The sequence below is a fragment of the Rhodococcus triatomae genome (genome assembly GCF_014217785.1).
Lineage (GTDB): Bacteria > Actinomycetota > Actinomycetes > Mycobacteriales > Mycobacteriaceae > Rhodococcus_F > Rhodococcus_F triatomae.
This window is the reverse complement of the sequence record NZ_CP048814.1, coordinates 860,815-918,485: the sequence shown is the minus strand read 5'-3', so window position 1 is coordinate 918,485 and position 57,671 is coordinate 860,815. Positions and strand designations below refer to the sequence as shown.

The following is a 57,671-nucleotide window of genomic DNA, read 5'->3' as shown; positions in this document are numbered from 1 at the left end:
GGGGAGAGGTCAGCCGCGAGCGGTGAGCAGCCGGCGTAGCTCCTTGCGGCTGGTCTTGCCGACGCCGGTCTCGGGGAACGTGTCGAGCACGGTCACCGTGTCCGGGATCTTCCAATTCGCGAGGCCGCGCCCGCGGACGAAGGCACGGATCTGACCGCCGCGAGGCGGCTCGGCCTCGTCGGTCACGAGCACGAACGCACAGGTGCGCTCGCCCAGGTACGGGTCGGCGACGGCCACCACGACGGCGTCGCGCACGGCGGGATGGGCGAGCAGGTGTTCCTCGACCTCTTCGGCGGACACCTTCTCCCCGCCCCGGTTGATGCGGTCGACATCGCGTCCGCACACGGTGATGTTGCCCGCCTCGTCACGTCGGACGATGTCTCCGGTGCGATACCAGCCGTCGTCGGTGAAGGACCTCGCGTTCGCGTCCGGATTGTCGTAGTAGCCGCGAATCGTGTAGGGGCCCTGGGTGATCAGGTGCCCTTCCGTTCCGGTGGGTACGTCCTCGCCGGCGTCGTCGACCACGCGGACCCGGTCGTGCTCGGACATGGGCCGCCCCTGGGTGGTGGTGACGACGTCGGCAGGGTCGTCGAGGCGGGTGTAGCAGACGAGACCTTCGGCCATGCCGAACACCTGCTGCAGTTGTGCACCGAGTGCCGGCTCGATCCGGGCGGCGAGCTCGTCCGGGCAGCGCGCGCCTCCGACCAGGACCGTGGTCAGGCTGGACAGGTCGAACCCGTGCTCGCGCTTCTCCGCGGTCTCGGTCCACAGCCGGGCCAGCGGCGGGACCAGGCCGGTCATCGTCACTCCGGCGCGCTCGATCATCTCGAAGGCGGCGGCCGGGGCCGGTGACAGCGTGAGGGCCACGGTGCCGCCCGCGGCGAGCGCGCCGAGGATGCCCGGTGAGCTCATCGGGAAGTTGTGGGCCACCGGCAGGGTCGCGAGATAGACGGTGTCCGACGTGACGCCGCACACGTCGTTGCTGCGAACGACGCTGTACAGGTAGTCGTCGTGGGTGCGGGGAATGAGCTTGGGGATTCCGGTACTGCCACCGGACAGCTGCAGGAACGCCACCGCCCCGGGGTCCGCCACCGGCCGGGTGCGTGGTTCCCCGGTCAGAGTGGTGAAGTCCACCACACCGGTGGGGAGTTCACGCTCCGGTTCGGGCACGACGATCACGTGCCGCAGTGCCGGAACCTCCTCGGCGACGGACCTCGCCAACTCGGCGTGATCGAACCGTTCGTGCAGGTGAGCGGTGATGACGGCGATCGCCCCGGAGGCCCGCCCGAGCGCGGTCAGCTCGGCCGACCGGTGCGCGGGCAGGCAGAAGACCGGGAGTGCGCCGATGCGGAACAGCGCGAAGACGGTGGCGACGTACTCCGCCCGGTTGGGCAACTGCACCATCACCCGGTCCCCGGCGCCGATTCCGAGATCGGCGAGGCCGGAGGCGAGGGCATCGACCCGGTCGTCGAGCTCGCGGTAGCTCCAGCGCCGGTCGACGTCCACGACGGCGGTGCTCTGCGCGTGCCGGTCGACCGATCGGCGCAGCATCTGGTCGAAAGTGATTCCGGCCCAGATTCCTTCGCGCCGATAGCGCTCGGCTTCCTCGTGTGGCCAGGGGGTGAAGGGAAGGGAGCCGGGGGAGGGCAAGTGCGTACTCCTGAGACCGAGGGCGGGCACGAAACTTCGCTAAGGATAGCCTATGCTGATGCGCATGACAGGACTGGCGGGACGCACCGTGATCGTCACCGGTGCGTCCGGAGGGATCGGTGCCGCGACGGCGTCGGCCTTCGCGCGTGCAGGTGCGACGGTGGCGATGTGGGACCTCGATCCCGTCCCTGAGCCGAGTGTGCCGCAGGGCGGGCTCGGTCTCTCGGTGGACGTCACCGACACCGCCTCGGTTCGCGACGCGTTCGACCTCACCACCGCTCGGCTGGGAACGCCGACGGTGCTGGTCCACGCCGCCGGTGTTCTCCGCACCGGTTCGGGACTCGACGGGGCGGGGGACGACTGGCTGCACTGTCTCGCGGTCAACGCCACCGGCACCGTCGTCGTCGCGTCCGAGGCGGCGCGCCGATTCGTCGACGCCGGTGGCGGCGCGCTCACCGTCGTGAGCTCGAATGCCGCATCGACGCCCCGGGCGAACATGGCCGCGTACGGCGCGTCCAAGGCGGCGGCGACCGCGTACGTCCGGTCGCTGGGCCTCGAGGTCGCCGCGCGGGGGGTGCGGTGCAATGTCATCTCCCCGGGATCGACCGACACTCCCATGTTGCGGGGGATGTGGGACGACGGGGATCGCTCCGCCGCCGTCATCGCGGGTGATCCGGCGGCGTACCGGCTGGGTATCCCGCTGGCGCGTCTCGCGCAACCGGAGGACATCGCCGAGGCCGCCGTGTTCCTGAGTTCCGATGCCGCCAGGCACATCACGATGCACGACCTGCGCGTCGACGGGGGAGCGACGCTCGACATGTGAGCCTCCCGCCCCGCCGTGCCACCACCGACCATCACACCGATTCGACGAAGGAGTGCCAGAATTGGCTATCCCCGGTATCGCCCCGTACTCCCTGCCGGGCAGGCCCGACGTGCCCGAGGCGCGAGTGGACTGGGCTCTCGACACCGACCGTTGCGCTCTGCTGATCCACGACATGCAGAAGTACTTCATCGACGCCTACGACAAGACGGCCGAGCCGCTGTCCACGGCGCTCGCGAACATCCAGGCGATCCGCGCCGCCTGTGCGCGCGCCTCGATCCCGGTGATCTACACCATGCAGCCGGGCGATCAGCACCCGTCCCGTCGCGGGATCCTGGCGGACTTCTGGGGTGTGGGGCTCACGACGGGGCGCGACACCGAGGTGGTCGAGGAACTTGCCCCGATCGAGTCGGACATCCAGGTCACCAAGTGGCGGTATTCGGCGTTCCAGCGCACGGACCTGCGCCAGTTGCTCGGCCATTTCGGGCGTGACCAACTCATCGTCACCGGCGTGTACACCCACATGGGGTGCATGCTCAGTGCGGCCGACGCCTTCATGAACGACGTCGCCCCGTTCCTGGTCGCCGACGCGACGGCGGACTTCTCCCGCGACGAGCACCTGATGGCACTCGACTACACCGCGAAGCGGTGCGGGAAGGTGACCGTCACCGACGACGTCGTCGCCGCGATCGAGGCCGGTGCGCATCCGGCACTGTCGAACGCGGCCCTCTCGAATCCGGTAGCGGCGAGCCTCGACGTGGCCGCGAAGGGAAGATGATGTACCGCATCATGATGTCGGGCAAGATCCACCGCGCCACCGTCACCCAGGCGGATCTGCACTACGTGGGTTCGGTGACGATCGACGCGGACCTGATGGACGCGGCCGATCTCCTCGAGGGCGAGCAGGTGCACATCGTCGACATCGACAACGGCTCCCGGCTCGAGACCTACGCGATCACCGGGGAACGGGGTTCGGGAGTGATCGGAATCAACGGTGCCGCGGCGCATCTGATCTCGCCCGGGCATCTGGTGATCATCATGTCGTACAAGCACATGGACGACGCCACGTCCCGCGCGTACCTGCCGCGAGTGGTCCACGTGAACTCCGCCAACCGGATCGTGGCCCTCGGGTCCGACCCGGCCGAGCCGGTTCCCGGCGCGCGGGATCAGCTGGCCACGAGATAGGAATTGTGCGTGTTCGGCCCGGCCGCCGCGAGTCAGACGTGCTCGCGGCGACGGTGCTCGAGCGATTCGACGGCCTGGTCGCGCAGCGCCCGGATACGCCCGAGTGCGCTCGAGCCCGCGTCCGCCCGCCAGTAGCCGGACGCATCGAGCATCGGCTTGGGTATCCCGAGATGCTTGGCGACGGCACGGAGTTCGCGGACGATTCCGGCCTCACCGGCGATCCACATCCAGCCCTCGCCCTCGGGGAGGGAGTGGTCGCGGACGGCCTGTGCGAGCAGTTCGGCGTCCGCGACGCCGGACCGGCGGTGGACCCACCGGACGCCCGTCAGCTCCCGCTGCTCCTCCTCGGGACCGTCGACGAGGACGAACGCGTGCAGGTCGACCGTGCCGTCGGCGTCGTCGAGGTAGTGACCGACGGCGGGGAGTGCCGTCTCGTCGCCGGCCAGCAGCCACCAGGAGGCCCCGACGGGTGGGACGGTCGAGATCTTGGGCCCGGCCAGATGGATCTCGTCGCCCGGTCGTGCATCCCGTGCCCAGTTGCCCGCCACGCCGTGGCCGTGCAGGACGAAATCGAGATCGAGCTCGCCGAGATCCGCGTCGTACCTGCGCACCGTGTAGGCGCGGGCGAGGGGAGCCGGCTTGCGTGGCCAGTGCAGATGCCCGTCGTGCTGCTCGGGCAGCACCGGCTCGCCACCGGGCTCGGGGAAGAACAACTTGACGTAGTCGTCCGCGCCGCGGGTGGTGAAGGCGGGCAGATCGTGACCCGCAGCGGAGAAGGCCCCGAGTTGCTCTCCGCCGAGGGTGATCCGCCTCATGCGTGGGGTCACCTCCGCCGTACGGAGCACGGTCAGCTTCCGCAGCACGATGGGTAGGTCGAGCCGACGGGACGGAGTGGTGACCGGCATGAGACCGTCGTCCTTTCGCTGGTGGGCGGCCCGGTGCAGCGCATCGGACCGGCTCATCCTACCTGTTATGGTTAGGCACTCCTAACCCTGCTGTTCGCGGGATGGGGTGTGCTTCTGACAGACGCGGAGGATTTCGGGTGAGTGCGGGTGTTCTGCTGCCGTTGACGGCGGCGCAGTCCGGGATGTGGTTCGCGCAGCAACTCGACGAGGGAAACGCGACGTTCGTCACCGGTCAGTACGTCGCACTGACCGGACCGGTGGACGTCGAGTTGCTACGGGGCTGCGTCGACCGCGCGCTCGGGGAAGTTCCCGAGCTGGGCGCCCGCATCGTCCGGGACGGCGACACGGTGCGGCAGGAACCGGGAGCCTGGGCGCTGCGCTGCGCGGTCGAGCCACTCGGGGAGGCCCTCGACCCGGCTGCCGCGGACGCGGAGGCACTTCGTCGAATGCGCACCGTGCTCGCCGAACCCGTGGACCTCACTGCCGTGCCCGGATTCGGGGCCACCCTCTACGTACTGGGTACGGACCGGGTGCACCTGTTCCTCCGGGCCCACCACGTGCTCCTCGACGTGTACGGCTACACCCTGCTCGAACGGCGTATCGCCGCGCTGTACGCCGCGGCACGGTCCGGAACGGACGCTCCCGCTGCGCGGTTCGCACGTCTGGACGCCGCGGTCGCCGCGGATGTCGAGTACTCGGCGGGGACCGACGCGGTGTCCGACCGCGACTTCTGGTCCGCCGAGCTCGCCTCCGTCCCCGAGGCGCCGACGCCCGCCGATTCCCCGCCACCGCCCGCATCCTGGACGGCGTCGTCGACCACAGGCCTCGCCGTCACCGCTCCTGCGGAGGTGGTCGACCGGTTGGACACGCTCGCGCGGGCCTCGGGGGGAACGTGGGTCGACGTCGTCACGGCGGCCGTCGCCGCGTACCTGGCGAGGGTCGGCGACCGTACCGACGTCGTGGTGGGGTTCCCGTCGATGAACCGGATCGGAACTCCCGCGGCGAAGATCGTCACCACCGCCGTCAACGTGCTCCCGCTGCGGGTGCGGGTGGACCCGGGTCGGACGCTGCTCGACCTCGCCGGCGACGTGCGGTCCGCGCTCGGTCGGCACCGCGCGCACACCCGCTACCGGGCCGAGGACATCCACCGGGACCTGCGCCTGCCCGCCGACAGCCCGGGGATCGTCGGCCCGTCGGTCAACGTGAAACCCTTCGGCGACGCACTGCGATTCGGCGACGTCGACGGGGTCGTCCACTCGCTCGCCGGCGGACCGGTCCGTGACCTCGCGTTCGTGCTCCGCCGGACCGAACTCGGCCGCGACCTCGAGATCCGGATCGACGCCGATGCGGACCGGTACACACCGTCGGACCTGAGCAGACATGCCGCTGCGGTGGTGCGCATTCTCACCACCGCAGCGGATTCCGAGGGGGCCGTGCCCGTCGGTGCGGTCGACCTGTCGGATCCGCAGACCCGGCGCGAGGTGCTCCGCGACGTCCCGGCCGATGTCCCGGCGTCCGACGTGACGGAAGCGTTCGACGAGCAGGTTCGCCGCCGCGGCGAGGCGACGGCGCTGGTGGATGCGGCCGGGCGGGTGTCCTACGCGGAACTGGCCCGCAGGGTGGACGATCTGGCCGGGCAACTGGCCGCGCGAGGTGCGGGCCCGGAAACCCTGGTGGCACTGGCACTGCCGCGCACCGCCGACATGGTGGTGTCGGTGCTCGCGGTCCTGCGTGCCGGTGCCGCCTACGTGCCGGTGGATCCGCAGTTCCCGCAGTCCCGGCTCGACTACATGCTGGCGGACGCCCGCCCGGCGATCCTGCTCACCACGGCCGAATTCGTGAGACGGGTGTCGATCCCGGAGGGCACGCGCACCGCGCACGCGGTCCGCGGGGGCTTCGACTGGGCCGACGGCGCGACCGGGTCGTCGGTGCCCTCGGTGGAGACTGCGCGGCCGGAGACCGCGGCGTACACGATCTACACGTCCGGATCGACCGGCAAACCCAAGGGCGTGGTGATCGAGCGGAAGGCGTTGGCGCGCTTCGTGTGCGAAGGCGCTCTCCTGGCCGGGCTCGGCCCCGGTACCACCCTGCTCGCCGTCACCACCCTCTCCTTCGACATCGCCGTCCTGGAGCTGATCGCACCTCTCACCCGGGGGGGCGACCGTCGTTCTCGCCGACGACGACACGGCACGGGACCCAGTCGCGCTCACCCAGCTGATCGCCGCCGAGAAGGTGACCACGGTGCAGGCGACGCCGTCCCTGTGGGGCGCCGTCCTCGGCGTGCACCCGGCCCCGGACCTGTCCGCCGTCGACGTGATCGTCGGCGGCGAGGCACTGCCCGCAGCCCTGGCGTCGGCGCTCGCCGCCCGCGGCCGCCGCGTGGTGAACATGTACGGCCCGACCGAGGCGACGGTGTGGTGTACGTCCACACCGGTCACCACCGATGAAGGGACCGGATCGATCGGGACTCCCTACCCGGGCACCGGTGTTCGCGTCCTCGACGGATACCTGCACCCGGTGGCGCCGGGGGTGGCCGGAGAGCTGTACGTGACCGGTGCGCAGCTGGCGCGAGGCTATCGCGGGCGCGCAGGGCTCACGGCGACCAGATTCGTCGCCGATCCGTTCGGGCCCGGACAGATGTACCGCACCGGCGATCTCGTCCGCTGGGTGGACGGCGGCCTCCAGTACCTCGGGCGCACCGACGACCAGGTCAAGGTCCGTGGCCACCGGATCGAGCTCGGTGAGGTCGAAACGGCCGCCGCGCAGTTCGACGGCGTCGAGCAGGCGGTGGTGGTGGTCCGGCCCGACCCGTCGGGAACGGACCGGCTGATCGGGTACGTGACACCGCGCTCCGGGGCCTCCGTCGACCCGTCCGCCGTCCGCGAGCACCTCGCCGAGCGGTTGCCCCACTACATGGTGCCCTCGGCGTTGGTCGTGCTCGGCGAGTTTCCGCTCACCCCCAACCTCAAGGTCGACCGCAAGGCCCTGCCCGCACCGGACTTCGCTGCGGAGGACACCGGTCGCGCCCCGCGAACCCCGACCGAGATCGTGCTCGCGGACCTCTTCGGTGAGCTCCTCGGGCTCCCGGACGTCGGGGTGGACGCGGACTTCTTCACCCTCGGCGGGACCTCACTGTCCGCGACCCGGCTCGTCGGCCGGGTGGCAGCCGCACTGTCGGTGCAGTTGTCGTTGCGTGAGGTGTTCGATGCCCCGACCGTCGCCCGACTGGCACCCCTGGTCGACGCCGGGCGGCCCGTGCGAGGGGGGCTGCGGGCCGTTCCGAGGCCGGAACGGATCCCACTGTCGTTCGCGCAGCAACGCCTGTGGTTCCTCGACCGCATGCGCGGGTCGTCCGCGACGTACAACATCCCGTTCGCGATCGAGCTCCGCGGGCCGGTCGACGTCGGAGCGCTGGAACAGGCGGTGCAGGCCGTCGTCGCTCGCCACGACGTGCTGCGCTCACTGGTCGGCGAGGACGGCGAGGGCAGACCCTACTCACACGTCGTTCCGGCGGAGCAGGCGTGGATCCGGCTGATCCACAGCGACACGGTCGGCGCCGCGGCGCTGCGTGAGGCGGCTCGGGTGCCGTTCGATCTCACCTCGGACCTGCCGATCCGGGCGCATCTGTTCGATTCCGGCGAACCGGACGGTGGAGTGCGGCACGTCGTGTTACTGCTCGTCCTCCACCACATCGCGGGTGACGACTGGTCTGCCGCCACGTTGCTCGCCGACCTCGCCGCCGCGTACGGGCATGCGGTGGACGGCGGTGCGGACAGTGGTCCGTTCACCGCCGAGCCGTCGCTGCAGTACGCCGATTACGCACTGTGGCAGCGTCACTCGGGCCAGGGCGAGAACGGCCGTGCTCGGAGTCTCGACTACTGGAGGTCGGTGCTGGCCGGTGCTCCGGAGGAACTGCCGCTGCCGTACGACCGGCGCCGTCCTCCGGTCCCGACCGAGCGTGGTGGCGAAGTCCGGACGGCGTTGGACGAGGTGACGACCACCCTGTTGCGTCGGGCCGCCCGCGAGAACGACGTCACCATGTTCATGGTCGCCCAGACCGCGGTCGCGGTGTTGCTGTCGCGTCTCGGCGCGGGGGAGGACATCGTGCTGGGCGCGCCGGTCGCCGGCCGTGGGACCGGCGATCTCGAGGACGTGATCGGTCTGTTCGTCGACACCCTGCCGCAGCGTGTGGATCTCGCGGGGGACCCGAGCCTGGCCGAGGTCCTCGGGCGGGTACGCCGGGCCGATCTCGACGGGTTCGCCCATCAGGACGTGCAGTTCGAGGACATCGTCGATGCCGCGGGTGTCACCCGTTCCTCCGCGCGGCATCCGCTGTTCCAGACCATGGTGCAGCATCGCACCCCGCCCGAGGTGCCCGAGTTCACCGGCCTCGAGGTGTCCCCCGAGTACTTCGGTACCGGCACCGCGAAGTTCGACCTGACCTTCGAGTTCCTCGAGTCGACGGACACGGTCGAGGTGCGACTCGAGTACGCGGAGGACCTGTTCGACCGGGAGACCGCCGAGACGATCGGTCGCAGGCTGGCCCGGGTGGCGGGCGCCCTCGCCTCGGACGCGTCCGCCAGGGTGTCCGACGTCGATGTGCGGCTGCCCGAGGATCATCGGGCCGAGACGCGGCCACAGCCGGTCGGGGCCGGCTCCGGAGACCTCCCCGCCCTGCTGGACGGCGCCGCCGCGGACTTCGCCGACCGGGAGGCGCTCGTGCTGGGTGGGGAGGTGGTGAGCCACGCCGAACTCGCCGCCCGCGCCGCCCGGGTCGCGCGTGAACTCGCCGCCAGGGGCATCGGCCCGGAGAGCGTGGTCGCGGTCGCCCAGCCCCGGTCCGTCGCCGCGGTCGTCACGCTGCGCGCGATCCTCGCGGCGGGCGCCGCCTACCTGCCGGTCGATCTCGCCTACCCTCGTGCCCGGATCGAGTTCGTCCTGGCCGACGCCGCTCCGACCCTGGTGATCGACGCCGCGGAGTTCGAGGAACTGGAATCCGCCGCTGCCACCCGAGCGGCGACCCCTCTCACCGACGTCGACCGGGTGCGCCGGCTGCGGCCCTATTCTCCCGCATACCTCGTCTACACCTCGGGATCCACCGGTGCTCCCAAGGGAGTCGTGGGCACGTATGCGGCACTGACGAATCGGCTCCTGTGGCAGCGCGCTCTGCTCGGCGGCAGCGAGGACGTCCGGCTGGCGAAGAGCTCGCTGAGCTTCATCGACGGATCCACGGAACTACTGGCCGGGCTGCTGGCGGGGGCGACCACGGTTCTCGCCGACGACGAGCAGTCCCGGGACGTCGGAGCGCTCGCGGCACTGGTGAGCGGGCACGGGGTTCGGCAGCTGACGGCGGTCCCCGGTCTGGCTGCCGCGCTGAACGAGACGGCTCCCGAGGCCGCGTCGCACATCCACACCTGGTTCCTCAGCGGGGAGCCGCTGGACCGAGGAGTGGTCGCGGCGCTGTCGCGTCCCGGTTCCCGGATTCTCAACTCGTACGGCTCCTCGGAAGTGGCCGGCGACGTCGCGGTGTGGACGGCGGAGACCGATGCCGAGGGCGCCCCGCCCGCCCGGATCCTGATCGGCCGGGAGGTCCCCGGGGCCGGCGGCCACGTCCTGGACGAGAGGCTGCGCCCGGTGCCGGACGGCGTCGTCGGCGAACTGTACGTCTCCGGGGTTCAGCTGGCCCGGGGGTACCTGGGCCGACCGGACCTCACTGCCGCCCGGTTCGTCGCGGACCCGTCGGGGTCGGGGCAGCGGGTGTTCCGCACCGGGGATCTGGTCCGGCGCACCCGTTCCGGCGCACTCGAATTCGTCTCGCGCGCCGACAACCAGATCAGCCTGCACGGGTTCCGGATCGAGCCCGGCGAGGTGGAGGCCGCCCTGGCCGCCCACCCCGATGTCGACACCGCGCTGGTGACGGTGTCTGCGGCGGCGTCCGGGGCAGACCACCTCCTCGCCTACGTCGTCCCGAGCGGGGCTCGGGTGCCCGACACCGCCGAGCTGCGGAATCATGCGCGGAACCTGCTTCCGGACTACATGATTCCGGCGACGTTCCTGATGCTCGAGGAGATGCCGACCCTGCCGAACGGCAAGATCGACCGTGCCGGTCTGCCCGAGCCCGTCCGGGCCGAGGCGGGCTCCCGGCAGCCGACCGAGCAGGAACAGGTGTACTGCGTGGTGCTCGCCGAACTTCTCGGCCTCGACGAGGTCGGACCCGACGAGGACTTCTTCGCGTTGGGCGGCAACTCCCTGCTCGCGACGCGATTGTCCTCGTCCCTCCGGGTGCGGACGGGGCGCGAATTCTCCGTCCGTGACATCTTCGACCTGCGTACCCCTGCCGCTCTCGCGGCGGCCGGAACCACGGTGGACGGGACACATCCGGAGCTCGTGCCCGTCGAGCACGCGGACGTCTCGCCGATGTCGTCTGCCCAGCGGCGGTTGTGGTTCCTGTTCCAGCTGGAGGGGCCGAGCGCGACCTACAACATCCCCTTCACCCTGCGCCTGCACGGCGAGGTGGATCTGTCCGCGCTGCGGGTGGCGCTCGCCCGGGTCGTCCGCAGGCACGAGAGCCTGCGGACGGTCTTCACCGGCGACGGAGCGGCCGAGGGCGTGGGTTTCCAGCGGGTCCTCGACCCGGACGAGGCCGAGGTGCCGTGGGGGGTGCGTGACATCTCGGCTGCCGATCTGGACCGGGTGCTCGCGGAGGAGGCGGCACACGAGTTCGACATCACCACGCAGATCCCGATCCGGGCGGTGCTCGTGCGGACCGCACCCGATGCGGCGCACCTCATGGTGCTCGTGCATCACATCGCCGCCGACGAATGGTCGGCCCGGCCGTTGCTCGACGATCTCGCCGGCTTCTATTCCGCCGCGGTCGCGGGCGCCGCGGACGCGGACCTCGACGAGGCGGCGGGTCCGCCGCTGCCGGTCCGCTACCGGGATTTCACCTCCTGGCAGTCGGTGCTTCTGGGCGACGGATCCGATCCGGATTCGCTCGTGGCCGAGCAGGCGGCGCACTGGTCGCGGGTGCTCGCGGGAGCACCCGAGGAACTCGGGATACCCCGCGACCGCCCTCGGCCCTCCGTGAGCACGTATCACGGTGGGGCCGTGCACTTCACCCTGCCCGCCACGGTCCGGGCTGCCGCGGAACGCATCGCCGCCGAGTCCGGCTCGTCGATGTTCATGCTCGTGCACGCGGCGGTCGCTGCCCTGCTCGCTCGATCCGGTGCGGGGGAGGACATCGTCGTCGGGACGCCGGTGGCCGGACGGGCGCATCCCGCGCTGGAACGGGTGGTGGGGTTCTTCGTCAACACGCTGGTCCTCCGCACGGATCTGAGTGGCAACCCGGAGTTCACCGAACTCCTCGGTCGAGTGAGGGACGTCGATCTCGACGCCTATGCGCGCCAGGACATTCCGTTCGAGGAGCTCGTCGATGCGGTGGCGCCGACCCGGTCACTGGCTCGTCAGCCGCTGTTCCAGATCCTCGTGCAGTACCGCGACGCGGTCGCGGAGGTCCGGATGAGCGGGCTCCGGACCGAGCCCGTGTTCGTCGAGACCGGCACGTCGAAGTTCGACCTGACCTTCGATCTCGCCGAAGCCGCGGACGGGGGGATACGAGGACGGATCGAATACGCCACCGAGCTGTTCGACGAGGCCACCGTGGTGTCCCTCGCCGAGCGGCTGGGTACCGTGTTCGCCGCCGTGGCCGCCGACCCGCGGGTGCGGCTGGCGGACCTCGATCTGCTCACCGTCTCCGACCGGGAAATGTTGCGGCGTGCGGAGACCGGCGCCACGCGCACCGTTCCGTCGGTGGGGCTCGCCGAACTGTTCACCCGGCAGGTCGAGGCCACACCGGACGCCCTGGCGCTGGTGGTGGACGGAACGGACACCCGGTGGACCTACCGGGAGCTCGACGCCGCGGTCGAGCGGCTCGCCCGTGCGATCCGCGTCCGGGTGGCCGAGCGGAACAGGCCCACGGCGGACGCGGTCGTCGCCGTGTCGGTCACCCGTGGAGCCGGACTGGTCGTCGCCCTGCACGCCGTCCATCGGGCAGGCGCGGCCTACCTGCCGCTCGATCGGAGCTATCCGGCCGACCGGCTCGCGTACATGGTGGAGGACGCGGAGCCGGCGCTGGTCGTCGCCGACGAGCCACAGCCGTACGACGTTCCGGTGCTCGACGTGGATGCACTCGGTGTGCCCGTCGACCCGCGAGACCGGGCGGTCGCCGACATCCCACACACCCCGGCCCCCCCGCACATCCCGGTCCCCCCACACGCCCCGGTCCCCCCACACGCCCCGGTCCCCGTGGACTCCGGTGCCTACCTCCTGTACACCTCCGGCTCGACCGGACGGCCCAAGGGCGTCCTCGTCAGCCACCGGGCGATCGTCAACCGATTGGCGTGGATGCAGGATCGCTTCCGGATCGGTGCCGACGACCGTGTGCTGCAGAAGACGCCGTCCGGATTCGACGTGTCGGTGTGGGAGTTCTTCTGGCCGTTGATCTCCGGTGCGACTCTCGTGACGGCGACGCCGGAAGGGCATCGCGATCCCGAGTACCTGAGCTCGGTCGTCGTCCGGCAGTCGATCACGACCGCGCACTTCGTGCCCTCGATGCTCGCCGCGTTCCTCGACCATCGGGCGACGGTGGGCGGACGGCTGGCGCTCGCGCACGTCGTCTGCAGCGGTGAGGCTCTCGGGGCCGACCACCGAGACCGTTTCCACGCCCTGGTGGACGGTGCGCTGCACAACCTCTACGGTCCCACCGAGGCGGCCGTGGACGTCACCGCCGAGACCATCGCCACCGGCGACACCTCCGCCGTCGTGCCGATCGGCAGACCGGTGTGGAACACCACGGTCCGGGTTCTCGACGCGCGGATGCAGCCGGTGCCTCCCGGCGTGGTCGGCGAGCTGTACCTGGGCGGGGTCCAACTCGCTCGCGGGTACCACGGCAGACCCGGCCTCACTGCCGAACGATTCGTCGCGGCACCCGCCCCGTCCGAGCCCGGTGCGCGGCTGTACCGGACCGGCGACCTTGTTCGATGGCGACTCGACCTCGGCGGCGACCCGGACTCCCGCGTCCCCGGACTCACGCTGGACTACGTGGGCCGAGCCGACGGGCAGGTCAAGCTGCGCGGTCTGCGCGTCGAACTCGGTGAGATCGAGGCGGTGCTCACCGCCCACCCGGACGTCGCGGCGGCCGCGGTGCTGGTGCGCGACGGTCGATTGATCGGCTATCTGGTGCCGGTGTCCGGCCGTGACCCGGTGACCGCGGACGTGCTCGGGGCCGCCGCGGAACGGTTGCCCGAGTATATGATTCCGACGGCGACCGTCGTTCTGGACGCATTGCCGGTGACGGCGAACGGAAAGCTGGACCGCCGCGCACTGCCGGAACCGGACACCTCCCAGGGCGGCAAGCGGGCGCCCGAAGGACCCGCCGAGCTCGCGATGTGTGAACTGTTCGCCGCCGCACTGCGCATCGACCTCGACGACGTCGGGGCCGACGACGACTTCTTCGTCCTGGGCGGCGACAGCATCATGTCCATCGCTCTGGTGAATGCCGCGCGGCGGCGCGGTGTCACGGTGGGGCCGCGAGAGGTGTTCCAGTGGCGCACCCCGGCGGCGCTCGCTCGGGTCGCCGTGTTCGACACCGAGTCCGATTCCGACGGGGCCGACGGTCCGCGGGACCCGGACGAGCCCGGCCCGGTGCCGTTGATGCCGTCGGTGCATCGCCTCCGGGAATCCGGCCGCGATCCCGTCGGCGTGGGTGGCGCGTTCACGGTGCGCACCGACGCCGGTACGGATCTCGCCGCCGTCACGGCCCGGGTGCAACGGCTCGTCGACACCCACGACGCGCTCCGCGCGACGCTGAGCCGAGTCGCGTCGGTGTTGTGGAGCATGCAGACCGCCGACACCGTGGACGTGTCGCCCGCGGTGCGCCGCGTGGACGCTGCGGGCTGGACCGAAGAGCGGTGGACGGAGGAAGTGGACGCAGCCGTCGCCGAGGTGGTCGCCGGGCTGGATCCGGAACGGGCTATGGTCGGTGCCGTCTGGTTCGACGGCGGCGCGGGGGAGGGCCGCCTGGTCGTCGGCGTCCACGCGATGGCCGCCGACGCGCTGTCGCTGTCGCTGCTGCGCCAGAGCCTCGTCGACGGTTCCGGCGCCCCGGTTAGGCCCGCCGCGACCGCACGTGCGCTCGCCACCCGCGTCAACGAGGCCGCCCAGGACCCCGCGCTGCTCGCCGAGCTGAGTCACTGGGCGGAGGTTCTCGCTCCGGGCGCCACCGTGCCGGGCGGCCCTGCCCTGCCCGGAACGGTGTCCACCTTCGCGGAGACGGTGGTGGACGTGGCGGGTGTCGCGGACGAGCGAGGGGTGCTCGCCGGGTTGGTCCAGGCGCTGGGCGAGTCCGGGGTGAGCAGTGTCGTCGTCGAGGTCGAACGTGATGCACGGCACGTCGGCGGCTCGGAGCCCGAGCCGAGCCGGACGGTCGGGCCCTTCTCGATGGGGCTCCCGGTGCGGCTCGAGGCGGCCTCGGGCGCCGAGGAGCTAGGGCCGGCCGTGGCCGCGGAGCTGGAGCGCGCACCCGGTTCGGGGACCGGCGGGGCGATGTTGCGTCACCTCGGTGCGCAGAGCGCGGCAGCCTTCGCCGCGTTGCCGTCGCCCGAGGTCACGGTGCAGTTCGTGCGCGCCGCGGGCGTGATTCCGGCGCCGGGTGCGGGTGCTCTCGACGTGTGCGTGTGGATGGTCGAGTCGCGCCTGCGGGCCCGCTTCGTCGCGGACGCGACCCGGTTCGACGACGGGTGGGTGCGTGGCGTGGCCGAAGGCTGGGCGCGGGCGGTCGCGGCAGCGGGGGCCGCGCCCGGTGTGGTTCGGGTCGCGGCCGACCGGATCGGTGCGGGAGGGTGACGCCGTCGCAGGTGGGGAGGATTCCGGCCCGGCCAACCCTTTGGGTAGGCTAACCGAATCCCCGGGGCCGTACGACCCGGATCTCCGGTGCGGAGTCGTACGGCTCAGATCGCCGACGCCGTGGTGTCGGTCCACAGGAAGTACGGAGAACACACAGGTGCAGTCGGCATTCCCGGTCACCGCCGCGCAGCGGAGCATCTATTTCGGGCATCAGCTCGACCCGGTGGGCCACCTCTACAACACCGGCATGTACACCGAGACCTTCGGAGAGGTCGACGTCGAACGGTTGGCGTCGACCGCGAAGGCCGTACTCGACCAGGCGCAGACGCTGCACGTCAACTTCGACATCGACGCCGACGGCACCCTCGTCCAGATCCCGCGTGCCGACCGCGACTGGACGCTCGACATCGTCGACTTCCGGGGCACCGACGACCCCGCGGCGGCGTCCACCGCGTGGATGCAGGCGAAGATGCGCGAGCCGGTGGACCTGGCCACCGACCTGCTCTTCACGTTCACGTTGCACCGGCTGGCCGACGACGTCATCCGGATGTACCAGCAGTACCACCACATCGTGAACGACGGTTTCGGAATCTCACTGGTGGTGGGGCGGATCGCCAAGGCCTACGCGCGTCACAACGTTCCGGAGACCGCATCCGAGTGGACCGTCGAGCGGTACGTGGCCGCCGACGTCGAGTACGTGGACGGAGCCCTGTTCCGGGAGGACCGGCAGTACTGGCTCGCCGAATTGGGCGATCTTCCGCAGATCCCGCATCTGTCGGCCGGACCGCTGCGGCCCGCCCCCGCCGTCATGACGGACACCTGGGCGATCGACGAATCCCGCCGGGAGCGCCTCGACGACTACGCGCGCGCACACGGGCTCCGGCTCTCCCACCTGCTCATCGCGCTCTTCGGTTCCTACCTGGCTCGTACCACCGGCACCCACGACGCCGTCTTCTCGCTCCCGACGACGGCCCGCGGCACCAGGGACCTGCGCGCGATGCCCGCGATGGTCGCGAGCGTCCTGCCGCTTCGGTTCGAGGTTCCCGAGTCCGCGCGACTGTGCGAGGTGGCCTCCGCCGTCGAGCACAAACTCTGGAAGCTCCTCAAACACGGGCGCTACCGCGGCGAGGAACTGGGCCGCGAACTGGCCGAACGTGACCCCTCGTGGCGTCCGCCCGGCATCGGCATCAACGTCATGCCCGCGTCGATCGCCAAGGACGCGATCGGCGACGTCACCGAGGGCCACGTCCTCTCGTCCGGGCCCGTCGGCGAACTCGAATTCACCGTGGTCCTGCACAAATCGGGTCTACCGATCGATGTCAACGTCAGGGCCCACCCGGACTGCGCGGACGAGGCGGCCGAATGTGCCCGCGGTCTGCGCGATTTCCTCGACGCCTTCCTCGCCGACCCCGACGCGCCGGTGTGGTCGGTGCGGCCCCGGGGCGCTCACGACGAGGACGGCGCCGGGCCACTGGCTCTGCTCCCGTCGCTCGCCGCGCTGCGCGACGCGGGCGGATCGCCCGCCCGCACCCGGTGCGCCTCGGTCCCCGTGCCCGCGGGCACCACCCGGGAGCACGTCGTCGGCGCGATCCGCGCCCTGCAGACCCACCACCACGGGCTCCGGGCGCAGCTGAGTACACCGACGCCGATCCTGTGGACACTCGACGTCGCGGACTCCGCGGCCGTCATACCGGAGGCCCTGCTCGGCGACGACGACCCGGACGTCACGGCCCGGCGGCCGCTCGCCGTCCGGTTCCGGCCGGGCACCGACGAGGTGACCGTCGTGGGTGCGGCGGCGATCCTCGATCCGAGATCGTGGGACGTGGTGCTCGCCGACCTCCGGTCCGCTCTGGCCGCCGTCACGGCGGGTCGTGACGTGCACCTGCCGTCCGTGCCGACGTCGCTGAAGGCGCACGCCCGGAACTTCACCACCGCGGCGTCCGCGCCGGATCGTCTTGCCGAGATCACGACCTGGATGGAGATCGCCGCCGCCGGTGGCGAACTCGTTCCTGCGGTGACCGGTGGTATCTCGGCGCCGGCCGACGTGGTGGTCGCGCTCCCCGCCGGTGCGGCAGCAGCCGCCGCGCTCGTGAAAGGGACCGAGATCGATGTCTGGTCCGCCGCGACGGCACTCGCGGTGAGTCGCTGGAGCGGCCGTCGCGGTGACGCGCTCGTGATCGACGCCTGGCACGACGGCCGCGACGGTCTCGGCGGGGAAACGCAGCTCGACCGCACCGTCGGCCCGCTCGGCTGGGTCGCACCGGTGCGCCTGCCCCTCACCGACGCCACGGAGGACGCGCAGGCCGTCCTGCGCGCCGCGAAGGAGGCGGCGCGGGCGACCCCCGACGGCGGCATCGGATGGCCGATGCTGCGCTACGCGAACGTCCAGGCGGGGCCCGCGCTGGCCATGTCGCCCGCCCCCCAGGTGCTGGTCCGGATCGGGGGAGACCGGTTGCGGGAGTACGTCCTCGACATCGCGATCGACCCCGCCACGGACACCGCGGTCCTGCACTCCGACCACGGGCTCGCGCCCGCCGATCTGGACGAGCTCGCCCGGCTGTGGCGGCAGGCGGCCGGGGACATCGCCGAAGCCGGAGGCACCGGCGGGCTGACTCCGTCGGACCTGGCGCACATCGACCTCGGCCAGGCCGAGATCGACCGCGTGCAAGCAGCGACCGAGGTGGAGATCGCGGACATCTGGCCGCTGTCGCCGTTGCAGCGAGGTCTCTACTTCCAGTCCACGTTCGACGACGGCACCGACATCTACACCGCCCAGTTCTCACTCGATTTCGGCCACCGCATCGACGTGGCCCGGATGCGCCGTGCCGCGGCCCGGCTGCTCGAGGAGAATCCCACCGTCCGTGCCGGATTCGTGGGCGACGGGGTCGCCGACCCGGTGCAGTTCATCGGTGTCGGACTGGAGGTGCCGTTCACCGAGATCGACCTCACCGGTCTCCCGCCGGACCAGCAGCAGGCGCGCGCCCGGGAACTGATGGAGGAGGACCGGCGGCTGCCGTTCGACCTCGCCGCCCCTCCGCTGTGGCGGATGCTGCTCGTGCACCTGGGCGATGTCGACCGGCTCGTGGTCAACCGCGAGTTCATCGTGTGGGACGGCTGGTCCGGGGCGCTGGTCGTCGACCAGCTCCTCGCCTTCTACGCGGGCGACGATCCTCGGCTGTCGACAGCGCAGTTCACCGACTACCTGGCCTGGCTGGGGCGCCGGGACCCCGAGGCCGCGGCGCAGTCGTGGCGCCGGGCGTTCACCGGATTCGACGAGCCGACGCTGCTCGCGGGCACGGTGCGGGACCGATCCGCCGTCGTCCCGCACCGGATCGAGTCGTACGTGTCGGAGGACGTGACGGCGGCGCTGCGCGAGCGAGCCCGGCACGCGGGCGTGACGCTCAACGCACTGATGAACGCGGTCATGGGCCTTCTGCTCTCCGCCGAATCCGGCCGCAGTGACGTCGTGTTCGGGTCCACCGTCGCCGGCCGCCCCACCGAGATCGACGGCCTCGACCGGGTCGTCGGCATGTTCCTCAACACCGTCCCGATCCGGGTGACGCTCGACCCCGCGGAAACCCTGGCGGATCTGTTGCGCCGGATGCAGGACGAGTACGTCCAGCGGATGGAGCACGAATACCTCGGCCTCGGCGAGATCCAACAGGCAGTCGGCCACGGCGAACTGTTCGACACGCTCTTCGTGCTGCAGAACTTCAAGGACGCCGCGACGATGGCGGCGCAGTCCGACCGCTACGGCATCGTGGCCGAGGACAGCCTCGACCACACCCACTACCCGCTCGCCGTCGTCGTGTCGCCCGGCGACTCGCTGCACGTGAAGATCGACTACCGCCACGATCTGGTTCCCGAGTCGAGAGCGCGGGCGCTGCACGAGCGCTTCCTCGCCCTCCTCGACCTACTCACGGGGGACCTCGCCCGAGCGGTCGGAACCGTCGACGCGCTCACGCCCACCGAACGCACCGACGCCGAGAACGAATGGCGGGCAACGCTTCCCGCAGTCGAGGACGCCACCGTCGCGGAGATGCTGCTGGGGCGTGCCGCACGGATTCCGGATCGCACCGCGCTCGTGTTCGGCGAGCAGAACTGCACCTACGGTGAGCTGTCGGTCCGCATCGAGGCCCTGGCCCGTGAGTTGATCCGTCGCGGCGCCCGGCCCGAGGTCGTCGTGGCGCTCGGCCTGCCGCGTTCGGTCGACATGGTGGTCGCGTTGTTCGCCGTCCTGCGCACGGGTGCCGCCTACCTCCCGCTCGAGCTCGATCAGCCCGACGGCCGGCTGCGTACCGTCGTCGACGACGCCCGGCCGGTACTGTTCGTCACCACCGATTCCGTCCGGGAACGGCTGGGGCTTCCCGCCGAACGCTCGCTGTGCGTCGACCGTGCGGGCAGCTCGGCTCCCGTCCGGGTCGCGGAAGCACTGTCCGATGCCGAACTCGGGGCGTTCGCACCGGGATCCGCGGGCCGGCTCGACCACCCGGCCTACGTCATCTACACGTCCGGATCGACGGGCACCCCGAAGGGCGTCGTCACGCCGTACCGGGGACTGACCAACATGCAGCGCAACCACCAGGATGCGATCTTCGATCCGGTGGTGGACTCCGTCGGCGGGCGGCGGATGCGGGTGGCACACACCGTCTCCTTCGCCTTCGACATGTCCTGGGAGGAACTGCTGTGGCTCGTCGAGGGCCACGAGGTCCACGTCTGTGACGAGGAACTGCGGCGCGATTCGCTCGCCCTCGTCGACTACTGCGATGCGCATCGGATCGACGTCGTGAACGTCACCCCGACCTATGCCACGCAGTTGTTCGCCGACGGCCTCCTCGACGACGCGGACGGCGGACACCGTCCACCTCTCGTGCTGCTCGGGGGCGAGGCGGTACCCGACTCGGTGTGGAACCGGCTGCGGGACACCGAGGGAACGCTCGGCTACAACCTCTACGGGCCCACCGAGTACACCATCAACACCCTCGGTGCGGGCACCGACGAGAGCGTCACGCCGACGGTGGGCGTCCCCATCCGATCCACCCGGGCACACATCCTGGATTCGTGGCTGCGTCCGGTTCCGGACGGGGTCGCCGGTGAGCTGTACATCGCGGGTGTGGGTCTCGCCCGCGGCTACCTGGGCCGCTTCGGGCTCACGGCGGAGCGGTTCGTCGCCGATCCGTTCGGAACCGCCGGAACCCGCATGTACCGCACCGGAGACCTGGTCCGGCGCAGGCCGGACGGCAACATCGACTACCTGGGCCGTACCGACGACCAGGTGAAGATTCGCGGATACCGGGTCGAACTCCACGAGATCGAGTCGGTGCTCGAATCCCATCCGGCGGTGGCATCGGCCGCGGTGATCGCGGTCCCGGACCCCCTCGTTCCGGACACCCGGCGACTCGCGGCGTACGTGGTGTGCACCGGAGAGCCGAACGACGCCGCAGTCGACGTCCTGCTCGGATACTTGCGGGAGTTGTTGCCGGACTACATGGTTCCCGGCCACCTCCAGGCTGTCGACGCGTTGCCGATGACGGTCAACGGCAAGCTCGACGTGGCCGCGCTGCCGGAACCGGAGCTGCGGCCCACCGTCGGGAGCCGTGCGCCGCAGACCGACACCGAGCGCGAGCTGTGTGCGATCTTCGCCGAACTGCTGGGCATCGAGACCGTCGGGGCCGAGGACGACTTCTTCGAACTCGGCGGCCATTCGATGATCGCGATGCGCGTGGTCAGCCGGGTCCGGACGGAGTTCGACGTCCAGTTGAGCATCCGGGACCTCTTCGAGGCACGTACGGTAGCGGCCCTCGCGTCGAGACTGCCGTCGGCCGAGCGGGCGAAGCCCGCGATCGTCGCGGGACCGCGGCCGGAACGCATTCCGCTGTCCGCCGCGCAGGAGCGACTGTGGATGCTGCAGCAGATGCAGCGCGACAGCCTGCCCTACCACTACGCACACGTCGCCGTACTGCACGGAACCGTGGACCCCGACGCGCTGCGCGCGGGATTCGTGGACGTGGTCACCCGGCACGAGAGTCTGCGAACGCTCGTCGACGCGACTCCGGAAGGCGCGTTCCAGCAGATCCTCGAGCCCGGCACCGCGGTGGACGATCAGCTGCGCTTCGACTACGTCGACGTGACCGGCGAGACCGACCCGGAGGCGGCGGCCCGCGTACTCGCGACCGCACGGCTGACCGCGAACTTCGATCTGCGCAAGGATCTTCCGATCCGCCTCACTCTCGTTCGCGTCGACACCGAGCGGTATCTGGTCGCGCTGGCGCTGCACCACGTCGCGACCGACGAATGGTCCGATGCGCCGTTGCTGGGCGATCTCGGTCGCGCGTATCTCGCCCGGGTCGCCGGGCGGGCTCCGGATTGGCAGCCGCTCCCGGTCCAGTACGCCGACTACACCCTGTGGCAGCAGGAGGTGCTCGCGGACGGGGCCGGAGACGCCGCACTCGGGTTCTGGGCCCGGACCCTGGACGGCCTTCCCGAGGAGATGCCTCTCCCCGTCGACCGGACCCGACCCGCGGTGCCGACCGGCGGTGCCGGCACCGTGCGTGCCGTGGTGGACCCGGACACCGGGGCGGCGTTGCGCGCCGTCGCGGATGCGCACGGGGCGAGTCCCTTCATGGTTCTGCACGCGGCCACGGCCGCGGCCCTGTCGCGGTTCGGCGCGGGGGACGACGTCGTCGTCGGGTCCCCGGTGTCCGGGCGCGGTGACAGCGCCCTCGACGACCTGGTCGGATTCTTCGTCAACACGGTGGTCCTGCGCACGGACGTGTCCGGCAACCCGACGTTCGCCGAACTCGTCGATCGGGTGCGGGAATCGGACCTGCTCGCGATGGACCACCAGGAACTGCCGTTCCAGCAGGTGGTCGAGCAGCTCGCGCCGCCGCGTGTCGACGGCCGCAACCCGCTGTTCCAGGTCATGCTCAGCTACCTGCAGCGGCCCGCCGTCCTGCCCGACTTCCTCGGCGTCCCCACCGAGTGGGAGCCGCTGTCGAACGTGCGTGCCAAGTTCGACCTCACCGTCACGTACGTGGACGCACCGGACACCGGCGAGATCGCGATCGTGCTCGAGTACGCCACGGACCTGTTCGACGAGTCGACCGTGAACTCGCTGGGACGATCTCTGGTACACCTGCTCGGAGTCTTCACCGACGAGTCGGTCCGCATCGCGGACGCGGCGCTGCTGTCCGGCGAGCAGGCGTGGGCCGCCCTCGCCCTCGGTGACGGCGGTAGCACGGCCACCGACTCGATCGGAGGCGTGCTCGCGGAGGCACTGTCGGACGCCGCGGCGCGCACCCCGGACGCGATCGCACTCGTCGGCTCCACGCTCACCCCCACCCCCACCCCCACCCCCACCCCCACCCCGGCCCCCGCCCCCGTCCCGTCCAGGGTGAAGGGACCCTTCGACCGGTCAGATCGGCCGAAGGCCACCTTCACCCTGACGTACGGGGAGCTGGCGGGGCGCTCGCGCCGGCTGGCGCGGCATCTGCTCGGCAGGGGAGTACGGCCGGGGGACATCGTGGCGATCGCCGTTCCCCGCTCGATCGACCAGGTGGTCGCCGTGCACGCCGTCGTCCACGCCGGAGCGGCCTACCTGCCGATCGACACCACATTGCCGCTCTCCCGGATCGAGTACCTGCTGGCGGACGCCGTTCCGGCGATGGTGCTCACCGCCTCGGACGTGGAGTTGCCCGAATCCGGGCACCCCGTGATCGCGCTGGACGACCCGGCCGTGGCGGCAGCTGTCGCGGAGCTCGATTCGTCCGTGCTCGGTGACACCGAGCGCGGTGGTGCACTGACCGCCGATCATCCGCTGTACGTGATCTACACGTCCGGCTCCACCGGTAAGCCCAAGGGTGTCGTCGTCTCACATCGTTCGGTCGCGAACCGGCTCGACTGGGTGCAGGCCGAATCGCCGATCACCCCACAGGACCGGATCGTGCTCAAGACGCCGGCCGGCTTCGACGTCTCGGTGTGGGAACTGTTCTGGCCGTTCCTGCACGGAGCGTCCGCCGTCGTGGCGGGACCGCGAGCCCATCGGGACCCGGCCGAGGTCTCCCGTCTCGTCCGCGAACACGAGGTCACGATCGCGCACTTCGTGCCCTCGATGCTGGACGAGGCACTGACCGGGGATGCCGCGGACCTGGCGAGTCTGCGCAGGATCGTCTGCAGCGGTGAGGCGCTCGCGCCGTCCACGGTCCGGCGAGTGGCGCACCGGCTGCCCGCGGCACGCCTGGACAACCTCTACGGGCCCACCGAGGCCGCCGTCGAGGTGAGCCTCGCCACCGACCTCACCCGGACCGCCACACCGCCGGACATCGGACGCCCCGGTGCGAATGTCCTGCTGTACGTGCTGGATTCGACCCTGAGGCCGGTTCCGCAGGGCGTGACCGGCGATCTCTACATCGGCGGGGTCCAGGTCGCGCAGGGCTACCTGCGCAGGCCGGGACTGACCGCGGAGCGGTTCGTCGCCGATCCGTTCGGGGACGCGGGGGACCGGATGTACCGCACCGGCGACCTGGCACGCTGGAATTCGCGCGGCGCGCTCGACTTCCTGGGACGCGCGGACGATCAGGTCAAGATCCGGGGCATGCGGATCGAGCTCGGCGAGGTCGCCGGCGCGCTGGAGTCGCTGCCGGATGTGGCGCGGGCGGCAGCGGACGTGCACGTACGCGACAGCGGCCCGGCACTCGTCGGATATGTCGTCGCCGAATCCGGTCGCGTTCTGGACCCGGCTGCACTCCGCGCCGCACTGGTCGGATCGATTCCGGACCATCTGGTGCCGTCCGTCCTCGTCCCGATCGAGGACATCCCGGTCAGCCACAACGGAAAGCTCGACCGCCGCAGGCTCCCCCGAGTCGATGTGCTCGAGGCATCGGCCGGTCCCGGGCGCGCGCCCGCCACGGAACTCGAGTCCCGGATGTGCGCCCTGTTCGCGGAGGCACTGGGCGGTGGTGTTCCGGACGTGGGTCCGGAGGACAGCTTCTTCGCGCTCGGCGGGCATTCCCTGTCGGCGATCCGGCTCGTGAACGCGGTCAAGGCCGAGTTCGGTGTCGACCTCGGAGTCCGCGAGGTGTTCGAGGCCCCGACCCCGGCGGCCCTGGCCGCCGCCTGCGCACGGGGCGGCGTGCGCGCGGCACTGCCGCCGCTGCGTCGCCACGAGCGGCCGGCGAACATTCCGGTGTCCTCCGCGCAGCGACGGATGTGGATTCTCGACCAGTTCGGTACGGGCACCGGGGTGTACAACGTGCCGATCTCGTGGCGGGTACCCGGCGTCGTCGACCACGCGGCGTTCACCGCCGCGCTCGGGGACCTGGCCCGTCGGCACGAGGCGTTGCGGACGGTGTATCCCGCCGGCCCCGACGGCGAGCCCGTGCAGGTGATCGCCGATCCCGCCGACGTGCAGGTGCCGACGGACACGGCGACGGCCACCACCGAGGACGAACTCGAATCGCTCCTGCGGGCCGCCGCGCGCCACCGCTTCGACCTGCGCACCGAGATCCCGCTACGTGCCACGCTCGTCGACGTCGGAGGTGCCGAGACCATCGTCGTGCTCGTCGTCCATCACATCGCTGTCGACGAATGGTCCACGGCCGCACTGCTCGCCGACCTGTCCGCCGCCTACGGACTGCGCCAGGTGGGTCAGGAGCCCGAATGGGAGCCGCTGCCGGTCCAGTACGCCGACTACGCCCTGTGGCAGCGCGAAATCCTCGGCGAGGCGTCCGCACCGTCCGCGCTCGCCACCGCTCAGCTCGACCACTGGACCCGGACCCTCGACGGGATCCCGGACGAGATCGAGTTGCCCGCCGACCGGTCACGGCCGGCCAGGTTCAGCTACCGGGGCGGTGCGGTGCCGCTCGGTGTGGACGCCGACACGGTGCGCTCGCTGCGCGAGCTCGCCGCCGCGCACGGCGTGAGCATGTTCATGCTGGTGCACGCCGCCGTGGCCACATTGTTGAGTAAATCCGGTGCGGGCGAGGACATCCCGCTGGGAACACCGGTGTCCGGCCGCCGCGATGCCCAGCTCGAGCCGCTCGTCGGGTTCTTCCTCAACACCCTGGTGCTTCGGACCGATCTGTCCGGGAACCCGAGCGTGGCCGAATTGCTGGAGCGGGTGCGGACCACCGACCTCGCGGCGTTCGAGAATCAGGACGTCCCGTTCGAGCAGGTGGTCGACGCGGTAGCGGGCCGTCGGGCGGGCGTGCGTTCGGTACACCCGCTGTTCCAGACGATGATCGTGTACCTCACCCAGCCGGACCCCTCGGAGTTGCTCGGTGCCGCGGTCCGTCCGCAACCGATCGAGCCGGACACCGCGAAGTTCGACCTGTCGTTCGACTTCGTCGAATACACCGGATCGGACGTCGTGGTCGGCGTGATCGAGTACAGCGCAGACCTGTTCGACCGGACGACGGTGACGCGACTGGCCGAGGGACTCGTGGCACTGTTGCGGCAACTGGCCGATGGATCCGCCACGCGCCGACTCTCCGAGCTCACCGTCCTGCCCGCGCAGGATCGCCGACTGATCGAGACCGTGTCACAGGCACCGGCGCTCGCACCCGTCGCGGACACCGTGCCCGCGCTCTTCGAGCGTGCGGTCGCGGCACACCCCGACCACATCGCCGTCGTGGACGGGGAGGGTGAACGGACTTTCGCGGAACTCGGGGACCGGGTGAACCGGCTCGCCAGGCTCCTGGTGGCGAGGGGCGTCGGACCCGAGGTCCCGGTGGCGCTGCTGATGCCGCGCACCGCCGACACGGTGGCGGCGATCCTGGCCGTCCTCACCGCGGGCGGAGCGTACGTGGCGATCGATCCGTCGACTCCCGCGTCCCGCGTCGACACGATCCTCCGGACGAGTTCCGCTGCGCTGGTGCTCACCACCGAGGCCACCACCACCACCGCCCTGCCCGCGCGCGGCGAGGCACTGGTGCTGGACGACGCCGCAACGGAGCGGGCGCTCGCCGACCTGTCGGGTGAGCCGCTCACCGATGCCGAACGCCGTGCGACGTTGCGGGCGGACCACCCGGCCTACATCGTGTTCACCTCCGGGTCCACCGGCATCCCCAAGGCCGTCGAGGCACGACACGGCGGACTCGTCGCGTTGTGGCACAGCCACCGCCGGGACCTGTACGTCCCCACTGCCGAGCGCGCCGGGCGTGACCGGCTCCGGGTGGGGCACGCGTGGTCGTTCGCCTTCGACGCGTCCTGGCAACCGCAGTTGTGGCTGTTGGACGGACACACCCTGTACCTCGTCGACGAGGACACACGCCGCGACCCCGGCCGCATGGTGGCGCAGGCACGACGGCAGGGCTGGGATTTCGTCGAGGTCACGCCGTCCCATCTCGCCCAGCTACTCGACGCGGGCCTCGTCGGGGAGAACGGGCCGGTCGCGCTCGGTTTCGGCGGCGAGGCCGTCACCGGCCCGCTGTGGGACCGGCTCCGCGCGCTGTCCGACAGCGACGGAATCCTGTCCTACAACCTGTACGGGCCCAGCGAGAGCACCGTCGACGCGCTGGTCGCCCGCGCGACCCGGGCCCCGGTTCCCGTTGCAGGAGGGCCGGTGGCCGGGACCGCCGCCAGGATCCTGGACCGGTGGCTGCAGCCGGTTCCGATCGGCGTGACAGGTGAGCTGTACCTGTCCGGCGCAGGTCTGGCCCGTGGCTACCGGAACGAGCCCGCGCTGACGGCTTCCCGCTTCGTCGCGGATCCGGACGGAGCGCCCGGCACGCGGATGTACCGCACCGGAGATCGGGCCAGGTGGCGCCCGGACGGGGCGATCCAGTACCGCGGTCGTGGCGACGACCAGGTCAAGATCCGCGGCCACCGAATCGAACCGGCCGAGATCGAGACGGTTCTGCTCGCCAGGACCGACATCGCCGACGCGGTGGTGATTGCCAGGACCGATCTCGGTGCCCCGGCGACGCTGTGCGCCTATCTCGTCCCGGCCGGGCCCCGCTCGGCCACCGGAGAGTTCGACGTCGAGGCGGTGCGCACTGGACTTCGCGCGGTACTTCCCGACTACATGGTGCCCGCCACCTACACCGTCCTGCCGCGGATCCCCACATCCGCGAACGGCAAGGTGGATCGGCGTGCCCTGCCGCGACCGGAACTCGACCTGGTGGCCTACCGGGAACCGCGGACCGGCACCGAACGGGTGCTGTGCCGTGCGGCGGCGGAGACGCTGGGTGTCGAGCGGGTCGGCGCCGGAGACGACGTCTTCGCGCTCGGCTGTGACAGCATCGCGGTGATGGCTCTCCTCGGCAAGGCCCGTGCCGAGGGACTGGATATCGATGCCGCACAGGTGTTCTCGTCGACGTCGATCGCGGATCTGGCCGCCCGTGTCGATTCGGGAGCGAGCGAATCGTGCCCGGTCGACTCGGTGAGAGCACCCGGCACTGCACGTACGGACGGCGACAACCTGGAAACGACGAGAGGAACACGATGAAACTCCGGTGGACTCGCAGGGGCCGCATCAGGGCGGGCGCCGTGTTGGCGGCCGCGGCGCTGGTGGTCGGCGTGAGCGCCTGCGCCTCGAACGACGACGACACCGATACCGGCGCGGGGGAGACGACGGCGAACGCCGATGCCTTCCCGGTGACGCTGTCGGGCAAGTTCGGTGACACGACGATCGAGACCCCGCCCGTTCGGGCGCTTCCACTCTCGCCCCAGGACGCCGACATCCTGCTCTCACTCGGGGTGACCCCGATCGCGCTGCCCGTGGACCGGCAGAACCTGGCGGCCACCGACGGAACCGGGGTGTGGCCGTGGGAGGCGACGGCGTTGGACGCGCTGGGCTCCGACACACCGGAACAGCTGAACCTGGACGCCGGTGCCGGCTCGATCGCCGAGAAACTGGTGGCGCTCGAGCCCGACGTCATCGTGTCCACCGGCTTCTGGGGACTGGACCAGGCGGCATTCGATCAGCTCGATCCGCAGGTCCCCGTCGTGCACTTCGACTCGAAGGCCAACGGCGAGCCCTGGCAGGATTCGACCCGCAAGGTGGCCACGGCACTCGGCATTCCGGAGAAGGCGGAGGAAGTGATCGCCGAGGCCACCGCGACCGCCGAGGCGGCGACAGCGGCGAATCCGGATTTCGCCGGCAAGACCTACAACGCCGTGATCGGCGATTTCGGCGGCGGTCAGCTCGCCGTCCTGGCCTCCGACGAACTCGGAATCGGCCAGTTCCTCAGCTCACTCGGACTCGAACTCAGCCCCTTCGCCGGCACCCTGCCGGTGGACCAGGACGGACGCGGGCAGCTGTCCTACGAGAACATCGCCGAACTGGATGCCGACGTGCTCGTCGTGGTCTCGCCGACCGGTGACCTCGGATACCTCACCAAGTTCGATGCGTGGAATCAGCTCCCGGCCGTCCAGGCAGGGTCCGTCGTGTCCCTCGCACGCAACACCGGCCGCCCCAATGCGGTCGGCTTCCCGTCGGCGCTGTCGCTGGAGTGGGCCACCGACCAGGTGGTCCCCGAGATCGCCGACGCGGTCGACAAGGTATCGGCCAACTGATGGCACAGGGCCGGATACTGCTGGACCTGAGGCCGCTGCGCGAGAGTGCCCCGTTCCGCAGGGTGTTCATCGCGCGGACGATCTCGATCTTCGGGATCGGCATGCTCATGGTGGGTGTACCGATCCAGATGTACTCCCTCACCGAGTCCTCGTTCCTGGTCGGACTCGTCGCCTCGGTGGAGGGTGGCGCAGCCATCGGCGGCATGCTGATCGGCGGTTCGCTGGCCGACCGTTACGACCGCCGGACGCTGATCCTGTTCGCGCGCACCGTGTCCGGCATCACGTTCGTCGGGCTGGCGATCAACGCCATGCTCGACTCCCCCTCGGTGGTGGCGATCTTCGTGCTGGCCGTGGTGAACGGCCTCATCGGCTCGATCAGTGTGGCGGCGCTCTTCGCCGTCATCCCGGCGCTGATCTCGAAGGATCAGCTGGTCGGTGCGGGTGCGCTCAACGTGCTCAGCGCCCGCGCCGGTTCGGTGGTCTCGCCCGCGCTGGGCGGCGTGGTGATCGCGGCGGCGTCGGTGGCCTGGAACTACTGGATCGCGGCCGCCGGCACGGCGATCACGGTCGCGCTGCTGTCCGGCCTGCCGTCGATGCGCCCACCGGAGCACGACGCCGAGTCGTCCGGGACCGACGGCAGTCCGGAGCACGGGAACTCGGTGCTGCGCTTCCTCGCCCGGTCACCCGTCGTCGGCGGGGTGATCGCCGCGGGGATGGTCGCCATGATCGGCGGCGGCGTCCTCGTGCTCGTTCCCGGCCTGGTCGACGAGAGATACGGGGGAGATTCGAGGGCCGCGGGCCTGCTCTACGCGGCCGCCGCCGTGGGCGCCGTGGCGGCGACGGTCACCAGCGGTTGGCTCACCCGGGCCCGGCGCCCGGGGCTGGTGTTGCTCGTCGCGTTGCCCGCGGGCTTTGCCGTCCAGGCGCTCGTGGGGTGGGCTGCCGGTATCGCCGTCGCCTTCGCGATCCTGGCTGTCGCCGGGGCCGTGAGCTCCGTCCAGGAAGTGCTGCGCTACTCGATCATCCAGACCCACACCCCCTCCCGGATGCTCGGCCGGGTGAACGGTCTCTGGTCGGCGCAGGAGGTCGCCGGACTGTCGGTCGGCGCGTTCGTGGCCGGGGTGTTCGGTACGGTCTTCAGCGCCTCCGACGCCATCGTCTACTACAGCCTGAGCGCCGTGGTCCTCGCGCTCGTGCTGTTCGTCGTCCTCGGGTCGCTGCGTCGCGTCGCGGGCGGCGCCCGGATCTCCGAGTTCTCGTCCACCGGTCCGGCAGCCGAGCCGGCAGACGCGTGATCCGCACCCTGGCCGTCGCGGCCGCCGTCGTCGCCATCGGTGTCTCGGTGTTCGGTGGCGTCGTCCACTACGTCGGCCCGGAGAGCAACACCCTGATCATGGCGTCTTCCTTCGTGCCCGTGTTCGTGGGGGCCGGTGTGCTCGGTGTCGTCGTACTTCTCCTCGTGCGGGCATGGCGGCTCGCGCTCGTCGGCGTGGTCGTCGTCGGCGCGGCGCTCGCGACCCAGGCCCCCCTGTTCGTCGGAGGGACCGATGCTCCGGGATCGGGTACGGCCGTGCGGGTGTTGCAGGCCAACATCCGGCTCGGGGAGGCCGACACCGACGACCTCGTCCGGCAGATCCGGGACCGACAGGTCGATGTCCTCACCATCGAGGAGCTCACCGACGACTCGGTGGGACGACTGCGGGAGGCGGGGATCGACGAGCTGCTCCCGGAACAGTTCCTGTCCCCGAAGCCTTCCGGCGGGGGCGGCACGGGAATCTACAGCCGATTCCCGCTCTCCGAGCGGGAACAGCTGCCGCACTTCTCGATGTCCAATCTGTCCGCGACCGTCGACCTCGGTGGCGGCGACCGGCTCGCGCTCTTCGCCGTGCATCCGATGCCGCCCTACCCGTCGCCGGCGTGGATGTGGGCGGACGAGATGGAGCGGTTGCGCGAGGCCGTCCACGCGCGGGCCGACCGAGACCCGGGGATCCCGGTACTGGTCAGCGGCGACTTCAACTCGACGTACTCGCACACCCGCTACCGCGCCTTCCTCACCGACGGTTTCGAGGACGTCGGTGAGCGTGTCGGGGCCGGCCTCGTTCCCACCTACCCCGCGGACACCTGGTTCCCGGCGATCATCGGAATCGACCGGATGATCGTGCGGTCCATGACGGTTCAGGAGTTCGAGGGTGTCCGCCTGGCCGGGTCGGACCATCACGGCCTCTTCGCCGTCGTGACCACCGAGACGGGCTCCTCGTGACTCACGCACGAGTGAGCGTGGTGGTGCCGGTGTACCGGTGCCTGCCGTACGTGACCGGGACGCTGCAATCGGTCCTCGACCAGACCCGCCCGGTCGACGAGATCGTCCTGGTGGACGATCGGGGAGGAGACCGGTCGATGCCGGTGGCGCGGGCGTTCCTCGACGAGCGCGGGGCCGCGTACCGGGTGGTCACCCACGACCGCAACCGTGGTCCGGGACCGGCACGCAACTCCGGATTGGCCGCGGCCACCGGTGACCTCCTCTGGTTCCTCGACGCCGACGACGTCGCCGACCCGCGGTTCGTCGAGCGTCTCGCCGGTGCGGTCGTGGGGTCGGGCGCCGACTTCGCGGTCTGTCGGACCCGTCGCGTCGACGAGCACGGAGTGGTCCTGGGGGTGGACGAACCGCCGTACCCGGCCGAGGAGCTCACCGGTCGGGAGTTCGCCCGGCTGCTTCTCCGGGGCCGCGCCAAGGCCTACCCGTGCACGAAACTGTTCCGGCGTTCGGTTCTCGGCGACCGGCCGTGGGACGAGCACCGCAAGTACGAGGACATCGCGGCGACGTTCCGGCTCGCGATGGGCGCCGGCCGGGTCGCTCTCGTCGACGAACCGCTCTACCGGTATCTCCACCGTTCGGGGTCGATCACCACGACGCTGTCCGAGGGCACGTTCGATCTGTTCGGCGTCGGGGACGACGTCCGCTCGACGGTGCTGGAGGACGGCTTCGGATCCGACTGGGCCGCCGACCTGCTCGGCTTCGAGTACCGGGAGGTGCTCACCTCGATCGCCCACGTCGCGATGCGGGCGAGCCACGTCGCCGCCGAGCGGCCGGCACTGTACCGCGATGCCGTGCGACGGGTACGCGCCCGGATCCGGCTGCGCGATCTCCCTCGTCTGGCCCGCACCGGACACCCGCGCGAGGCCGTGTTCGGCGCCTTCATGACCGTCTCGCCTGCGGCCTACTCGACCGTGTTGAGGTACCGATGACACCGACGCTGGACACACCTCGCCGTCGCCGGTTCCCCGACACCCGCAGTCTCGAATTCGATTCGGGCGCGCTGGTCGTCGCGGGCCTCGCCAACGGCGCGCTGGGCCTGGTCTTCTGGGCCGTCGCCGCCCGCATGTTCCCGGAGAGCGAGGTGGGCCGCGCGGGTGCGGTGATCAACACCGCGGTCATGCTCGCGACGGTTTCGAACCTGAGCTTCGGCCCCATGTACGAGCGGTTCCTGCCCCAGTCCGGATACCTCTCGCGACGGATGATCGTCGGTGGCCAGTGCGTCACCGGTGTGCTCGCCCTGGCCGTCGGCGCAGGGTTCGTGCTCGTCGGGCCCAGCGACCGACTGTTCCATTCCACCCTCGACGCGGTGCTGTTCCCGGTGTACGTCATGGTGCTGGCCGGCTTCGCCCTGGCCGATTCGATCCTCATCGGATTGCGGGGCGGCCGGTGGGCGGCAGTCAAGAACGTCTTCCACGCCGCCGCGAAGCTCGCCGTCGTCGCGGCACTGGGGGCGGGTGCCGTCGGCGGCACGGACGCGATGATCCTCGCCTGGCTCGTGCCCGCGGCCGTCGCCGTCCTGGTGGTGCAGGCCGTCGTCGTCGTCGCCGGACGCGGACTGCCGCGTAGCACCGCGCCGCGGCTACCCGGGATGCGCGCGCTCTGGGCGTACTTCGGTGGCGCCTACGGGATTACCGTGCTGGCCTCCGTGACGCCGCTGGTACTGCCGCTGGTGGTGGTCGTGAGCGTCGGCACCGAGGGCGCGGCCTACTTCACGGTGGTGTGGTCCCTCGTCGCGGCGATCATGCTGGGGACGGGCATGGTGACGGGCCCGTTCATCGCTGCCGCGGCCGCCGAGCCGGAACGACTGGCCGTGCTGCTCCGGCGGTTCCTCCGGCTGTACGCCGTGGTCGCCTGCGCGGGCGCCGCCGCACTCGCCGTCGGCGGGCCGATCGCCCTGTGGATCGTCGGCCAGAGCTACGCCGACAACGGCGCGACCCTGGTGCGTCTGATGGCACTCGTCCAGCTCGCGAGTGTGCCCGCCACCGTGTTCGGCGTCCTCTGCCGCGTGCACCGCACCCTGCGCTACGCCGTCGCGATCCAACTCGTCTCCACCGTGGGCGTCGTCGCGGTCTCCCTCTGGGCGGTGCCGCACTGGGGTGTCGACGGTGTCGGATACACGTTCCTGGCCGTGGAACTCGTCGTCGTGGCGGCGGTGGCCGTGCCGCTCTACCGGCGTGTACGCACCGATCTGGGGGAGAAGCGATGACACCGACCGTGACCGTGCTGATCCCGGCGTTCGACGCCGGGCGATTCGTCGGCGAGATGATGGACTCCGTCCTGTCCACGGTGGGCCCGTCGGTGGAGATCCTGGTGATCGACGACGGTTCCACGGACGACACGGCGGCCGTCCTCGCGAGCTACGACGACCGGCGGATCAGGGTGCTGCACCAGGACAATCGGGGCCTGGTCGCGACCCTCAACCGGGGTCTGGACGAGGCCCGCGGTGAGTTCGTGGCCCGGCTGGACGCCGACGACTGGATGGTGCGCGGGCGCATCGAGGCACAACTCGCCGCGATGGCCGCCGACCCCCGGCTGGTGAGCGTCGGCACCGACTACGTCCTGGTGTTCCCCGACGGCACCGAGAGTGCCCGTATCCGCATGCCGGCCACCGACGCGGCCTGCCGGGAGCGGCTGAGTCTGGCGAGCTGCCACTGTGGGCCGTCCGTGCTGCTCCGGATGGCGCCGATCCGCCGCGCCGGCCTGTACTTCGACGAGTCCGCCCGGCACGCCGAAGACTACGAGATGTGGACGCGGCTGACGGAGGTCGGCACGCTCGCGAATCTCCCGGTCCGCGGATACCGGTACCGGATTCACGACGACCAGGTCAGCACCGTGCATTCCGCCGCGCAGCGGAAGGTCCACCTCGCCGTGGCCGAGCGATATGCGCGAGCTCGCGGTCACGACCCTGTTCCGGAACGGAAGCTCGAGGGACTGCTGTGGCCCGAAGGCCCGAGGGCGACGCGCACCCTGCGGGCGTCGCGCGCCGCACTCGCCGTCCTGCGTCGGCAACGGGGCACCGAGTCGGTGCGGTTCGTCGGCCGCAAGGTCGTGGAGGCCGCGGCGAGGCGTTGAATCTCGTTCGGGTGAGCACACACTGCACGTCCGCGGACGTTCTGCGTCCCGTGCTGTCGAACCTTCGAGGGCGAGGTAGTCAGAAGGTCCGCGGATTCGTCGTGACATTCTCGCGAGCGCGGATTCGCGCGGCCACGTCCGTCACGACCGGTGCACGGAGCACCGACAGATGGTCCCCGGGCACCCGGACGGTCTCGAGGTTCCCGGTCACCAGTGCGGACCACCAGGCGGGGTCGTCGGAGTTGTCGGCGGTGAGATAGACCGTGGCGTCTCCGCGCCAGGGACGAGCGTGATGCCGGTTCCCGACCCGCAATCCCAACTCCCAGAACACCTTCTCCTGCAGCAGCGGATCCCGTTGCAGCAGGCCCGCGGTGTAGACCTGCCAGTGCGTGCGCAGTCTGGTGGCCAGCGGGGGGACCGCGCGGTGCTCGTCGGTGGCGACGAGACGTTCCCGCAGATCGTCCGCCGTCATCGGCGTGCGCGCGGCCACGATCGCCCCCGGCAGCAGCGTGTCCAGAATCGTCAGCGACTGCACCCGCTCGCCGCTGCCGACCAGGACCCGCGCGGTCTCGAGCGCCAGCAACCCGCCGAGCGAGTGCCCGACGAGCCGGTACGGACCGTGCGGCTGCTGCGCGCGAATGGTGACCAGATGGCGCCGGACCATCGCGGCCACGGCGAAATCGGGGAGTGCCCGATTCTCCAGCCCCTGCTGCTGTAGTGCGTACGTGGTGTAGTCACCGGCGACCTCACGGGCCAGCGATACGAACGACGACGTGTTTCCGCCCGCTCCGCAGAAGCACCACAACGGTTGCTCGCCCCGATCGAGGAGAACGGCCGTCGGCGGAAGGCCGCCGCGCAGGAGTGCCGTCGGCGGAAGGCCGCCGCGCAGGAGTGCCGTCGGCGGAAGGCCGCCGCGCAGGAGTGCCGTCGCGGGGAGCGCACCGCGTCGCCGGGATGCGCCTATCTGCGTTGCGATCCCGGCGGGTGTGGGGTCGGCAAGTGCCCGGCCCACGGAAATCCTGCTGCCGTAACGGTCCGCCAGGGCGGCGAGGACCCGCTGGAGGGCGAGCGAATCCGCACCCAGTGCGAACGGGTCCTCGTGGCGCCCGACGGTGTCCAGCCCCAGTGCCTGCGCCCACTGCGCGGCCACCACGCCCTCCACCGACGTGCGCGCCGGTGCCAGGTCACGGGGGACGTCCGGGATCACGAGCCGGGACCGGTCGATCTTCCCGCGTTCGGTCCGGGGAAGGGCGGTGGTGACGACGAGGTGGGTGGGCATCATCCACGAGGGCAGGAGCCGGGCCAGGTGCGTCCGCACCTCCGATGCAGCCGGGGCGGGGGAGTGTGGCGCCGGCGCGTAGAACACGGCCAGGTGCTCCCGGTGGTCCCGCTTGTCTGCGAGCACGGCACATTCGGCGACGCCCGGGTGCCGGAGCACCGCGGTCTCGATCTCGGCGACCTCGACCAGGTATCCCCGGATCTTCACCGCGTCGTCGGCCCGGCCGATCAGGTGCAGCGTGCCGTCGTCGTCCCGTCGGGCCAGGTCGCCCGTCCGGTAGCGGCGGACGCCGTTGCCCAGATCGGTGAATCGGCCGGCATCACCACTGCGGTATCCCTCGGCGAGATAACGGGATTCGAGGACGATCTCGCCGATCACGCCCGCGGGCACCGGCTCACCGTCCGCGTCGAGCAGGAGCACCGTCTTGTTGGTGGCCGGGTGGCCGGCGGGAAGGACGCGGTCCGGCACGGCCGCGCCGGCCGGAAGTTCGTGGAACGCGAGATTGCCCGTCTCGGACGAGCCGGACAGGTTGCAGAAGCCGATGTGGTCACCGAGAACGGTCCGCATGGACCGGACGTCGCGGCCGTGGATCGCTTCCCCGCACGTCGTGACCAACCGCAGCTCCGGCGCGGGCTCGGTGCAGGCGGCCACGATCCGGCGGAGCAGTGACGGGGTGGCGTGCAGTGTCGTCGGACGGTGGCCGGCGATCCAGGCAGGCACCGCGTCGATGCCCCGCTCACGCGGGTCGAGGACGTCGAGGGTGGCTCCGTTGAGCAGGGCGTGCACGACCACGTCCATCCCGCCACCGAAGCTGAGCGGCAGCGCCATCCCGATGCGGTCACCGGGGCCGATGCCCAGGGTGCGGTGGAAGTCCACTGCCTGGTTGAGCCACAGACGCTGTCCTTGGATCACCGATTTCGGTTGTCCGGTGGAGCCGGACGTGAACAGCAGAACGGCGCAGTCCGAGTGCGCGACCGGCGGCAGTGTGCCCGTGGACGTCGGGGTCGGGAAGGTCTTCGGGGACAGCCGGAGTGCGTCGGCCCCACGCACGATCGCCGCCCGGCGCTCCTCGGGGAGCTGGGAGTCGAGCAACACCAGCGGGCGACCGGACAGCAGGACGGACACGATCGCGACGACACAGTCGAGGCTGCTCTCGGTGTCGAGTGCCACCGGGCGCCGGTCGTCGTCGGAGACCAGCGAACGGGCGGTGCCGGTGGCGCGCGCGTGCAGGTCCCGGTAGGTGATCGTCTCGTTCCCGCACACCACGGCCGGACGGACGCCGTGGTCGGCGACGATCTCGCCGAAGCGTTCTCGAATCGAACTCCACGGGACCGCCACGTCCCGCCGCACCGTCGGGTCCTGGTTCACCGAACTCCCAGGCGGGGGAAGAGCAGACGCGCGGTGTTCTCCGCCTCTGCGGCGAGCGGCCATCCGGACAGGATCCAGATGTCGATTCCGAGGGCGTCCTGCATCTCCTGCATGCGAGCGGCGACGTTGTCGGCGCTGCCCACCAGGTAGGTTCCGGTGCCCTTGCCGGCCACGTCGAACGGCGGCTCGGCCGCCGTCCAGGTGGTGAGGCCGGCCGCCATGTTCGGGGCGAACTCGAGATCCGCGCGGGTCGGCAGGCGTCCGGAGCGCAACGCCTCGATCCGTGCCCGGACCTGAGCGTCCGGTGAGGTGAGGGCCTCGAGCGGGTCGAACCCGAAGCTCACGAGATTGCGGTCCGCGGTGGCGAGAACCGACTCCGGTGAGGTGTTCGCGAGTTGCCACTCGAACCGCTCCCACGCCTCGTCCTCGGTCTCCCGCACGATCACCGAGGCCAGCACGCCGAAGCGCATGCTGCGACCGGTCTCGGCTGCCGCCTTGCGGACCTTGGTGAACAGGGTGGACATCTCGTCGACCGGGCCCATGAACGTCAGGTACGCATCGAGAACCTCGGCGGCGTGGTCGATTCCGGCCGGTGACGCCCCGGTACCCCAGATCGGTACCCCGCCGGGTTGGCGGGGACCGGGGATCTCGGGCTTGTACCGCGGTCCGTACTCGAAGTGGTCGCCGGTGAACGCGTCGGCCTCGTCCAGGTAGAGCTTGCGCACCTGCGTCCAGTACTCCACCGAACGCGCATAGCGTTCGTCCTTCGGGTGGAACAGGCCGTACCGCGCCAGCACCGGATCCGCTCCGTTGACCTGGTTGAAGATCAACCGGCCGCCCGAGTAGTGATCGAACACCTGCGCCTGCTCCGCCATCAGTGCCGGCGGCTTGACGCCCGGGTACTCCGGCACCACGAAACGCAGCCGCTCGGTGTCGCCCACCAGTGCGACGGCCTCGCGTGCCGTGGTCAGGGCACCGAAGAACCCGAGCCGGTCGAGGGTGCGGGCCTGGTGGCGCAGCGCCTCGAACGACGGCGTGTCGCGGTGCCGCGGATCCCACGGCACCGCACCGTCGTTCGCGCCGATGTACCAGAGGATGTCCGGATGATCCACGGAGCTACCGTTCGTCGCAGAACTCGGTGATCGGCAATCCGACGTGGCGTGCCTCGCTCGGGACGTAGCCGAGCAGCTCGTCGCCCGCGGACAACTCGGTGACGTTGTTCACCGACCCACCCGGGCCGAGCAGGCGCACGTGCCAGTCGTCCTGGGTGATGACGTTGACGGTCTTGCCGTTCGGTGCGGTCGCGGTGATCGACAGCAGTGGACGCTTCTCGATCTTCACCCGGCCGATGCGTACCTCGCGCACGCTGCCGTCGGAACGGACGGCGAGGATCGGGAAGCCGGCCTGCAGCTCGCTGACGTAGCGGGTGCGGTTCTCCGGGCCGAGCACGTACGAGTGCACCGCGCCGGCGTTCCAGCGGAAGGGCCGCGTCGGCATGTAGGGCAGCGGATGGGTTTCGCTGCAGGACAGGAACATGCCGGTCGAGAACGAGCCGATGAGGCATCCCTCGTCCTTCTCCAGCAGCGAGCAGGTGTCGATACACGCGCGATCGCCCATCCCGATGTGCTCGATCTTGTCCACGACCAGGACCGACAGTTCCATGTGCTCGGGCTGGTGTTCGACGATGTTCGCGAGCCGGGCGACGTCGTCGGCCGAGCGCGGCGCGAGCAGCAGTCCGTCGGAGCCGTGCTCGAGGACGAGCTTGACGATCTCGGCGTCCTCGACGTCGGTGACCGTGGTGACGGTGCGGCCGCCGGAGTTCTCGGCGGCGGCGATCACGATCTCGAGTGGGATCTTCGTCGGATCGGTGAAGGTGAGCAACGTCCACGGCACTTCGCGGACGACCTCGCAGGCTTCCTGCAGGCTCGCGGCATCGGAGACGACGACGTGGACGCCGCGATCCGGTGTGTGGCCGATGTGGGGGGACCGGGCGTCCGCGCGGTCGGCGACCACGACGAGATCGGCGTCCTCGTAAGGGAAGTCGTCGACGGCCGGGGCATCCACCAGGAGGATCCGCCGGATGGTCGGCGGCAGGCCGTCGAACACCCGGGGGTCGTCGGCGACCAGTCCGTCGATGCGATGGTGCAGGGCCGCCTGGACGACGGCGGGGAGGAGGGCCTCGTCCAGCGCCCGGACGTCGAGCCAGCCGAAGTGGCCTTCCCGGCTCACCGGGGTGCGGCGCAGGTCGGTTCCGGCACCGGCCAACGGGACGATCTGGTCGGTGACGATTGTGCTGTCCATCGTGGGACGTATTCCCTTCATAGCGGTCTTCGATCTGGGATGACACCCGCGTGCGGCGGGCGGGTTTCGGGCGGTGTCGAGTCTCAGGCGGTCTCGAGCTGGGCGGCGACGTCGATTCGCTCGCCGATCACCGCATTGTGAGTGCCTGTGCCGGTGCGATTCCCGGCAGACCCGCGGTCGTGGACCAGGTGTGCCAGCGCGGAGGCGACTCCGTGCGGGTGGGTGGCCTCGAAGATGTTGCGTCCGAAGCTCAGGCCCGCAACTCCCGAATCCATGATCTCGGCGGCGAGCGCGACGACGTCCTGGTCGTCGCCCGCACGGTCACCGCCCGCGACGCAGATCGGCAGCGGGCAGCTCGCCGCCACCGCCCGCATCGTCTCGCTGGATCCGCTGTAGTCGAGTTTGACCATGTCGGCACCCAGATCGGTCGCGATCGACGCGAGGTGGGCGAGCTCGGCCGCGGTGGGCATACCGCTGCGTCCCGCTCCGCGGGCATACATCATCGCAAGCAGGGGGACGCCGAGCGTCTCGCACTCCGCCGAGATCCGTCCGAAGTCCTCGAGCTGAACCCGTTCGGTGGCCGAACCGATGTTGACGTGGACACTCACCGCGTCCGCGCCCATCCGGAGCGCGTCTTCCACCCCGGCGACCAGGGTCTTGGCGTGGGTGTCGATGCTCATGGTGGTTCCCGCGGACAGGTGCACGATCAGCCCCATGTTCGCGAAGGCGTCGGGATCGACGTGCCTGGCGCGGCCGCGATGCAGGACGACGGCGTCGGCACCGGCGTCGGCCAGGGTCCGGATCAAGGTGTCGGCGTGGTCGGCGCTGCCCAGCGGGCCGACGGTGACCGAGTGGTCCAGCGGGACGACGAGGGTGCGACCGGTCCGGTGGTCCGAGATCCGGGACAGCCGGATTCGCTTGCCGCTCGGGGTATGCCGGTGCGCGCGTGCAGGCAACGTCAGCATCCTAGGACTCCAATCGGTCAACTCCGTATGACCCGACGACTCCGGAGGAAACTCCGGCAGATTAGGGTAGGCTACACACATTTGTTACCGACCGGCAGTCGGGGGTGCGAGATCTACGCCACACCGCTGGCCTCGGGGTATTTCCACGGGGTGGGGAACGGGAGCCCCAGGTAGACCTCGCCGAGCGCGCGCCGCTCGGCCTCGGATTCGGTCCAGCGGCGTAGCCGCGCGAAGCGCAGTCCCGTCTCGATCGGGTCGGTCGGGTCGGCGTGCAGCGTCGCGGTGAGCGTCGCCGAGAACAGTTGCGCCTGCCAGATCCTGGGCAGGCAGGTAGCCGAGTACGCCTCGATTTCCGTGCGGGAGCCCGTCGCATGGTGGGCGCCCAGCGCGTACGCGAGCGTGGACGCATCCGACACCGCGAGATTGAGACCCTTGGCTCCGGTCGGCGGCACGATGTGCGCGGCATCCCCCAGCAGGAACAGGCGTCGGTACTGCATCGTCTCGCACACGAAGCTCCGCAGCGGGGCGAGTGACCGGTCGAAGATCTCGCCCCGGTCGAGCGCGGGTGCGTCGTCGGCGGCGCTGCGCGTGGACAGTTCGTCCCAGATCCGCTCGTCCGGCCACTCCGTCAGTGCGGTGTCGGCCGGGACCTGCAGGTATTGGCGCGTGATCCGGGGGCCCCGCATGCTGTGTACGGACAGCCCTCGCTCGTGGGCGCAATACATTCCCTCCGGTGTCGCCGGGGTGCTGTGGGCGAGGATGCCGAGCCAGGAGAACGGGTAGGCGCGCGTGTGTTCCCGGCGCAGCGCCGCCGGTATCGCGTGCCGGCTCACCCCGTGGAAGCCGTCGCAGCCGGCAACGAAATCGGCGTCCACCTCGGTCTGCACGCCGTCCTTCTCGTAGACGACGCGCGCGTGATCGGCGGACAGGTCGACGTCGGTCACCCGGGCGCCGAACACGAGCGGACCACCGCCGGCCAGGCGCTGGGCGACGAGATCCTTGACCAGTTCCTGCTGGCCGTACACGGTGGCGTGTCCACCGGTGAGGGCGTGGAAGTCCAGGTGATGGGTCGCGCGGTCGAAGCGCAGGTAGAAGCCGTCGTGGGTCATTCCCTCGCGGTCGAGTCGCTCGGCCGAACCGATGTCGCGCAGGAGGTCGACGGTGGGCTGTTCGAGGATGCCTGCGCGGGTGCGGTTCTCGATGTACTCGCGGTCCCGGGCCTCGAGAACGACCGAGGTGATGCCCTGCAGTTCGAGTAGTCGGGCGAGAACGAGACCGGCCGGGCCGGCGCCGATGACGACGACGTGTGGACGCACGCGGTGATCCTCCGGTGAGAGTGGACGGGAGGCCCGGTCCGGAAGGTTCCGGCAGGTCGAGCCCATGTGACAGTGGTCACTCGGCGGCACCTACGACTTTGTTTAGGCTTGCCTACCTCTTACTGTATGCCATGCAGTTCGCTCGAATTGCAGGCCATACCCCCACTTTCGAGATGCACACCCGCTGGTGTGGTGTCGTGGCCTCGCCTGAACTCTCGATGGAGACACCGCCGTGACAACACCGATCGACTCCCCGGGCGCCGACGTCGGTGAACCCGGAGTTCCCACACCGACCCCCGATGCCGGTGAGGCGTCGTCCCGTCCCACGGTGTCGGTGATCATCCCCGCGATGAACGAGGCAAAGAATCTGCCGTTCGTCGCCTCCCGGATGCCGGGCGGTATCGACCAGATCGTCTTCGTCGACGGAAACTCGGTCGACGACACCGTCACGGTCGCCCGCGAGCTCTGGCCGGACGCCACCTTCATCACCCAGACCCGAAGCGGCAAGGGGAACGCACTCGCCTGCGGATTCGCCGCGGCGACGGGCGACATCATCGTGATGATCGACGCCGACGGTTCGACCGATCCCGCCGAGATCCCTCGCTTCGTCGAGGCGCTCGTCGCGGGCGCCGACTTGGCCAAGGGCAGCAGGTTCGTCGCGCCCGGTGGCAGCTCGGACATCACGCTGCTGCGCAATGTCGGCAACAAGGGTCTCAACGGTCTGGTCAACGTCGTCTTCCGGACGAAGTTCTCCGACCTCTGCTACGGCTACAACGCCTTCTGGCGCAAGCACGTCCCGCTCATCGAGCTGGCTCCGACGGAGTACACCCGGGCGCAGTGGGGCGACGGGTTCGAGATCGAGACCGTCATCAATGTCCGGTTGGCCACCAGTGGCCTCCGGATCGTGGAAGTCGGTTCCTTCGAGGGGCCACGCCTGCACGGACGCAGCAACCTCAACGCCTACAGCGACGGGATGCGGGTGCTGCGCACCATCATCTCGGAGTGGCGTCACTGGCGGGACACCCAGGACATCCGCAAGGCTTCCGCTGCTGCGGACGTCAGCGAACTGACTGCGTGAGCACCGCGTCCGAGCTCGCCACCACGCCGGTGGGCAGGCCGGACGACGCGGCTCCCCCAGGGCGCAGTCTGGGGCGCAACAGCCTCGCGCTCACCCTCTCCGCCCTGGTCACGGGCGGAGTGGGGCTCGTCTACTGGGTTGCCGTCGCGAAGGTCTACCCGGCCGCGGAAGTGGGGGCGGCGGCGGCGGTGATCACCACCGCCACCATGCTCTCCGCGTTCGGGAACCTCAGCTTCGGCGCGGTGTTCGAGCGTTTCCTGCCCGAGGCGGGCCGCACCGCGCGATCGATGATCCTGCGGGGAACGGCGACCGGAGCCGGCGTCGGCACGCTCCTGGGATGCGTGTTCCTGGTCGTCGGCCCCACCGGCGAGATGTTCACGCACACCTGGGAAATGGTGACCTTCCCCCTGGTCGTCGCGGTGTTCTCGGTGTTCGCTCTCGGGGACCACACGGCGGTGGGTCTGCGCGAGGCCGGCTGGGCGGCAGGAAAGAACGTCACCCACGCTCTCGTGAAACTCGTTCTCGCCCTGGCGTTCGCGTTCACCGCCTCGCGGCTGGCCATCGTCTGGACCTGGGCGGTACCGGCGGCGATCGGGGCGATCGTGCTGGGTCGGCTGATGTGGCGCCGGGTCGGCTCCCTGGCCTACCGGGACGTCGAGCCCTCCCTCCCGCCGCGGCGCGAGATCGCCGAGTTCCTCGTCAGCGCCTACGGGATCTACGTGGTGAGCGCACTCGCGCCGCTGGTGCTTCCTCTCGTGGTCATCGCCATCCTCGGTGCGGATGCCAACGCGCACTTCGCGATCGCCTGGTCCCTCGTCAGCGCGGTACTGGTCCTGATGACGATGCTCACCGGGCCGTTCGTCGCGGCCGCCGCTGCCGACCCGACGCGAACCTACTCGCTGACCCTGCGGTTCGCGGCCGTGATCGGTGCGGTGTGTGCCGGAGGTGTGGTGCTCTTCGCGGTGGTCGGGCCCTGGATACTGGGATTCCTCGACCCTCGCTATGGGGAGGCCGGGGTGCCTCTGTTGCGGCTGGTCGCCGTGGCCCTGCCGCTGGTCGTCGTTCCCACCCTGTACAACGCCATCGCCCGGGTGACCCGCCGGATGCGGCTGGCCGTCGCCGTCCAGATCGTCAATGCGGCGGTCATCCTCGGGCTGAGCACGGCGCTGATCTCGGAGCGGGGAATCGCGGCGATGGGGTGGGCCTACATCGCCGCGGAGGGCGCCTCGGCGGTGATCCTCGCGGTGCCGCTCGCGCGTGCCGTCTCCCGGATGCGGTCCGCTGCGGAGTGATCAGTCGTCGGTGATCCGGACGGCGGACTCGGTTCGGTCGAATTCCCCGTTCCGGGTCATCCGCTCGATCTCGGCTTCGTCCGGGGCATAGACGGTGACCCAGTCGATCTCGACGGTCGCGGTGTCCGGACGGTCCTGCGGGTCCTCGTCACACGGAGTCAGGCCCCAGTCGAGTCGTCGTTCGCAGGCACCGGCTTCCGCCTGCATTCCCAGCCACATCGGGACGGTGGGAACCATGTGGGCGCTGCGGACCTCCGCCCACACCCGACCGTCCAGCAGGTACCGCACCAATCCCGGTAGCCACTCGACCCCGACGGTGTGCCAGTCCGAGAAGTCGCCGTTCACGGCGGCACTGGCCTTGTCGTTCTCGCCGTCCGCACCGACCCAGTGCAGGAAGGCGTCCATCTCGGATCGGTCGCCGCTCACACTCTCCGCGAAATCGATCTCCGGCGGCCACTGTTCGTTCTGGGGCCACAGCAGCATGTGATACGAGATGTCGTCGCTGTGATCCGCTCGCATCCGGATCTCCCAGCGTCCGTAGAGCTGGGTGACGGGATAGTTCGAGACCCCACCCGTGATCCAGTCGCCGGCCTCGTCCCGGCGTGCGCGCAGCGCGAGCGTACCGTCGCCGGTCTCGACCATCGATCCGTCCCACAGGGAATGGGGGTTGCCGCCGGGGTTGCCGCTGTACGTGCTCCACGTGCCCCCGAGTTCACAGCGGTCGAACTCGTCGACGAAGATCTGGCGCCATCCGGGCAGGTTGCCTGCCGGAACCGCGACCCCACTCGGCGGTTCCTCGGCCGCGCAAGGATTCGCGTACGGCGGCATCGTGTCGTAGCCGGTCACGGTGGAACTGCACGACGAGGCCACGACGACCCCGGTGGTGGCCGCTGCGATCGCGGCGGCGGCTCGTGAGCCGCGCCGGGGGACGGTGGCCGTCATCCGGCGAGGGTGATCAGACGATCGAGGGTGAGGACCGCGCCGATCGTCACCGAGACGGCGAGGGCCCCGGCGACCAGATGGGCACGACGTCCCCGGCCGATCACCCCTTCCGCGGGGACCTCGCGCTCGCGCAGCGCGACACCTGCCACCACGAGGGCGCCGGCGAGCAACAGGAAGAATACGGCGAGTGTCATGATTCCTCGATCCGGAGGGAAGGGGAGTCGAAGCGGCGCAGGATCAGTACGGTCGACCCCTCGTACATCGGCAGGTACCGGCCGCTCGCCGTGATCGCGTCGAGGTGCTCGGTGAGTCCCTGCTCGGACTGGCCGTACTGATAGCGGAGCATCCCGATGCCTTGCGCGGTGATGTAGATGTACGACGGTTCCCGGTCCAGTGCGCAGTTGGTGAGGTTGCCCAGGCACGGGTAGCTGTCGATGAAGAACATGCGCGGTGGGCTCGGGTCGAGGAGCCTGCGGACGCCGACGGTGTGCGGGGCGTGGGACCACGACATGATCGAGCTTCCGGGGGGCACCTCGGCCACGAACTGGTCCGAGACGCTCACCTGCTCGCCGGTCGAGGCTTCGAATGCGGTGTTCAGCCCGCGATTGACGGTGAGCAGCATGGCGACGGCCAGCAGGGCGAGGGACAGTGCCGCCGTCCGCGCGTAGCGGGAGGGCCCGGACCGGCGTCGACGCTGCGAGGACGAACCGGCCAGGCGACGAACGCGATGTGCCGCAGCGGCCAGAGCGATCGCCGCGAACGGAGCCAGGACGGGGGAAGCCAGGACGAAGCAGCGGATGATCATCTCGCCGCCGTAGCTCTGCAGCACGACGAGGGAAAACGGTGCCGCGCACACGAACCCGGCAACCAGCCAGGTCCGGCGACCTCGCGACAGCAGCCAGCCCGCGAACGCCACGAGGGCGAACACACCCGAGGCGCCCATCCGTAGGTACTGCATCTGCTGGTACGTGGGATCGCCCGTGATGCGGTCGCTCACGCCTCGCCCGACCGAGTTCCCGATCTGCCCGATCTCGTCGAAGATCGACTGGAGATGACCCATCCAGTAGTCGGTGGCGCCGTAGCTGAACCAGGCGGCGAAGACGAGTCCGGCGGCGAGCCACATCGTGCGGTACCGGGTCGCGCCGAAGTAGGAGAAGACGGCGAGTGCGATGACGACGAGCATCGGGGTGATCTGGTGTGTCACGGTGTTCGCGAAGACGATCACGAGAAGGACGGCACCGACGGCCAGGGTCCGGCCCTTCCCGAATCCGGGGACCAGCCCGGGGGTGCGGCGGGGCGAACGCAGGATCGTCGCCTTCAGCCCGGTGCCGACGGAGGGAAGGGGTGCGGAGCGCAGCTGCCACAGCAGGGTGGCGACGATCGTCGAATAGAAGAACAGGGCGACGGCCTGTGGTGCGAAGTAGTCCTGCTGGTACCAGTTGAACAGCTGGTAGAGCACGACGGACAACCACGCCAGACGTACTCGGCCGGTGATGACGAGGGCGATCGCGTAGAGCGGGAAGATCATCAACGCGTTGAAGAACAGCGGCGCGTACGTCATGAACGCGTGGGCGTCCGGAAGCCCCGCGGCGGAGACGAGATGGGCGGAGCCGGAGAAGAACCCGGCCCAGCTGAAACGTGCGTCGATGGCGGGCGGGAGCATCCCGGACTCGACCAGCGCGGAGATGAAGCCACGGTGCACGAACGCGGTGGGGACCGAGGTCTCGCCCGAGGACGCGGACACCAGCAGCGTCGTGAAGGTCACCAGGACGAGGACCGACGCGGTCATCACGACCCGGTCCACGACCCGGCTGCTCAGTGCGACGACGATCGTGACGCTCACGAGGGCGAGGCCGGCGACGTAGGCGGCACCGATCTCGGTGACGATGCCGAATTCCCGGGCCGCGGTGAAGTCGAGGGAGCGTGCCGCGACCACGAACAGCGCGAGCGCCGCCGTGAGGGTTGCCAGCGACACCGCGCGTGCGCGGGACGGGACCAGGGCCCGCACGTCGAACGCGGCGGAGGTGACATCGGCCGGAGAGTGCCTGCGCCACAACAGCACACACAACACGAGCGAGGAAACCGCGAGGATCGCCTGTGTGCGCAGCGGATGCCACCACTCCGGCACGATCGTGAACTGTGCCGCGAGGATCGTCGCGGCGAGCGACAGGGCGATCACGAGGCCGGCACCGACGGCGCGACCGGGGATGCGCAGTGCGGCGACGATCGGCGCCCCGGGCAGGAGCAGCGCTCCCGCGAGGACGACGGCGACCCGGATCGGCTCGGGGATCCCGGTGTGCGCGTCCGCCGCGACCAACAGGTCCAGGAGCAGCACCGCGAGCGCCACCGCGGCCGCGGCGGCCAGGGTCGGCCGGAGCGGCCACCCGAAACGCGGTGTCCGGTCGGCAGGTCGAGATTCCCGGTCCGGCACCGGGATCGGCACCGTCTCGGGATCGGTGCCGACACTCATGAGAGCAGTCCGGTCCGGTCGACCGTGAGGTGACTGCGCAGGTACAGGGCGGGGCCGATCAGGTATCCCCACACCTCGAGCAGACGCAGGTGGGTGGGCCACTCGGCGGGAATGTTCTCGTTCTTGGTCGAATGGGGCGACAACAGCATGTGCAGTCCGCGCGGGATCCGTCCGAGGATCGTCCACGGTGGAACCTGTCCGGAGAACAGGAGTTTGGTGAGCGACGCGGCCATCCCCGTGCCGTATCCGTAGCTCTGCACCCGCAGATCCGCGAGATTGTCGCGGTGATAGTGCCGCACGATCGCGCCGGGCGCGTAGGCGATGGCCCAGCCGTGCAGCAGTGCCGAGCGGTAGATGTCCAGGTCCTCACCGCCGTGGGTCGGTGTGCCGGTGCCGAGCCGCTCGTCGAATCCGTGCACCGACCGCAACGCCTCGATGCGGAACGCCATGTTGTTCCCGGTGCCGCACTCGCCGGCCGTGTACGGGAAGAACGGGCCGTGCGCGCCGAACGTCCCCAGCGCACTGTCGGCCTCGAACTCTTCCATCGCCCACACCGTGGGCTGCTCACCCTTGTCGAACACGCCTGCCTCCTCGAACCAGGCCTGTTCGGGGGTCGCGGAGTCGGTGCCGAGGACCCGCCCCGTGACGGCTCCGACGCGTCCCTTCCCGTCCAGCCGGAGGGTGTCGAGGACGGTCGTGATCCACAGCGGATCCGGGACCGCGTCGTCGTCGGTGAACGCGACGATCCGGCCCGACGCTCGATCGGCGCCGAGATTGCGGGCCGCGGACACCCCGGGGACCGGCTGCGCGAGCACGCGTATCCGCGGGTCGGTGAACTGGGACATCAACTCCGCGACGGCTCCGCTCGACGGCCGGTTGTCGACGACGAGGAGTTCGATCTCCCGGTGCTTCTGCTCGAGCACCGCGCGGACCGTGTCCGCGAGCGAGGCGCGTCCCACCGTCGGGACGACGACGGAGACGAGCTCTTCGGGACGGAGCGGATCGGCGGCGGGTTCGAAGGCCGCGGCGTTCGACTTCCGTGCCGCCACCGCTCCGGCGGCGGTCCCCGCGGCAGTGACCAGGAGCCCGAGCATCATCGCGACGATGCGGGTGACGGGAGCGATCCGGCCGTCGGGCCGGGTGGTGGCGAATTGGCGGAGGTAGCGCAGGATGCCGGTGGACAGGGTGCGCAGCACGTAGCTGCGTTCGGCGGACAACCCGGCGCCGGGACCGACCATCGATGCCAGAACGGCTTTCGACCGGCCCTCGTGGCGGCAGCGGGACAGGAAATAACGCAGGGTGCCGCGGCCGGCCGGAACCTCGTGATCCACGGCGAATCCGGTGATGCGGACGATCGCCGAGTCCGGGTACCGCGACGTCAGCGCGATGCCCATCAGTGTTTCCTCGCACCCTGCAGGCAGGGTGCCTACCCGGCCGAGTCGGTCGGAGAAGCCGCCGATCGCGGTGAGCGCGTCCCGCCGGACGGCCATGGCCGCGCCGATGGGATTGCGGATGACCGCTCCGTCCGCGGCCATGCCGCGGTAGTCGCAGCCGACGACCCAGCCGAACTCGTCCGGGAACCAGGACGGGGACCGGCCCGACTCCCAGTGCGCGTGGACGGCGCCTCCGACAGCGACCGTGGTCGGCACGCCGAATGCGGCGCGGACCGCCTCGAGGGACCCGGGCCGGATCACCGCGTCGTCGTCGAGGAACACGAGGATGCCGGCGCTCGCCCGGTCCGCACCGCTGTTGCGTGCACCGGACAGGCCGCGCGTGTGCGAGTTGGGGACGACGGCGACATCGTCCGGCAGTGCCGAACGAAGCTGCTCGAGCAGTTGCTCGTTGTGGTCGACGACGACGATCAGTTCGTCGTGTTCTCCCTGCTGGGCGCGAACGGCGTCGAGGCCACGGGTGAGCGTGGGCAGACGGTCCACGGTGTAACAACAGACGATCACGGCGAGGGCGTGCCCGCTCTCGCCGGTGCCGAACTGATCGATGGTGCGCTTCGAGGTCAAGACGAACTCCGGCGTTCCGAGGTGGGAGCGGCATGGCCTCAACCCAGGGGTAGGAAAGGCTTGCCTATACTAAGGCTCGCCTATGCTAACCGACGTGGGCCTGTCTTCCCCAGTCAGGTCGGTCACTCTCCCAGCGGGTTCGCGTAGAACCGGCCGAAGGCCGCCTCCATCACCTCGCGCGAGAAGACGTTCCCGTGGAACGAGACCGTCGTCTGCAGGCATCCCGCCACGGACGTCGAGCTGACGGTGACACCCTCGGGACCGCCCGGGTCGCTGTGCGCCAGGTAGTCGGCCGGCTCCAGTCCGGTGTCGCCACGGTCCGTGCGAGGTACCACTCCCATGTGCGAGAACAGCAACCGAGCTCGCGGGCGCGTAGGCACGGTGCAGGGGGCGGGCGGGACACCGCCGCGGGCGAGGGCGAGCCGGGCTTTCCCGGAACCGAGCAGCACGTTGGCCACCGGCCGGCCGCTCGCCGCCGCCCCGCCGATCAGGCCGTGCAACCGGCGGGCGGACACGTCCCGCGGGACCTCGAACTGCAGGCCCGCGACGAAGTTGCCCCACAGATTCGCCTCGTGGCGCAGGTAGCGGCGGCAGTCGAACGGAATCGTCACCGTGGGGTGGACGTCGAGGGTGCCCGCGAGCATCCGGTACGTCGCCGCGGTGAGATGCGCGAACAGCGAGGTGCCCGGCTCGTCCCGATCACGCCGAGCCCGCAGCGCAGTCACCACGTCGGCCGGCATGACGACGGTGAACACGTCCGGCTTCGGTGACCAGGCGACCTGCGGTCCGACGGCCCCTGTTCCGGCGGGAACACCCCTGGCCTCGGGCTCCGCTCCGGCGGATTCCGGGGCACCTCGTCCGGCCAGCAGCGCGGCCGCCCGTCGCGGGTGCCGGGCGAACACCCCGAACGCGGTGGCGGCGACCGGTGGACGGAGGCGGGTGCCGGGGCGGGGCGCCCCGACCCCGAGGATCGTCTCGTGCAGCGCGAGGGCGAACTCCACCTCGCCGAGCCCGTGGTCGTGCTCGGTCGCCAGGAAGCGCCCGGCCGAGACGACGCGGATCGGTGCGCCCGACGGGGAGTCGACGAGGCTCGCGAGAAGCTCCGCTGCCGTCGCGGGCTCCGGGACCGTCTCGAACTCGACGCCGGGAGCGCCCGGGTCGAACGTCCACCGGGTGGTGGTCCTGTCGGGTGCCAAGCCGACTCGGGTGCGAGGACCGAGGGCGGCCAGGTCCGCCACCCGTCCCGCGGCGGCCGCCGGATCGACGGGATCGACCGGGCCGATCACCGACCGCACCCTGGCACCGGCGTGCATCACGTCGAGCGGGGACACCCGAACGCTGCGCCCCCGGGTCCGGGGGCGCAGCGACGGTGCGGAGGGATTCCCGCTCACGCCTGGTCGACGGCGGCCATCGCCAGGACGTCCAGCCGCCTGTCGAGTTCCTCGATGGTGAGGTCCGGGCCGATCAGCCCCAGGTCGATGACCGTCTGCCGGATGGTCTTCTTCTCCTTCAGCGCCGTCTTCGCCACCTCGGCCGCCTTCTCGTATCCGATGAGCGAATTGAGGGGAGTGACGATCGACGGCGAGGACTCGGCCAGCGTGCGCAGACGATCGACGTCGGCGACCAGGCCCTTCACACAGCGGTCCGCGAACAGGCGCGAGACGTTCGACAGGAGGGTCAGCGACTCCAGGACGTTGCGGGCCATCACCGGGATGTAGACGTTCAGTTCGAATGCCCCGCCGCCGCCGCCCCACGCGACTGCCGCATCGTTGCCCACGATCTGTGCGGCCACCTGCGTGACCGACTCGGGCAGAACCGGGTTCACCTTGCCCGGCATGATCGAGCTGCCCGGCTGGAGGTCGGGGAGCTGGAGCTCGGCGAGCCCGGTGAGCGGTCCGGACCCCATCCAGCGGATGTCGTTCGCGATCTTGGTGAGCGACACCGCGATGGTGCGCAGGACTCCGGACAGCTCGACCAGACCGTCTCGTGCGGCCTGTGCCTCGAAGCTGTTGCGGGCCGGGGTCAGCTCGTCGAGCCCGGTCAGCTCGACCAGCCGAGTGACCACCTCGGGTCCGAAACCGGCGGGGGCGTTGAGACCGGTACCCACGGCCGTCCCCCCGATCGGCAGCTCGCCGACCCGGGGAAGCACGGCGATGACCCGTTCCATCGCGGCCTCCATCTGCCGGGCGTAGCCGCCGAACTCCTGCCCGAGCGTCACCGGTACCGCATCCATCAGGTGGGTGCGGCCGGACTTGACCACCGTGCGCCACTCCTCGGCCTTGTCGCCGAGCGCCAGCCGCAGGTGGTCGATCGCCGGAATCAACTGCTTCACCGCGGATTCGGTCGCCGCGACGTGGGTGGCGGTCGGGAAGGTGTCGTTCGACGACTGGGACATGTTCACGTCGTCGTTCGGATGCACCGGGACGCCTGCGCGCGTGGCCAGCGACGCGATGACCTCGTTGGTGTTCATGTTCGAACTCGTCCCAGAACCGGTCTGGAAGACGTCGATGGGGAACTGGTCGTCGTGCAGCCCGTCGGCGATCTCCGTTGCCGCTGCGACGATGGCGTCCGCCTTCACCGGGTCGAGGAGTCCCAGATCCTTGTTGACCTGTGCGCACGCTGCCTTGAGTAACCCCAGGGCCCGGATCTGGGCCCGCTCGAGGCCGCGGCCGCTGATCGGGAAGTTCTCCACGGCGCGCTGGGTCTGTGCCCGCCACAGCGCGTCCACCGGCACGCGGACCTCGCCCATCGTGTCGTGTTCGATCCGGTACTGCTGTTCACCGTTGCTGTCCGTCATACCTCGAACCCTGCCACTCGGGAGCGATTTCGGCAGCAGGGTCGAGGCACGACCGGTGGATTCGGGATCAGCGTGGATCCTGTGGATCCGGATCAGAACGTGGGCGGCACGGCTCCGTCGACGCCGTCGAAGTCCACCGCGGAGTATTCCCGGAGCTTGTCGATGCGGTGGTAGGCGTCGATCATGCGGACGGTGCCGGATTTGCTGCGCATGACGATGGATTGTGTGGAGGCGCCGCCGCCGTAGTAGCGGACGCCGCGGAGGAGGTCGCCGTCGGTGACGCCGGTGGCGCAGAAGAAGACGTTCTCGCCGGAGACGAGGTCGTCGGTGAGTAGGACTTGGTCGAGGTCGTAGCCGGCGTCGATGGCTTTTTGGCGTTCGTCGTCGTCTGTGGGGGCGAGTTTGCCTTGGAGGGCGCCGCCCATGCAGCGCATGGCGGCGGCGGCGATGATGCCTTCGGGGGTGCCGCCGATGCCCAGGAGCATGTCGGTGCCGGATTCGGGGCGGGCGGCGGCGATGGCGGCGGCGACGTCGCCGTCGGAGATGAGGCGGATGCGGGCGCCGGTGTCGCGGACTTGTTGGATGAGTTGGGTGTGGCGGGGGCGGTCGAGGATGCAGACGGTGACGTCGGAGACGGAGGCTTTGCGGGCTTTGGCGACGCGGGTGATGTTTTCGCTGATGGGGGCGGTGATGTCGATGGTGTCGGCGGCTTCGGGGCCGACGGCGATCTTTTCCATGTAGAAGACGGCGGAGGGGTCGAACATGGCGCCGCGTTCGGCGACGGCGAGGACGGAGATGGCGTTGGGCATGCCTTTGGACATGAGGGTGGTGCCGTCGACGGGGTCGACGGCGAAGTCGCAGTCGGGGCCGTCGCCGTTGCCGACTTCTTCGCCGTTGTAGAGCATGGGGGCTTCGTCTTTTTCGCCTTCGCCGATGACGACGGTGCCGTTCATGGAGACGCTGGAGACGAGTTCGCGCATGGCGTCGACGGCGGCTCCGTCGCCGCCTTCCTTGTCCCCACGACCCACCCAACGGCCCGCGGCGAGCGCACCTGCCTCGGTGACCCGCACCAGTTCGAGTGCCAGGTTGCGATCCGGGGCTTCGCGGCGACTCGACTTGTTGCTGGCCGTCATGGGCTGTGCCTCCTGCTGTGTGGTGGCCGGAGATCCGGCCCGTGTCGTGGTCGGCCGTCCCGGCCGGTGGTCTTCGGGGCCGATTCTCGCAGAATGGGCCGCGACGAGAGCGTGTGGGTCGAGCCGGGGCGAGCGGCCTGGGTCACCCTCGTCACCGCCCGCGGCACACCGCCGCTCGCCGACACTGGATACTGGTACCCGTGGCCTCCGAAAAACCCCGCATCCTGCAGAACAACCGCGACATGCTGTGGTCGCTCATTCCGCTCGCGCTGTGCTGCATCCTGCTCGCCGGAATCGCCAGCCAGTGCTCGTTCAGTCCCGGTGGCCCCACCGCAGGCCCGGTTCCCAGCTTCGACCTGGACGCCGCACTGAAGTACGACTCGCAGGATCTGGACTTCCCGGTCCGCCACCCGGAGACTCCCGAGGGCTGGACGCCCAATTCGGGTAGTCGCAGCGTCGTGACCGGCGAGTACGGGGGCGACTCGAGCACCGTCGGGTTCATCACCCCGCCCGGACGCTACATCCAGTTGACCCAGAGTGAGGCGGGGGAGAGCGCGCTCGTGTCCTTCGTCGCCGGTGGGCCGCGGACCGCGTCCGGCGCCGAGGAGATCGCGGGCCGGCACTGGGTCGTCTACGGCGGTGACGGGGTCGAACCCATCTGGGTCTCCGATTTCGGCGACGTCCGGTTGCTGCTGACCGGCAGCGCCGACGAGGAATCCTTCGTCACCCTGGCCACAGCCGTCTCGGATGCGGAGATTCTGAACGACTGACGCTCCCGCGACCCGTGCTCCGGGGGCGTGTCAGTTCCCGGCCTCGCGGAGATAGGACAGCACGGCGCGTACCCGACGGTCGCCGCCGTCGACGGGGAGCTTGGCGAAGATCGCCCCGACGTGCTTGCGCACGGCGCCCTCGGAGACGACCAGTGTCCGCGCGATGCCGGCGTTCGTCTGCCCCTCCGCCATGAGGGCGAGCACCTCGCGTTCGCGCGGGGTCAACTCGCGCAGCCCACCGCGCCGGGAGCGGCCGACCAGGGCCCGGACGACGTCCGGATCGACGATCGTCGCCCCGCCGGCGACGGCCTCGACGGACTCGACGAAGTGCCGGACGTGGCCCACCCGGTCCTTGAGGAGATAGCCGATCGCCCCGCCCTCGCTCCGGTCGAGAAGCTCACCCAGATAGGCCACCGAGATGTACTGGGACAGGACCACGACGGGCAGGCCGGGATGGTTGCGGCGCAGCGTGGCGGCGGCCCGCAGGCCTTCGTCGGTATGGGTCGGTGGCATCCGGACGTCGGTGATCACGAGGTCCGGCGCGGTGGCCGAGACGACATCGACGAGGATGTCGGCATCGGTGGCGCTTCCGCAGACCACGTGTCCCGCCGATTCGATCACCGCTTCGACGCCGGCCCGCAGCAGGGGGCTGTCGTCGGCGACGGCGATCCGCAGCGACGGACTAGCCTCCGGTGTCATCGATCCGGCACTCCATTCCGATGGTCGTCGGCCCGCCGACGGGGCTGTCGACCCACATTCTGCCGTCCGCACCGGCGACGCGGAGCGCCAGCCGCGTGAGCCCGCGCCCCGCCGAGGCATCCGCTCCGCCCCGGCCGTCGTCGGTGACGGTCAGCCGCCAGCGGCCGCCGTCCACGATCCCGTCGATGCGGGCCTCCCTCGCGGACGCGTGCTTCGCCACGTTGGTCAGGGCTTCCGACACCACCGAGTAGGAAATGCGTTGCACTCGCGGTGGCAGCGAGCCGAGTGGACCACGGAGGTCGACGTCCACCGGAAACGGCAGTTCGGCGACCAGGTCGACGAGCGCCGCGCGCAGTCCGTGATCGGCGAGCACCGGCGGCATGGTCCCGCGGATCACCGCGCGCAACTCGGCGAGGGCGTCCTCGACCTGCCGTCGCGCATCCCTGGCCAGAGCGCCGACGGGGCCTTCGGTGTCGCGGGACTCGGCGAGACCGAGGGACATCGACAGTGCCACGAGACGATGCTGCACACGGTCGTGTAGTTCCGCCTCGAGCATTCCCAGTTCGGCGTCCCCGGCGTCGAGCAGTCCGGTACGCACGACATCGAGGCGGCGCACTTCCTCGCGGAGCCGCCGAGTCTCCGCGGTGAGGGTCTGCCGCGCGAGAATCGCGCCGAACTCGGACCAGGCGCCCAGGGCGTACGCGGTGACGACGATCGCCACCAGTCCGGCGGCGGCAGCGGCCCAGCTCTCCGCGGCGGAGTCGATCAACCACGGGCCGACGTCGATCCGATCCTGAGGGACGAGCAGCGGCGCGACGAGCAGCCCGGCCGTCACGATCACCCCGAAGAACGCGCCGAGTGCTCCGACGACGGTGTGCACGCCCATCAGGATCAGATAGACCACCTCGCGAGGCGCCGGGCCGCGGCGATGCGCGGTACTCTCGCGTACCTCTGCGGTGAGGCGTTCGCCGAGAGCCGGGTCGACGATCCCGATTCGTCCCGCCTCGACCTGGAACATCGGCGACCACAGAGCCTGCCGACCGGACGGCAGGAGGCTCACCAGTGCCGCCGGCACCGCGGCGCCCAGCACGATCAGCGCCACGGGTGCGCCGAGGATCGTGAAGAGCAGCGCCCGCCACGGCCAGGTGGACACCAGGTACCTCGGTGTTCCGAGCGCCGTCGACAGAGCCGTGACGGGAGGAGCGTCGTTCATGACCCGAGTGTGCTGGGTGCGCCGGAATCCCGTACGGCGACAGGCGGCACAGGTGGTCGAGGCGTCCGCATCCGGTGGGTCCCGATGATCACGAGCACGACCGGCAGCATTGCGGCACACATCAGCAACGTCGACAGTGTCATCGCGCCGGCCTCGGTGTCGTCCACGCCGGATTGCGTCAGCACGTACCCGATGCCCATCGCGACCACCAGGTTGCTGCCGGCATGCATCATCGCCGGCGGCCACACCGATCCGCTGCGCATCCACAGCCAGCCGATGAGGAATTCGAGCAGGACGCTGAGCGGGATCCACAGCACCATGCTCACCAGTGCCGCGGTGGGGGAGAGCCCGCCGCCGAAGTAGCCGACCCAGGGCAGCGGCCAGTGCCAGATCCCCCACACCACCCCGGTCGCGAAGGTGGTGGCGACGGGGCGGCCGGGCACCAGCCGGTCTCTGAGGTAGGCGGTCCACCCGAACTCCTCGCCCCAGAAGATCGGTGCCGCCACCACGATCACCAGAGGCGCGGCGAGCAGGAAGAGGATCTCTCCGGCGCCGACCGACACGGTCGCGGCACCGGTGGCGACGGCGAGCACGACGGCGAGGACGAGAACCACCATCGGAAGCATCACGGCGAGGAGGTAGTAGGGCCAGGACTGCCGCAGCCGCAGTCGGTTCCCGGCGTCGGTGAACCCTTCACGCGTGATCCAGCGACGGACGACGATCGCGGCGAGTGCGGGCACGAACGCCGCCGTCGCCAGCTGGATCACCGGGTCGTCCATGGAGTGTCCGCTCAGGCCGACCAGGGCCCACGGAATCCATGCGCCGAGGAACGCGAGAGTCAGAAACCAGAGAATGCCGCGGGTGTCCCGGCGGGACCGGGAGCCGCCGGGTCGGGGCGGCGTCGTGGGGGGCGTGCCTGTCGTCGGGGTCATGCCTTCAGCACATCAGCGCACCGAACCCCTGTCGGTAGCCTGCGGGCCCCTGTTGCGGTGGCGCGCACGCCACCGTCGGCGGCGTCATTCGCCGGCCGAGTCCTCCTGCTGCTCGCCGTGGGAGATCGCGTCCTCGACCCGCCTGCGGGCCCCCGCGAGATGCTCCTCGCACCGGTTGGCCAGGGCTTCGCCCCGTTCCCACAGGGCCAGCGACGCATCCAGGTCGAGCCCGCCCTGCTCGAGTACGCGGACGACGTCGACGAGTTCGTCCCGTGCTGCCTCGTAGCCGAGTTGCGCCGCGGGGATCTCCTCGCCCGATCCGGTCATCTCATGTGTCCTTTCCGATCACCGCGGCGCGGAGGGCGCCGTCGGCGACACGAATGCGTACCTGTGTTCCCACCGGGGCGTCGTCTCTCGACCGCAGGACCTCGGCGTCACCGTCGGGGACCATACGCTGCACGACGGCGTAGCCGCGCGCGAGCGTGGCGGCCGGGCCGAGCGTGGTGAGCCGGGCACGCAGGTGTTCGGTGGTCCGGTGTTCCGTGTCGATCGAGCGGGTGACCGCCCGACGTCCGTGATCGCGCAGGCGCTCGACCTCCTCCACGCGCCGGGTGAGTCCCTGCAGCGGATCCGCCAGCGCAGGTCGGCTGCGCAGTTGCGCCAGGTGGCGGGATTCGCGCTGGACCCAGTTGCGCAGCGCGGCGGCCGCGCGGCCGCGCAGTTCGGTGACCGTGG

At 70.5% G+C, this 57,671-nt stretch carries 33 protein-coding genes and 1 pseudogene (1 of these 34 running past the window's edge); 15 read left to right on the top strand and 19 right to left on the bottom strand.

The genetic code is table 11. From position 1 onward, the window contains the following. Positions 1-9: 9 nt before the first annotated feature. A complete protein-coding gene (locus G4H71_RS04205) occupies positions 10-1,551 on the bottom strand; it encodes a (2,3-dihydroxybenzoyl)adenylate synthase (RefSeq protein ID WP_083342769.1) in 1,542 nt (513 codons plus the stop codon). Between the two features lie 157 nt (positions 1,552-1,708). Between G4H71_RS04205 and G4H71_RS04200 the strand changes: the two genes are divergently transcribed. From G4H71_RS04200 to panD, 3 genes are all read left to right on the top strand, one after another. Beyond that, positions 1,709-2,473 carry an SDR family oxidoreductase gene (locus G4H71_RS04200; RefSeq protein WP_072738053.1) on the top strand — a complete coding sequence of 255 codons (765 nt, stop codon included), beginning with the start codon at positions 1,709-1,711 and terminating at the stop codon, positions 2,471-2,473. A 61-nt stretch (positions 2,474-2,534) separates the two neighbouring features. Beyond that, entirely contained in the window at positions 2,535-3,248 is a 714-nt protein-coding gene (locus tag G4H71_RS04195; RefSeq protein ID WP_072737895.1) for an isochorismatase family protein, read from the top strand. Then, positions 3,248-3,655 carry an aspartate 1-decarboxylase gene (panD, locus tag G4H71_RS04190; RefSeq protein WP_072737894.1) on the top strand — a complete coding sequence of 136 codons (408 nt, stop codon included), beginning with the start codon at positions 3,248-3,250 and terminating at the stop codon, positions 3,653-3,655. Before G4H71_RS04195 ends, panD begins: the two co-directional genes overlap by 1 nt. 32 nt (positions 3,656-3,687) lie before the next feature. Here panD and G4H71_RS04185 read toward each other — a convergent pair whose 3' ends face one another. Beyond that, entirely contained in the window at positions 3,688-4,617 is a 930-nt protein-coding gene (locus tag G4H71_RS04185; protein WP_246442574.1) for a siderophore-interacting protein, read from the bottom strand. Between the two features lie 44 nt (positions 4,618-4,661). Between G4H71_RS04185 and G4H71_RS22370 the strand changes: the two are divergent. The 9 genes and pseudogenes from G4H71_RS22370 to G4H71_RS04145 form a co-directional block, all read left to right on the top strand. After that, positions 4,662-6,707, top strand: a pseudogene (locus tag G4H71_RS22370) (AMP-binding protein); the annotation flags it as partial. Positions 6,708-6,774: 67 nt separating this feature from the next. Continuing rightward, the gene (locus tag G4H71_RS22520) at positions 6,775-15,462 is read left to right on the top strand and encodes a non-ribosomal peptide synthetase (protein ID WP_260440807.1); all 8,688 of its coding nucleotides are present in this window, start codon (positions 6,775-6,777) and stop codon (positions 15,460-15,462) included. 157 nt (positions 15,463-15,619) lie between these two features. Beyond that, entirely contained in the window at positions 15,620-27,907 is a 12,288-nt protein-coding gene (locus tag G4H71_RS04175; RefSeq protein WP_139183105.1) for a non-ribosomal peptide synthetase, read from the top strand. Next, positions 27,904-28,977 carry an ABC transporter substrate-binding protein gene (locus G4H71_RS04170; protein ID WP_072737890.1) on the top strand — a complete coding sequence of 358 codons (1,074 nt, stop codon included), beginning with the start codon at positions 27,904-27,906 and terminating at the stop codon, positions 28,975-28,977. Before G4H71_RS04175 ends, G4H71_RS04170 begins: the two co-directional genes overlap by 4 nt. Beyond that, positions 28,977-30,272, top strand: coding sequence for an enterobactin transporter EntS (entS, locus tag G4H71_RS04165; RefSeq protein ID WP_072737889.1), 1,296 nt, complete (start codon positions 28,977-28,979; stop codon positions 30,270-30,272). The genes G4H71_RS04170 and entS overlap by 1 nt, the downstream gene beginning before the upstream one ends. Next, entirely contained in the window at positions 30,269-31,237 is a 969-nt protein-coding gene (locus tag G4H71_RS04160; RefSeq protein WP_246442576.1) for an endonuclease/exonuclease/phosphatase family protein, read from the top strand. Before entS ends, G4H71_RS04160 begins: the two co-directional genes overlap by 4 nt. Beyond that, complete coding sequence (locus G4H71_RS04155) at positions 31,234-32,223, top strand: glycosyltransferase family 2 protein (protein WP_072737888.1); 990 nt, start codon at positions 31,234-31,236, stop codon at positions 32,221-32,223. The genes G4H71_RS04160 and G4H71_RS04155 overlap by 4 nt, the downstream gene beginning before the upstream one ends. After that, positions 32,220-33,500, top strand: coding sequence for a lipopolysaccharide biosynthesis protein (locus G4H71_RS04150; protein ID WP_072737887.1), 1,281 nt, complete (start codon positions 32,220-32,222; stop codon positions 33,498-33,500). The genes G4H71_RS04155 and G4H71_RS04150 overlap by 4 nt, the downstream gene beginning before the upstream one ends. Continuing rightward, entirely contained in the window at positions 33,497-34,366 is an 870-nt protein-coding gene (locus G4H71_RS04145) for a glycosyltransferase family 2 protein (RefSeq protein ID WP_072737886.1), read from the top strand. The genes G4H71_RS04150 and G4H71_RS04145 overlap by 4 nt, the downstream gene beginning before the upstream one ends. Before the next feature lie 79 nt (positions 34,367-34,445). Here G4H71_RS04145 and G4H71_RS04140 read toward each other — a convergent pair whose 3' ends face one another. From G4H71_RS04140 to G4H71_RS04120, 5 genes are all read right to left on the bottom strand, one after another. Continuing rightward, positions 34,446-37,013 carry an alpha/beta fold hydrolase gene (locus G4H71_RS04140; RefSeq protein WP_072737885.1) on the bottom strand — a complete coding sequence of 856 codons (2,568 nt, stop codon included), beginning with the start codon at positions 37,011-37,013 and terminating at the stop codon, positions 34,446-34,448. Beyond that, a complete protein-coding gene (locus tag G4H71_RS04135) occupies positions 37,010-38,125 on the bottom strand; it encodes an LLM class flavin-dependent oxidoreductase (RefSeq protein ID WP_072737884.1) in 1,116 nt (371 codons plus the stop codon). Before G4H71_RS04135 ends, G4H71_RS04140 begins: the two co-directional genes overlap by 4 nt. Positions 38,126-38,129: 4 nt before the next feature. Then, entirely contained in the window at positions 38,130-39,314 is a 1,185-nt protein-coding gene (locus G4H71_RS04130; protein ID WP_072737883.1) for a 3-dehydroquinate synthase II family protein, read from the bottom strand. Between the two features lie 83 nt (positions 39,315-39,397). After that, the gene (locus tag G4H71_RS04125) at positions 39,398-40,279 is read right to left on the bottom strand and encodes a 2-amino-3,7-dideoxy-D-threo-hept-6-ulosonate synthase (RefSeq protein WP_072737882.1); all 882 of its coding nucleotides are present in this window, start codon (positions 40,277-40,279) and stop codon (positions 39,398-39,400) included. A gap of 113 nt (positions 40,280-40,392) precedes the next feature. Then, a complete protein-coding gene (locus G4H71_RS04120; protein ID WP_072738050.1) occupies positions 40,393-41,595 on the bottom strand; it encodes a 4-hydroxybenzoate 3-monooxygenase in 1,203 nt (400 codons plus the stop codon). A gap of 244 nt (positions 41,596-41,839) precedes the next feature. Between G4H71_RS04120 and G4H71_RS04115 the strand changes: the two genes are divergently transcribed. After that, complete coding sequence (locus G4H71_RS04115) at positions 41,840-42,673, top strand: glycosyltransferase family 2 protein (RefSeq protein WP_072738049.1); 834 nt, start codon at positions 41,840-41,842, stop codon at positions 42,671-42,673. Next, positions 42,670-43,965, top strand: coding sequence for a lipopolysaccharide biosynthesis protein (locus tag G4H71_RS04110; protein WP_083342765.1), 1,296 nt, complete (start codon positions 42,670-42,672; stop codon positions 43,963-43,965). Before G4H71_RS04115 ends, G4H71_RS04110 begins: the two co-directional genes overlap by 4 nt. On the opposite strand, the gene G4H71_RS04105 is transcribed toward G4H71_RS04110, so the two are convergent. From G4H71_RS04105 to glpX, 7 genes are all read right to left on the bottom strand, one after another. After that, positions 43,966-44,907: a glycoside hydrolase family 16 protein gene (locus G4H71_RS04105; RefSeq protein ID WP_072737881.1), complete on the bottom strand. Its 942-nt coding sequence runs from the start codon at positions 44,905-44,907 to the stop codon at positions 43,966-43,968. Then, a complete protein-coding gene (locus G4H71_RS04100; protein ID WP_072737880.1) occupies positions 44,904-45,101 on the bottom strand; it encodes a hypothetical protein in 198 nt (65 codons plus the stop codon). The genes G4H71_RS04105 and G4H71_RS04100 overlap by 4 nt, the downstream gene beginning before the upstream one ends. Beyond that, positions 45,098-47,377 (bottom strand): hypothetical protein, encoded by a 2,280-nt coding sequence (locus G4H71_RS04095; protein ID WP_139183104.1) that lies wholly within the window; start codon positions 47,375-47,377, stop codon positions 45,098-45,100. The genes G4H71_RS04100 and G4H71_RS04095 overlap by 4 nt, the downstream gene beginning before the upstream one ends. Continuing rightward, entirely contained in the window at positions 47,374-49,392 is a 2,019-nt protein-coding gene (locus tag G4H71_RS04090; RefSeq protein ID WP_246442578.1) for a glycosyltransferase family 2 protein, read from the bottom strand. The genes G4H71_RS04095 and G4H71_RS04090 overlap by 4 nt, the downstream gene beginning before the upstream one ends. A gap of 122 nt (positions 49,393-49,514) precedes the next feature. Beyond that, a complete protein-coding gene (locus G4H71_RS04085) occupies positions 49,515-50,783 on the bottom strand; it encodes a hypothetical protein (protein WP_139183103.1) in 1,269 nt (422 codons plus the stop codon). Further along, entirely contained in the window at positions 50,780-52,189 is a 1,410-nt protein-coding gene (locus tag G4H71_RS04080) for a class II fumarate hydratase (protein ID WP_072737878.1), read from the bottom strand. The genes G4H71_RS04085 and G4H71_RS04080 overlap by 4 nt, the downstream gene beginning before the upstream one ends. Before the next feature lie 92 nt (positions 52,190-52,281). Then, a complete protein-coding gene (glpX, locus tag G4H71_RS04075) occupies positions 52,282-53,322 on the bottom strand; it encodes a class II fructose-bisphosphatase (protein ID WP_072737877.1) in 1,041 nt (346 codons plus the stop codon). A 200-nt stretch (positions 53,323-53,522) separates the two neighbouring features. Here glpX and G4H71_RS04070 point away from each other — a divergent pair, with 200 nt between their 5' ends. Continuing rightward, a complete protein-coding gene (locus G4H71_RS04070; protein ID WP_072737876.1) occupies positions 53,523-54,092 on the top strand; it encodes a DUF4245 domain-containing protein in 570 nt (189 codons plus the stop codon). A gap of 30 nt (positions 54,093-54,122) precedes the next feature. Here G4H71_RS04070 and G4H71_RS04065 read toward each other — a convergent pair whose 3' ends face one another. The 5 genes from G4H71_RS04065 to xseA all read right to left on the bottom strand — a co-directional run. Beyond that, positions 54,123-54,791 carry a response regulator transcription factor gene (locus G4H71_RS04065; RefSeq protein ID WP_072737875.1) on the bottom strand — a complete coding sequence of 223 codons (669 nt, stop codon included), beginning with the start codon at positions 54,789-54,791 and terminating at the stop codon, positions 54,123-54,125. Further along, positions 54,775-56,004 (bottom strand): sensor histidine kinase, encoded by a 1,230-nt coding sequence (locus G4H71_RS04060; protein ID WP_072737874.1) that lies wholly within the window; start codon positions 56,002-56,004, stop codon positions 54,775-54,777. Before G4H71_RS04060 ends, G4H71_RS04065 begins: the two co-directional genes overlap by 17 nt. After that, a complete protein-coding gene (locus G4H71_RS04055) occupies positions 56,001-56,936 on the bottom strand; it encodes a CPBP family intramembrane glutamic endopeptidase (protein WP_072737873.1) in 936 nt (311 codons plus the stop codon). Before G4H71_RS04055 ends, G4H71_RS04060 begins: the two co-directional genes overlap by 4 nt. 84 nt (positions 56,937-57,020) lie before the next feature. After that, complete coding sequence (locus G4H71_RS04050) at positions 57,021-57,263, bottom strand: exodeoxyribonuclease VII small subunit (RefSeq protein ID WP_072737872.1); 243 nt, start codon at positions 57,261-57,263, stop codon at positions 57,021-57,023. 1 nt (position 57,264) lies between these two features. Next, positions 57,265-57,671, bottom strand: partial view of an exodeoxyribonuclease VII large subunit gene (gene xseA / locus G4H71_RS04045; RefSeq protein ID WP_072737871.1) — the 3' portion only. Its footprint extends 829 nt past the window's final position; the window shows 407 of its 1,236 coding nt (coding positions 830-1,236); its start codon lies off the right edge, out of view; its stop codon occupies positions 57,265-57,267.

What these genes read in the sequence shown, in the direction of transcription:
- G4H71_RS04055 (WP_072737873.1), bottom strand. Translation starts at nt 56,936, where the DNA reads ATGACCCCGACGACAGGCACGCCCCCCACGACGCCGCCCCGACCCGGC.
- glpX (WP_072737877.1), bottom strand. Translation starts at nt 53,322, where the DNA reads ATGACGGCCAGCAACAAGTCGAGTCGCCGCGAAGCCCCGGATCGCAAC.
- entS (WP_072737889.1), top strand. Translation starts at nt 28,977, where the DNA reads ATGGCACAGGGCCGGATACTGCTGGACCTGAGGCCGCTGCGCGAGAGT.
- G4H71_RS04060 (WP_072737874.1), bottom strand. Translation starts at nt 56,004, where the DNA reads ATGAACGACGCTCCTCCCGTCACGGCTCTGTCGACGGCGCTCGGAACA.
- G4H71_RS04205 (WP_083342769.1), bottom strand. Translation starts at nt 1,551, where the DNA reads ATGCTGCGCCGATCGGTCGACCGGCACGCGCAGAGCACCGCCGTCGTG.
- panD (WP_072737894.1), top strand. Translation starts at nt 3,248, where the DNA reads ATGTACCGCATCATGATGTCGGGCAAGATCCACCGCGCCACCGTCACC.
- G4H71_RS04080 (WP_072737878.1), bottom strand. Translation starts at nt 52,189, where the DNA reads ATGACGGACAGCAACGGTGAACAGCAGTACCGGATCGAACACGACACG.
- G4H71_RS04145 (WP_072737886.1), top strand. Translation starts at nt 33,497, where the DNA reads ATGACACCGACCGTGACCGTGCTGATCCCGGCGTTCGACGCCGGGCGA.
- G4H71_RS04200 (WP_072738053.1), top strand. Translation starts at nt 1,709, where the DNA reads ATGCGCATGACAGGACTGGCGGGACGCACCGTGATCGTCACCGGTGCG.
- G4H71_RS04185 (WP_246442574.1), bottom strand. Translation starts at nt 4,617, where the DNA reads ATGAGCCGGTCCGATGCGCTGCACCGGGCCGCCCACCAGCGAAAGGAC.
- G4H71_RS04105 (WP_072737881.1), bottom strand. Translation starts at nt 44,907, where the DNA reads ATGACGGCCACCGTCCCCCGGCGCGGCTCACGAGCCGCCGCCGCGATC.
- G4H71_RS04125 (WP_072737882.1), bottom strand. Translation starts at nt 40,279, where the DNA reads ATGCTGACGTTGCCTGCACGCGCGCACCGGCATACCCCGAGCGGCAAG.
- G4H71_RS04050 (WP_072737872.1), bottom strand. Translation starts at nt 57,263, where the DNA reads ATGACCGGATCGGGCGAGGAGATCCCCGCGGCGCAACTCGGCTACGAG.
- G4H71_RS04130 (WP_072737883.1), bottom strand. Translation starts at nt 39,314, where the DNA reads ATGGACAGCACAATCGTCACCGACCAGATCGTCCCGTTGGCCGGTGCC.
- G4H71_RS04095 (WP_139183104.1), bottom strand. Translation starts at nt 47,377, where the DNA reads ATGAGTGTCGGCACCGATCCCGAGACGGTGCCGATCCCGGTGCCGGAC.
- G4H71_RS04170 (WP_072737890.1), top strand. Translation starts at nt 27,904, where the DNA reads ATGAAACTCCGGTGGACTCGCAGGGGCCGCATCAGGGCGGGCGCCGTG.
- G4H71_RS04100 (WP_072737880.1), bottom strand. Translation starts at nt 45,101, where the DNA reads ATGACACTCGCCGTATTCTTCCTGTTGCTCGCCGGCGCCCTCGTGGTG.
- G4H71_RS04150 (WP_072737887.1), top strand. Translation starts at nt 32,220, where the DNA reads ATGACACCGACGCTGGACACACCTCGCCGTCGCCGGTTCCCCGACACC.
- G4H71_RS04065 (WP_072737875.1), bottom strand. Translation starts at nt 54,791, where the DNA reads ATGACACCGGAGGCTAGTCCGTCGCTGCGGATCGCCGTCGCCGACGAC.